Below are 57,671 nucleotides of genomic sequence, written 5' to 3'. Positions count from 1 at the left end.
TACTGGCGGATCTGGCTGGCGCCGTCCGGCAGGGGGCAGCGGACCGAGACGTACTGGCCGGGCTGGAACGGCGGGCTCGGTGCCCTGTCGGCGGGACGCAGCATGAACGTGGCCACGTCGGCGGTCTCCTCCAGGCGGCCGACGACCTTCCAGTCCCGCCAGACGTCGCCGTTCTCCACGCCGGCCTGCGCGTACAGCCGCGCCTCCATGGCGATGAGGGCGCCGGCCATGAGCCAGTACACCTCGTCCCAGGCGGCGGCGACCTCCGGCGTGACCGCCTCGCCCAGCACTTCGGCGATGGCCGCGAACAGGTGCCGCTGCACGATCGTGTACTGGTCGGGGGTGATCCCCAGGGAGGCGTGCTTGTGCGCGATGCGCGCGAGCATCGCGTCGGGCCGCCGGTCGGGCCGCTCCAGGAGGAGGGTGGCGAACGCGGCGATGGAGCCGGCGAGCGCCTTGGCCTGCGTGCCGTCCGCCTGGTTGCCCCGGTTGAACAGGTCGCGGAGCAGCTCGGGGTGGGCTTCGAACAGCCGGCCGTAGAACAGCGGGGTGATCTGGTCGATCGCGCCGCCGACGGCCGGCAGGGTGGCGCGGACGATGGCGGCGGACGGTTCGGACAGCATCGAACGACCTCCAAAATCGGCATCTGAGATTCTTATTATCTCGCCGGAGCCGTCCGGTCCCCATCCGGGGGCACCGCTATCCGCGCAGCAACCGCACGAGCACGGGCCGTACCGGCTCGTCCACGAGGTCTCCCACGGTGATCGGGTCGAGCGCCTGGTAGAACGCCTCCTGCGCCGTCTGCAGGGCCATCCGCAGCCGGCAGGCCGACCGCAGCGGGCACGGCGGATCGTCCTCGCAGCCGACCACGTCACCATGCCCTTCCAGCTCCCTGACCAGCCACCCGACCGACGCCTCACGCCCGGCCCCGGTCAGTACGAGCCCGCCGCCGCGCCCACGCCGCGCCTCCAGCACCCCCATCCCCCGCAGCCGGCTCACCACCTTGGCGACATGGGTGTACGGCGCGTTCACCGCCACGGCGACCTCCCGCGAGGTCGGCGTCTCCCCCTCGCCCGCCACCGCCAGCCGCATCGCGACCCGCAACGCCAGATCAGTGAACTTCGTCAGCCGCATCCATCCACTTTACTGGCAACTGAGATGTGAATTTGGTCGCAGCCGGCGCCGACGCCCTTGGAGGGCTCAGCCGGGTCCGGCGAGGTGCTCGGTCAGGGCGGGGCGGGGAGCGGTCAGGTAGTGCTGGAAGGTGGGGGCCAGCCAGGCGATGGCCTCTTCGCGTTCCAGGGCGACGACCGGCGGGAGGCGGAGGACGTAGCGGCACAGGGCGAAGCCGAGCGCCTGGGTGGCGGCGAGGCCGGCGCGGGCGGGGGCCTCGGCGGGGTCGCCGGTGAGTTCGGCGACCCGCGGGCCGAGTTGCGCGGCGAAGACGGTGCGCATCCGCTCCGCGATGTCGGGGTCGGTCACCGCGGTACGGAGGAGGATCTGCAGGGCGTCGCCCTCCCAGCGTTCGACGAGGTGGGCGGCCAGGACGCGGCCGATCTCGTCGCGCGGGACGGCGGACAGGTCGGGCAGGCGCAGGTCGATGTCGGCGGCGGCGGCGAAGAGCAGCTGCTTGCTGCCGTAGTAGCGCATGACCATGGACGGGTCGATGGCCGCGTCCGCCGCGATGGCCCGGATGGTGGCGCGGTCGTAGCCGTCGGCGGCGAACCGCTCGCGGGCCGCCTTGAGGATCGCGGCCTTGGTCTCGGTCGAGGATCTGCGCATGCCGCCAAGCCTATTGCCAACGAGCGTTGGCCTACAATCGTTGACCCGCGGGCGGGCAGGTCAGCCCAGTTCAGCCCAGGGCGGCGACGGCGGTGGCGTAGAGGCGGGACGGGTCGCCGCGGCCGCCGTCGACGAAGCCGGGGAGCGGAGGCAGGGCCGTGATCAAGGGGAGCAGGCGGGCGCAGACTCCGGCGGCGTCGGACGGGCGTTCGGACGGGTCCTTGGCCAGCAGGCCGCGCAGCAGCGCGTCCAGCTCCGCCGGCACGTCCGGGCGGGCCTCCCGTACGGACGGCGGCGGCTCGGCCAGGTGCCGGCCGATCTCCTTGACCGGGTCGTCCGAGGCGAACACCCGCTCGCCGGCCAGCAGTTCGTACAGCAGGCAGCCGAGAGAGTACAGGTCGCTGCGGGTGTCGGCGGGCTCGCCGTCGGCGAGTTCGGGCGCCATGTAGACGGCCGTGCCGGGCATCTGGCCGGTCCACGTGATGGCCGACAGGTCGCCGCCGCCGTCGGCGGCCGGGCCCGCCAGACCGAAGTCGGCGACCTTGACCGTGCCGTTCCGGCCGAGCAGCACGTTCGCGGGCTTGAGGTCGCGGTGGACGAGCGCCGCGGAGTGGGCGGCGGCCAGCGCGGCGCACAGCTGCGCGCCGATCGCGGCGGCCCACGGGACGGGAACGGGGTCGATCTCCCCCACCAGGTCGTCGAGGGTGGCGCCGGGGACCAGCTCCATGACGAGGAAGAGGTCCGCGGGCCCGTCGCCCCCGAAGTCGTACAGCACGGGCACGCCGGGATGCCGGAGCCGGCCGAGCACGCGCGCCTCGCGGAAGAACCTGCGGCGCACCTCGTCGTCGGGCGGGTGGCCGTTCCCGCGGATCAGCTTGATGGCGACCTCGCGATTGAGCCGCTCGTCCCTGCCCTCCCAGACCTCCCCCATGGTTCCGGCTCCGAGGCCCCTGACCTTGGTGTAACGGTCGGCGATCCGCACTTGTCTCCCCACGCGCCGCGACTACCTTGTCACCAAGTGTCCCCCCGGCCCCGGGGTCTGGAAACGGCGCGGAAGGCGGGTCCACCGATTCGCCGCCGTGGAGAGGAACCGTTCATGAATCCGCTGTCGCTGCCCCTCGTCGCCGTCCAGGGTCTCTGGGTCCGCGCGACGACCGAGAGGCTTCCCGAGGCGTCCGGTCCGTACAGCGGTGTCGCGGGGAACGGTTCCGGCGCGGCGGTGCGCGTCGGCGTCCTGGGCGAGTCGACCGCGGCCGGCTGCGGGGTCGGCTCCTATGAGGACGGCTTCACGGCCTGCCTGGCGCGCGAACTGGCCGAACGTACCGGACGGCCCGTCGAGTGGGAGGTCGCCGGGCGCAACTCCGTCACCGTGGGCGAGGTCCGCGACGAGCTCCTGCCGCGGCTCGGGGACGGCCTGGACGCCGCCGTGCTGCTCGCCGGCGTCAACGACGTGCTGCACCGGAGCTCCCCGCGGAAGTGGGAGGACGATCTGAGCGCCGTACTCGACGGGCTCGGCCAACGCGCCGGGCGGGTGGTGATGACCGGCGTGCCACCGTTCCGGGCGTTCCCGTCGCTTCCGGGGGCTCTGCGCGGATACCTGGCGGAACGTGCGGACGCGCTGGACGCGGTCTCCCGGCGGGTGTGCGCCGGGCGGCCGACCGTGACGTGGGTCGACTCCGGCGGCATCGTGCCGGCCGGCCCGGAGTTCTTCGCCCGGGACCGCTTCCACCCGTCGGCGGAGGGCTACCGACGTTGGGCGCAGGCCGTGGCGGAACTCCTCGCGTCCTGACCCGTCACTCGGGCGGGAGGAGGGCGCCGTCGCCGAGGCCGTCGAGGCTGATGCCGAGGAGTTCCTGGCCCGTCTCGGAGAATCTGCGGAGGGTCGACTCGAACGCGGCCAGGGCGGTGAACGCCTCGCCGTAGCGGCGCTGGGCGTCCAGGGAGATGCGGGGCAGGCGGGCGCGGCGGACGTCCAGGCGGTTGGACGCGCTGGAGCCGCGGGCGGCGACCGCGCGGGCGGCGACGTGCAGGTGGCCGGCCACGAACTCCGGGACGAAGTGGTCCGGATCGGCGCGGACCAGGTAGAGGTGCGGGCCGAGCGCCGCGCCCTCCTCCTCGGAGGTGATGACGCGCGGCACGGTCCCGCGGGCCGTCGCGGGGGTGACGACGTCGCCCTCCCGAAGCAGGATGTGGCCCGGGTCCTCGTCCGTACGGCCGGACGGGGCGCCCTCGGCGACCATGTCCTGGACGGTGAGGACGGGGACGTCGCCCGTCTCCGTCTCCATCCTCATCGGGGCCTGGTGGAGCGCGAGGATCCCGGTCTTGGCGTGGTCGCCGAACGTGCCCGCCGCCGGGGGCGGCTCGGCGGCCTCGTCCAGGGACGGCAGCGCGGCCCGGAGCGCGGACAGGAGGTCCTCGGCCTCGGTGCGGACCGTCGCGAAGCGCTTGTCGGCGACGCGCTGGACGTAGCGGCCGGGGTCGAGGTCGACCTCGTCGTCGAGCAGGTCGATGATGCGCACGGCGCGGCCGATGCCGGGCTCGTCGTACTCGGCGGACGGGTCGCGCTGGAACCCGCGCCAGGCGTCCAGGGCGCGTTCGGCGAAGTCCTCGCGGTCGGCGGTGCCGACCATCAGGATGTGGTCGACGCGGGGGTCGCCGGGCGCGGGCCGGCGCATGACCCAGACCGCCAGCGGCACGGCCATGTTGGGGACCGCGCCGACCGGGAGGCCGAACACGCCGCGCAGCACGCCGCTGCGCAGCAGCTGCCCGCGGATCCGGCGGCCGGAGCGCCGGTTGGCCGCCGCCGGCGGCATCAGCATGATCACGGTGCCGCCGGGGCGGGCGTGCGCCAGCGCGTGCTGGGCCCAGGCCAGCTCGGACTCCATCCGCGGCGGCAGGCCGTACTCCCACCGCGGGTCGGCGATCAGCTCGTCGTAGCCCCAGTTGCGGTCGTTGAACGGCGGGTTCGTCACCACCAGGTCGGCCTGGACGTCCGGGAACGCGTCCTCGCGCAGGGAGTCGCCCGCGCGGACGACCGCGTTCCGCGTCCGGAGTGCCATCCGTACCGCGGTGATCCGCGCCGTGGCCTCGTCGGACTCCTGGCCGAGCAGTTCGGTGGCGTCCAGCGCGTCCAGCGCGCCGAGCAGGAACCCGCCCGAGCCGCACGCGGGGTCGAACAGCGTCCCGGTCTCCTCGCCGGCCAGGTCGAGGACGAGCCGGACGATCGGCTCGGGCGTCTCGTACACGCGCCGCTTGTGCAGCTCGAAGTAGCGCTGCCGCAGGAACTCGAACGCCTCGGGGGCGCCGCGCTCCCCGGCCAGGTCGGCGAGGCCGCGCGCGAGCGGCACGTGCGCCGGCTCCAGCGCGGGCGGGAACACCTCGTCGGCGGGCAGGCCGGTCGCGGTGGCCCGTACCGCCCCGGGCAGTTCCCCGGCGAGCTCGCCGTCGGGCCGCGCGGCGAGCTCGCGCCACCGCTCGGGCTCGCGGTGGACGAAGAGGAGGAACGCGCCCGCGAAGAGCAGGACGTCGGCCAGCGCCACCGCGTCCGCGGCCCGGCGCAGCTCCTGCCAGAGCTGCTCGCCGGACGACTCGCGCTTGAGCTTGCCCTGGACGTTCAGCCACTCGCGTATCTCGTGCAGGGAGAAGGAGGGGCTCGTCGCGGTGCCGCCGACGGGCTCGGGGAAGTCGTCGTGCCGGCGCCGCCAGTTGCTCACGGCGGCCCGTCCCACACCGGCGAGTCGGGCGATGTCGGCGGCGGTCACCGTCGCATCTGGCTGCACGTCAACTCCCAGGTCAGGCGCCACCTCCGGAGGTCACGCGCGAACATCACGCTACCGCAGCGTAGTGTAACGAGCCAGCGCCATGGCCGTGATGGTTGATTTAATCAACAACTAATGTCAGCGCGCGTGACACCACCGGACGACCACCGGAGAACGGGCATAACCTGGCCCGATGCACGAAGAACTGGCGGCCCGGCTCCGCGCGTTCGCGGCCGAACGGGACTGGGAGCAGTTCCACACGCCCAAGAACCTGGCCATGGCCCTGACCGGCGAGGCGGGCGAGCTCGCCGCCGAATTCCAGTGGCTCACGCCGGAGCAGTCCGCGGACGTCATGGCCGACCCCGAGGCCGGCCGCCGCGTACGCGCCGAAATGGCCGACGTGTTCCTCTACCTCACCAGGCTCGCCGACGTCCTCGGCGTGGACCTCGTCCAGGCCGCCCACGACAAGCTCGACGAGGGCGAACGCCGCTACGACGCGGAGACCTACCGGGGCACCATCCGCAAGGCCCCTCCCCTGAGCTGATCGTTATCAGCGGGGCTCGCAGACGATGCCGTCGTCGTCCCGGTCCCAGTACCACTCGTATTCGGGGTCAAGTCCCTCGTAGTACGGGCCATACCCCTCGTCGTTGGCCTCTGCGCAGGTGTCGAAGCGGGGGTCGGTGGTCTCATCCGGGGACGGCTCCAGAGGAGAGGGCTCGTCCGAGAGGAACTCCTCGGTAGGGAGATCCTCCGGAGAGGAAGGCGCCGGGAGGGATTCATCGATGGGCGGCGGGGCGGGAGTCTCGGGCTCTTCGGCGGGCGCCCGGGGCGGCGCGGGACTCTCCGTACTCGGACGTTCCGTGACGGTCTCCGTCGGTCCGGCCGTGGCCGTCTCGGTGACGGTCCTCTCCCCCGCGTCCTGCGGCGGGGGACGTTCGGGCGTCTCGGCGCACGCGGCGCCGCCCGCGACGAGAACGGCCGCGGCGGCCAATCGGAGCGAGCACGGATTGCGGCGATGGGACATGATCGTCCGGCTTCCTGAAGGCAGGGGCCGCCACCGGGCATGTCAGCCGGTTCCGCCGGCTCCACCCGTACGACCCCGTACGCGGTGGTCAGTCACATGCCCACAGAAGCACACTTTTCCGACGCTCCCCCGCCTCCCAACCAGGCTTTGCACCGACATCGAATGAATGTAGGCGCACCTTGGGACGGGCCAGCGCGCGACGAGGAGGCCGTTCCCTTCTCCCGGCACCACACCCTCGCCGCCCGCGCCCCTCAGCCACCTCGACCGAGAACGGCGATCGCGTTTGGTGTCCGTCCCGCTCAGCCCGCCTTGGTCCGCATGATCTTCCGCGCGGCCCTGTGGAGGTACCACTGCGCCACCACATAGAAGATCGCCGCCGGGTCAGCGGGGGGTGGGGAGGGTGTCGGCGGAGGTTATTACGTGGTCTACGAAGCCGTAGGCGCGGGCCTCTTCGGCGGTGTAGTAGCGGTCGCGGTCGGAGTCGGCCTCGATGCGTTCGACGGGCTGGCCGGTGTGGAAGGCGATGCGTTCCTGGATGAGGCGCTTGGTGGCGCGCATGTGCTCGGCCTGGATGCGGATGTCGGAGGCGGTTCCGGCGATGCCGCCGGAGGGCTGGTGCATGAGGATCGAGGCGTGCGGGAGGGCGTAGCGCTTTCCGGGGGCGCCGGCGCAGAGGAGGAACTGGCCCATGGAGGCGGTGAAGCCCATGGAAAGGGTCGCCACGTCGTTCGGGATGAATTGCATGATGTCGTAGATGGCCATTCCGGCGGTCACCGAGCCGCCGGGGGAATTGATGTAGAGGTGGATGTCGCGGTGCCGGTCCTCGGCGGAGAGGAGGAGCATCTCGGCGCAGATGCGGTTGGAGATCTCGTCGTCGACCTGCTGCCCCAGGACGATGATGCGCTGGCTCAGGAGGCGCTGGAAGACCTCGTTCGGCGGGGCGGGCGGCGCCTCGGCGGTACGGGACATCGGCTCGTGCAGCATCTGGAACGTCATGGGCCCAGGTAACCCAGGGGGCCGGGGGCGGGTCCAACAGCTTCGGAGGCGCGGGTGACAACCGGCGGTTGTCAATAGGGTGGGGTCATGGAGCCGGATCTCCACGGGATGCGGGCGTTCGTGGCGGCCGCGGAGGAGTTGCATTTCGGGCGGGCGGCGGAGCGGCTGTTCCTCACCCAGCAGGCGTTGTCCAAGCGCGTGCGGCGGCTGGAGGAGGCGCTGGGGGCGTCGCTGTTCGCGCGGACGACGCGGCGGGTGGAGCTGACGGCGGCGGGGCGGCGGTTCCTGCCGCTGGCCAGGGACGTGGTCGACGCGTACGACCGGGCGGTGTCCGCTTTCAGCGTAGAGCCGCTGCGGGTCGACGTCCACGCGGAGCGGTTCACGCCGATGAAGCTGCTGCGCGCCGCCGTCGAGAGGGCGGGCGTGCGGGTGGAGTCCAGCATGCGGCAGGGGCTGGGGATCGCCCTTCCGGCCGTTCTGAACGGTGAGCTCGACGCGGCTTTCGGGCGCGCGGCGGATATGGGTCCGTGGCCGGCGGAATTGCTGCGGCGGCCCGTCCAGGTCGTTTCCGTGGACGCGTTCGTCGTCAAAGGGCATCCGCTGGCGGGGCGGTCCTCGGTCGGCGTGGAGGAGTTGCGGGATTTCGGGGTGGTGATGCCGGATCCCGGGGGTTCCACGGAATGGCGCGGGTGGCTGGAGCGGTTCCGCGACGAGCTGGGGGTGCCGGTACGGTTCGCCGCGCCGGCTCTGGGCGTGCGTGATTACAGCAGGCTGATGCGCGAGGAAAAGCGGGCGGTCGTGCTGGGTGAGTCCGGTACGGATCTGCCGCACGATCCGGACATGCGGCAGATCCGCATCGTGGACCCGACGCCGCTGCACGTGTGGTCGATCGTGTGGCGGCGGGACGACCGGGACCCCCGACTGGCGCGGTTGCTGGAGGCCCTGCCGGAGGCCCGGACGCCCGGCCGCGGCTGGCTCCCGGAGATCGACCGGGCCCTGCTGCGTGGATGACGCGGCCGGCTCAGGCCTTCGCGCTCTGGCGGCGGGGGCCGGCGAGGGCGGCGCGGAGGAGGCCCTTGACGCTCGCGGCGATGACGGTGGGCCAGTCGAAGTAGTCGCGCCATAGGACGATCTTCCCGTCCCGGACCTCGAAGGTGCCGCAGACCCAGAACTCGGCCCGCCAGGAGCCGATGACCAGGGCGTCGGTGCGTTCGGTGAGGACGGTGCCGCCGTCGGCGGCGATGTTGTGGACGCGGGCCTCGAAGCCGGTGCCGTAGCGGGCCATGGCGCGCATCTGGCGTTCGAACGCCTTGATCCCGCGGGCGGGCGGCAGCGGGACGTTCTGGTAGACGATCTCGGGGTCGGCGTACGTGAGGGCCCGGTCGATGTCGAGGTCCTCGAGCGCGGCGAGGAAACCGGTCACGGTCGCGGTGGACATGACTCCTCCGATGTCGGGGGACCCCACGCTATACGGGACAATCATCCCCATGCAGTTCGGCGTTCTGGGGCCCGTCGAGGTCCGGGCCGGCGGGGAGCCCGTCGAGGTGGGCGGGCCGCGGGTGCGGGCCCTGCTGGCGATGCTCCTCCTGGACGCGGGCAACGTGGTCGGGACGGAGCGGCTGATCGACGGCCTGTACGGGGAGGACCCGCCCGACAACGCCGCGAACGCGCTCCAGTCGCAGGTCTCGCGGCTGCGGCGGGGGCTGGGGGACGCGTCGCTCGTCGAGGGTCGCGCGGCCGGGTACCGGCTGGCGGTCGATCGTGAGGACGTGGACGTCCACCGTTTCGAGCGGCTGGCGCGGGAGGGCCGCGCGCGGGAGGCGCTGGAGCTGTGGCGCGGGCCGGCGCTGGCCGGGGTCGCCGCGCCGTTCGCGGCGGGGCAGGTGGCGCGGCTGGAGGAGCGGCGGGCCGGGGTGGCCGAGGACTGCGCCGAGGCCGAGATCGCCGCGGGCGAGCACGGCGCGGCGGCGGCCCGGATGCGGCGGCTGGTCGCGGAGCATCCGCTCCGGGAGCGGGCGCGCGGGCTGCTGATGCGGGCCCTGTACGGGAGCGGGCGGCAGGCCGAGGCGCTGGAGGTGTACGAGGAGGCGCGGGCGCTGCTGGCCGAGGAGCTGGGCGCCGACCCGTCCGGCGAGCTGGCGGACGTGCACGTGGCGATCCTGCGCGGCGATCCGGCGCTGCGGCCGGCGCCGCGCCGGGCGCTGCCCGCGCAGCTGACCAGCTTCGTCGGGCGCGAGGAGGAGCTGGACCGGGTCGGCAGGACGCTGGCGGAGGGGCGGCTGGTGACGCTGCTGGGGCCCGGCGGGGTCGGCAAGACCCGGCTGGCGCTGGAGGCGGCGGAACGCGAGGACGGCGAGGTCTGCTTCGTCGACCTGTCCCCCCTGGGCGACGGCGCCGAGGTGCCGAAGGCCGTGCTGAGCGCGCTGGACCTGCGGGAGAGCGGGATGCGGCCCGGCGCGGAGGCCGTCGATCCGGTGGAGCGGATCGTGACGGCGCTCGGCGCGCGCCGGATGCTGCTCGTCCTCGACAACTGCGAGCACGTGATCGAGGCGGCGGCGCGGCTGGCGCACCGGCTGCTGGCGGCCCGGTCGGGGCTGCGGGTGCTGGCCACCAGCCGCGAGCCGCTCGGGATCACCGGGGAGTCGCTGCTGCCGCTGCCGCCGCTGCCCTTGCCGGCGGAGGGCGGCGCGGACGCCGCGGCGTACCCGGCGGTGCGGCTGTTCGCCGACCGGGCCGCGGCGGTCCGGCCGGGGTTCGCGGTGGACGAGACCAACGCGGCGGACGTGCTGCGGATCTGCGCGGCGCTGGACGGGCTGCCGCTGGCGATCGAGCTGGCGGCGGCGCGGCTGCGGGCGCTGCCCGTCCAGGAGGTGGCGCGGCGGCTGGGCGACCGGTTCCGGCTGCTGTCGCGCGGCGACCGGGCGGCGGCGCCGCGGCACCGGACCCTCCGCGCGGTGGTGGAGTGGAGCTGGGACCTGCTGGACGAGCCGGAACGGGCGCTGGCGCGGCGGCTGACGGTCTTCGCCGGCGGCGCGACGCTGGAGGGCGTCGAGGCGGTCTGCGGCGTGGACGAGGCCGACGAGCTGCTGGTCGGGCTGGTCGACAAGTCGCTGCTGCAGACCGACGGCACCCGCTACCGGATGCTGGACACGGTGCGCGCGTTCTGCGCCGAGCGGCTGGAGGAGGCGGGCGAGGGCGACCGGCTGCGGGCGGCGCACACGGCGTACTTCCTCGGGCTCGCGCGGCGCGCGGACCCGCACCTGCGCGGCGGCGGGCAGCTGGAGTGGCTGGCCCGGCTTGCGGCCGAGCACGCCAACCTGCACGCGGCGCTGCGCCGTGCCGTGCGGGACGACCCGGCGACGGCGCTGCGGCTGGTGGCGGTCCTGACCTGGTACTGGTGGCTGCGCGGCCGGGTCGAGGGCGGCCCGCTGACGCTGGAGCTGCTGGACCGGGTCGGGGTGGACCCGCCGCCCGGGATGGACGAGGAGTACATCCTGTGCGTCTCGAACGCGATCTCGGCCGGGGCGTCGGGCCCGGCGGCAGCGGCGGCGCTGGACCTGGCCACGGAGCGGATGGCCGGGCTGCAGTGGCAGGTCACCTATCCGGCGACCCTGGTGCAGTGGGCGCTCACGGCCGGTCCCGACCGGACCGACATCGAGACGCACGAGCTGCAGTCGGGCCGCGATCCCTGGTCGTCGGCCCTGCTCCGCATGAGCGACGGGTTCCTGCGGCAGTTCCGCGGGGACCTGTCGGGCGCCGCCGAGGCGTGCCGGGTGGCGCTGGAGGGGTTCCGTGCGCTGGGCGACCGCTGGGGGATGGCGAACTCGCTCGACCCGATGGCCCAGCTCGCCGCCTGGCAGGGGGACCGGCCGCGGGCGATGGAGCTGCTGAACGAGGCGCTCGGGCTGGTCCTGGAGCTGGGCGCGCTGGAGGAGCAGGCCGACCTGCTGTGCCGGCGCGCCGAGCTGTTCATCCAGGAGGGCGACCTGGACGCCGCGTACGCCGACTTCGAGGAGTCGCTGGGGGCGGCGCACCGCACGGGCGCTCCGGACAAGGTCGCGGCCGCCCGCTGCGGCCTCGGTGACGTCGCCCGGCTGCGCGGCGATCTGGAGACGGCCCGCCGGCTGTACGCGCAGGCCGGGGACCAGTTCACCACGTCCCGGTTCATCGCCTCGGCGACCCGGGTGGCGGCGCTGGTGGGGCAGGGCTGGATCGCGGTCGCGGAGGGGGACGTGGCGCGGGCCCGGCCGCTGCTGCGGCGGGCGCTGGAGATCAGTTTCGAGCATCCGGTGTTCATGAACCGGATCCGGGCGGTCGTCGGGCTGGCGGGCGCGGCGGTGGCGGACGGCGACGGCGAGCTGGCGGCGCTGCTGCTGGGCGCGACCGCGTCGCTGAACGGGGCGCCCGTCGACGGCGATCCGGACGCCGGGCGGGTGGCGGCGGGGGCCCGCGCGCTGCTCGGGGACGCCGCGTACGAGGCGGCCCTGGAGCGCGGCGCGGCGATGTCCGTGGACGAGCTGATCACCCGCTGACCGCGCGCTGACCGGTCCCGCCGGCCATGGTCAGCGGACGGTGCGGGAACGGTCAGCGCCGCCGCCGATCGTGGCGGTCATGAACGACACCTACCCCCTCTACTCCCCGGCCCGGAAATGGGCGACGTTCGGGCTGTGCCTGCTCGTCATCATGGTTCCCGCGCTGGACCTCACCGCGCTGAACCAGGCCGTGCCGCACCTGACGGCGGATCTGCGGCCGTCGGCCACGCAGATCCTGTGGATCGCGGACGCGTACGGGTTCGCGCTGGCCGGGCTGCTGATCACGATGGGCGGCGTCGGCGACCGCGTCGGCCACAAGCGGCTGCTGCTGGCCGGCGCCGGGCTGTTCGCGGCCACGTCGGCGCTGACCGCGTACGCCTGGACCGCCGAGACGCTGATCGCGGCGCGGTTCCTGCTGGGCGTGGCGGGCGCGACGCTGATGCCGTCCGCGCTGTCGCTGATCCGCCGGGTCTTCACCGACCCGAAGGAGCGCACGATGGCGGTCGGGGCCTTCAGCGGCGTCAGCGGGCTGGCGATCGGGCTCGGCCCGGTGCTCGGCGGCGCGCTGCTCGACCACTTCTGGTGGGGCTCGGTGTTCCTGATCAACGTGCCGATCATGCTGGTGGTGCTGGCCGCCGGCGCGGCCGTGCTGCCCGCCGGCCGCAACCCGCGCCCGGGCCGGCTGGACCTGCTCGGCGTGCCGCTGTCGATCGCCGGCGTCATCGGCCTGGTGTACGCGATCAAGGAGCTGGCGGCGCACGGCCCGAGCCTGGAGGTCCTGGCGGCGGCGCTGGTCGGCGCGGCGGGGCTGGCGGCGTTCGCGGTGCGCCAGGTCCGGGTCGCCGACCCGCTGATCGACGTGCGGCTCTTCCGCCTGGCGGCGTTCTCCGGCTCGGTGGTCGCGAACATGTTCGCGATGTTCGCGCTGGTCGCCCAGTCGCTGATCTTCTCGCTGTACTTCCAGCTGGTGCTGGGCTGGTCGCCGCTCCAGTCGGGGCTGGCCGGGCTGCCGGGCGCGCTGGGCGCGATGATCGGCGGTGCCGCGCTGGCGCCGCCGCTGATCTCGCTGCTGGGCCGGGCCCGCGTCGTGGCCGCCGGGCTGATCCTCGGCGCGGTGGCGTACGCGCTGCTCTCCCAGGCCGGGACCGACACCTCTTACCTGGTGCTGGTGGGCCCGGTCCTGCTGTCCGGGCTCGGCATGGGCATGGCCATGACGGTCACGGCCGACACCGTGCTGGCGACCGTGCCCCGGGAGCGTTCCGGCGCGGCGTCGGCGATCTCGGAGACCGGCATGGAGCTGGGCGGTTCGCTGGGCATGGCCGTCCTGGGCAGCGTGCTGAACGCGGTGTACCGCGACGCGATCGAGCTGCCCGCGGGCCTGCCGGCCGCGGCGGGGGCGGCCGCCGGGGACTCGCTGAGCGGGGCGATGCAGGCGGCCGCCGGGCTGCCGGAGCGGCTCGCGGCGCAGGTCGCGGGCGCGGCCGGGGAGGCGTTCGCGTCCGGGATGCAGGCCGCGATGCTGTGCAGTACCGGTCTCGCCGCGGCCGCCGGGCTGTTCGCGCTGGTCGCGCTGCGCGGGGTGCCCAAGGTCATCCCGGACGCGGCCGAGTACGAGGCGGGGCCGGGCGAGGCCGGTGCGGCCGTGCCGGCGGGCGCCGCGAAGTCCGACTAGCAAAAGTGATATCACTTTGCTAACTTGGTGCCATACGAAGGAGGCGCTGAATGAGCGAAGTGACCACCCCCGCCGGCCCCCCGGTCGAGATGCCCGAACTGGAGATCGAGGAGCGTCCCGCCCGGGACGCCAACGGCTGGCCCCTGCTGGGGCTGAGCCTGCTGCTGATCCTGGTCGCCGCCGCGGTGCTCGCCGGGGGCATCGCCGCCGGCGGCGCCGGGATCGCGGTCGGCGTCGCGCTCGGCGTGGTGCTGGCGCTGGCCGGACTGGTGATCATGGCCGGGCTGACCCCGGTGGCGCCGCGCGAGGCGCGGGTGCTGCAGGTCCTCGGCCGCTACAGCGGAACGGTCCGCACCGACGGCCTCCGCTGGGTGAACCCGATCACCGACCGCAAGAAGGTCTCCACCCGGATCCGCAACCACGAGACCGGGCTGGCCAAGGTCAACGACCTGGAGGGCAACCCGATCGAGATCTCGGCCGTGGTCGTCTGGCAGGTCGAGGACACCGCCCGGGCGGTGTTCGCGGTGGACGACTTCGTGGAGTTCGTCGCGTTCCAGACCGAGGCCGCGGTCCGCCACATCGCCGGCAGCTTCCCGTACGACTCGCACGAGCAGCTGTCGCTGCGCGACAACGCCGACGAGATCACCGGGAAGCTGTCGGAGGAGCTGTCGCTGCGGGTGGCCTCGGCCGGCGTGAAGATCATCGAGTCCCGGATCACCGGGCTGGCGTACGCCCCCGAGATCGCGCAGGCGATGCTGCGCCGCCAGCAGGCGGGCGCGGTGGTGGCCGCGCGGCAGCGGATCGTCGAGGGCGCGGTCGGCATGGTCCAGCTGGCCCTGGACCGGCTGGACGAGGAGAACGTCGTCGACCTGGACGAGGAGCGCAAGGCCGCCATGGTCAGCAACCTGCTGGTGGTCCTGTGCGCCGACCGGGACGCGCAGCCGGTGGTCAACACCGGTTCCCTCTACCAGTGACCCGTGGCCTCCGAGCGTAAGAAGATCCTGCTGCGGCTCGACCCCGCCGTCCATGACGCGCTGGCCCGCTGGGCGGCGGACGAGCTGCGCAGCACCAATGCCCAGATCGAGTTCCTGCTGCGCGCGGCGCTGTCGGACGCCGGGCGGATGCCCCGCGCCGCCGGGCGGATGCGGCGCCCCGGCCGCCCGGCCCGCAGCGACCCCGACGCGGCGCCGCCCGGGACCGCGGGCGACGATGGATCCGAGCCGCCGCCCCGCGGCGCTCCCCTGAACGAGGAGTAGCTCATGGTCGACGTTCCCGACTCCCTCCCGGCCCGGATGTACCTCCTGGCGTACGACCTCAACAAGCAGCGCATGGCGCTGAGCGGCGAACGCCTCGGCTACCTGCTGCGCGCCGCCGCCCTCACCGAGCTGTACCTGGACGGGCGGCTCACCGAGGAGCGGCGGCGCCCCAAGCCCGACACCCCGGGCGACGACCCGTACGGGCTGCTCGCCCAGATCACCGCGTCCAAGCCGCGGTCGTGGAAGTACTGGGTGCGCAAGGACAGCCGCGCCATGGTGCGGGCGGTCCGGGACGAGCTGGCCGACGCCGGCTGGATCCGGGTGCGGCCGCGCCGGGTGCTCGGGGTGTTCCCGGCCGACCAGGTCAGCGTGCGGGACCCGCGGGTGGTGAAGACGCTGTGGGGCGGCGCCTCGTCGGCGCTGCGCGGCAAGCCGGTGGCGCACGTCAACAGCTACGACGCGGCCGCGGTCGCGCTGGCCGCGGCCGGCGAGCTGCGGACCGTGCTGCCCAGGCCCGACCGGCGCCGGCACAAGCGGCGGATCGCCGAGCTGACCGCCCGGTCCGGCCCGGCCGCCCCCGCGGTGAAGAAGGCGCTGGCCGACTACTGGGGCGCCGCGGCCGGCTGACCGGTCCCCTCCCCGAGGGGGCCGGTCCCTCACCGCCCCGCGGATTGACAGGCGCGGGGCGGACCCGCGACCCTGAACTCGTTAGTTACCTGACCTAACGATCTGCACGGGAGGGCCGCCGGTGCCGGGGAGCGCGGAATCCGACCGCCGGGAGCCCGCCGCACCGGTCACGCCGACCGCGCCGGCCGCCCCGGCGCCGCATCCATGGCGGGTGCTTTCGGCGGTGAGCCTGGGCACGGTCCTCCTCGTCGTCAACGTCAGCACGCTCAACATCGCGCTCCCGGTGGTCGTCCGGCACTTCGAGGCGGGCGCCGCGGCGGCGAGCTGGCTGCTGCTGGCGTTCATGCTCGCCCAGACCGGGCTCCTCATGGTGTTCGGCCGGCTCGCGGACGTGCTCGGGCGGCGCGGCACCTACCTGGGCGGGCTGGCGGTCTTCACCCTGGCGAGCCTGCTCGCCGGCCTCGCCCCCAGCGTCGAGGTGCTGATCGCGATGCGGGTCCTGCAGGGCGTCGGCGGCGCGGTCCTGCTGGCGAACGGCACCGCCGTCATCGCCTGGGCGTTCGGGCCCGCCCGGCTGAGCCAGGGCATGGGCGTCTACCTGGGGGTGCTGGGCGCGGCGCCGCTGCTGGGGCCGTCCATCGGCGGCTACCTGGCCGAGACGGCGGGCTGGCAGTGGGTGTTCTGGTTCAACGTCCCGCTCGGGCTCCTGGCGCTGGCCTGGGGCTCCTTCTCCCTCCCGGCGGTCCCGCGCGGGCCGCGCGAGCCGATCGACGTGCTCGGCGCGGTGCTGCTGATCGGCTGGCTGGGCGGGCTGGTCGTGGCGTTCTCCGAGGCCGGCGCGGGCGCCTGGACGGGCCCGCTCGCCATCGGCGGGGCCGCCGCCTGCGTGCTGCTGCTCCCGTTCTTCGCGCTGCGGCAGCTGCGGAGCCGGTATCCGCTGGTCGACCTGGCGCTGTTCGCCGACCGCGGCTTCACGCTGGGGTCGGTCGCCGCGCTGTTCAACACCCTCGCCCGGTTCGGCACGCTGCTGCTGCTCGCCCTGTTCCTCCAGGCGGTCAGCGGCATGACCCCGGCCCAGGCGGGCCTGGCCGTGCTCCCCGGCCCGCTGGCCGGCATGGTCGCCGCGCCGGCCGGCGGCTTCCTCGGCCGCCGCGTCGCGCCGCGCACGCTGGCCGTGGCCGGGTCGGCGACCGCCTGCGCGGGGCTGGCGCTGATGCTGCCGCTGCTGGCCGCGGACACGCCGTACTGGCTCGTCGCGCTCTGCCTGGTGCTGGTCTCGGCGGGCGGCGGCCTGTTCGCCACCGGCAACACCTCGGCGATCCTGGCGCGGGTCCCCGCCGAGCGTCTCGGCATCGCCAACGGCCTCCGGATGACCCTGCAGAACGTCGGGAACGTGATGAGCGCCGCGCTCTGCCTGGCGCTGGCGGCCTCGGCGCTGGCGCGTACCGAACGGCACCTCCTGTACGAGGGCGCGGCGGGCGCGCTGTCGCGGGCCTCGCTCGGCGACCTGGTCGACGGGTACCGGCGCGCGTTCGCCCTGCTGCTGGCGGCGTCGGTGATCGCCACGCTCACGTCGCTGGCGAACCGCCGCACCCGGGAACGGCACGAGGAAACCGCCGGGGCACCCGTTCCCGTTCCGCCGGAAGAAGGGCCCGAACGGCTGCCGGAACGAAAATCGCATGCCCGCCGATAATGGCCGCCCGTAGAGTGTCCGGATGTTCAGAAGGCAGCAGAAGAAGGACGATTCCCCGCCCTCGATTTTCGACCATGTACGCGCGCACATTCCCCCGGCGGGCCCCGGATTGGCCGAAGGCGGGGAAACGCTGCCCGATGAGGCGGACCACGGCGGCGTGAGGTGGGCGCCGGGCGCGCGTGACGGCGTTCTCACCCACCACTGGGGCGGCGGCGCCGACCCCGGGGAGCTGGAGCGGCTGTCGGCCGCGCTGATGGCCGCCGCCGCCGGCGAGTCCGGTCCCGAGGCGGTGGCCGACGCGGCCGCGGAGCTTTCGGTCGTCGCGCTGGTGGACGACCTCCTGAGCCGGGTGGTGTCGGCGGACGTCGACGCGGAGCGGGTCTACGACCTGGCGTACACGCTGGCGACCACGGAGCGGCGGCGCGAGCCGGTCAAGCTCGGCATCGCGCTGCTCGGCCTGTTCGACGCGGCCCACCACCGCGACGAGCTGCTGGTCCTGGGCCGGCACGACGAGTTCACCCTCTTCGCGATGGTGGCGCTCGGGAACGGCGACGCCGGCGTCGAGGACGTCCTGTGGCCGCTGGCCCGCCAGGTCGAGGGCTGGGGCCGGATCCATCTCGTGGAACGGCTCGCCGGCAGCGAGGATCCGCGGCTGCGGGAATGGATCCTCCGCGAGGGATTCCGCAACGACGTGATGAACGAGTACCTCGCCGGAATCGCGGCCGAGACCGGCGACCTCGCCGGCGCGCTCGCGGGCGAGCCCGACGACGAACTGCTGTACGCGGCCGGCGACATTCTCGCCGCGCTCGCCGACCGGAGCGGCCCCATGGAGGGAATGCCGGGATACGCGGACGGGGAGCGCGCGGCCGGCCTTTTCCTCGGCCATATGGCGACCCGGGCGAACGACCTGCGCCATTTCCTGGCCGTGCACGATCTGCGCGCGTACGCCGAGGGCGCCTGGCCGGACCTGGCGGCCCGCTGCACCGAGATCCTCGACCGCCCGCTCTGGACCGGCCTGGCCGGGCAGGGCCTCCGTGCCGGGGACGAGAAGGAGTTCGGCCTGGCCGCGCGGGCCTGCCGGATCCTGGAGGTGCCCGCCCTGGAGGCCCACCTCGACCGGCTGCGCACCCGCGACCCGTTCGACGCCACCGGCTGGTGGTACGCCGCCGAGGAGGCGGGCCGGCGCGGCAGGATCGACACGGTCGCGGACCTCGCCGCCGAGCTGCTGCCCCTGGACCGCATCGCCGCCGGCCCGGCCGACGAGGCGGGGGGCGGGCCCGAGTTCAGGCCGCACGCCTGCCTGGACCACCTGCTCCAGGCGCTCGGCGAGCGGCCCGGCACGGGCGCCCCGCTCGTCTCGGCCGCGCTGGCGAGTCCCGTCGTCCGCAACCGCAACATGGCCGTCCGCACGCTGCACGCCTGGGGCGAGGCGGCCTGGCCCGCCGGAATGCGGGACGAGGCCGCCGCGGCCCTCGCCCGGGAGCCGGACGACGGCGTCCGCGGGCGCCTCCAGGCCCTCCTGGACGGCCGCCCGATCGACTGACCCGGCCGCGCTCCCCGCTATTCCAGGACGAGCTCGACGGGGATGTTCCCGCGGGTCGCGTTGGAGTACGGGCACACCTGGTGGGCCCGCTCGACGAGTTCCCGGCCGGTCTCGCCCGCCAGCGCGTCGGGCAGCTCGACCCGCAGCACCACGGAGAGCCCGAAGCCGGACGCCAGGTCACCGCCGATGCCCACCTCGGCGGTGACCGACACGTCCTTCACGTCGTGCCGGCCCGCCCTGGCCACGGCGGCGAGCGCGCTGGCGAAGCACGCCGCGTACCCGGCGGCGAACAGCTGCTCGGGGTTGGTCCCCTCGCCGCTGCCGCCCATCTCGCGCGGGGGCGCCAGCGGCAGGTCGAGCCGCCCGTCCGAGCTGACCGCGCGGCCGTCCCGCCCGTTCGCCGTCGCCACCGCCGTGTAGTGAGCGGCCATCGTTCCTCCTCCGCGTCCGGCGGGCCCGTCCCGCCTCGCACAACCGAACGTAGCACAACTAAGTTGTGCGCAACTAGTAACTGTGCTTCGTCCCACAACAGGGCGGTTTGCCGTGCAATCGGCGGGCAGACCAGAGCTATGGGGGACAGCGAGCAACGGAGACGACGTGGAGATCAATCTTGATCTTCGGTTCCCGAGGGACGCCGCGAGCGTGCCGGCGGTCCGCCGGCTCCTGGACGCGTCGCTCGACGTCCTGGGGGTCGAGGAGCCGATACGCGGGGACATCCGGCTCATGCTCACCGAGGCCTGCGGAAACGTGATCCAGCACGCCAGGGAGGGGGACGCGTACACGGTCCGGGTACTGATCATGGACGAGCGCTGCGTGATCAAGGTCATCGACCGCGGGCTCGGCTTCGAGCCGGGCAAGCCGCTGCCGGACGGCCCGGTCGCGGACCTGACCGCCGAGCACGGCCGGGGCATGATGATCATGAAGACGCTGGCGGACGAGGTGCGGCTGCGGTCCTTCCCCGAGCAGGGCGCGCTGGTCTCCCTGGAGAAGAAGCTGCACTACGGGGGCGACACGCTGGGGCGCAGGCTGGCCGACCACGGCTGGCTCAACGGCCCGCCGCCCGGAAGTAGGGTGCGACTCATGAACGAGGCCGATCCCGAACTGCGGGAGTTCGCGACCAGGCTGTTCGACCTCGCCCGCCAGGGCGGCACCGAGCAGATGATCGCCTACCTGGACGCGGGGATCCCGCCCAACCTGACCAACGACAAGGGCGACACGCTGCTCATGCTGGCCGCCTACCACGGGCACGCCGACACGGTCCGGGCGCTGACGGCGCGCGGGGCCGACCCCGAGCGCGAGAACGACCGCGGCCAGCGCCCGCTGGCGGGGGCCGTGTTCAAGAAGGAGCCCGAGGTCGTCCGCGCCCTCCTGGAGGCCGGCGCCGACCCGCACGCGGGCCGCCCGTCGGCGTACGAGACCGCCCGGATGTTCGGCAACGGCGAGTTCCTGGCCTGGTTCGACGAGGCGGCCGCCACGGGCTGAGGCGCCGCCCCGCCGCACCGGCCCGGTCTGGCCCTGACGAAGGTCAGGCCCGGTCATGGCCGATCGGGCATGTTCTCGCCCGCGGCGGTCCCGCCAGGGTGGGGCCATGCGTTCAGCGATCACGATCACCGTCCTGGCCGCCGCCTCCGCGGTACTGGCGGGCTGCGGAGCCGCCGCCACCCCGGCTGCGCGAACGGCCGCCACGGCGGGCGAGGGTCCCGCCGGATTCACCCTGCCCGCGCCCACCGGGCGGCAGCCCATCGGCACCACCGAGATCCATCTGGTGGACCGCGGGCGCGCCGACCCCTGGGTGGCGGGCAGGCCGCGCGAGCTCATGGTCAGCGTGTGGTACCCGGCGGAACGGCCGGGCGGCGCGGCGCCCTACCTGAGGCCGGGGGTGGCGGCGGCGCTCGATAAGGGCGGCGCGCTCGGGATCTTCAAGCCGGGCGAGGTGGACTGGGCGGGGGCGCGCACGCACGCGGGCGAGGGCGTCCCGGCCGACGTCCGGCGCGGCGCCCGCCCGGTGGTGCTGTACTCCCCCGGCTTCGGCGTGCCGCGGGCCCTCGGCACCACCCTCGCGGAGGAGCTGGCGAGCCGCGGGTACGTCGTGGTGACGATGGACCACACGTACGAGTCGAACCCGGTCGAGTTCCCCGGCGGGCGGGTCGAGGGGCAGCGGCTGCCCGCGCCGGGCCCCGGCCGGACCAGGAAGGCCGTGGACGTGCGCGTCCAGGACACGCGGTTCGTCCTCGGCCGGCTCGCCGCGCTGCGCGCCGGCGGGAACCCGGACGCCGGGGCGCGGCGGCTCCCCGCCGGGCTCGGGCGGACGCTCGACCTGGCGCGGGTCGGCATGCTCGGGCACTCGGCCGGCGGGATCCAGGCCGCCGAGGCCATGCGCACCGACCGCCGCGTGGACGCGGGCATCGATATGGACGGCACGCTCCAGTACGCCGAGAACGACCTGGTCCGGGCGGCCGAGGAGGGCCTCGCCCGGCCGTTCATGCTGATGGGCGCGGCCACCGGCGGCGAGCCGCAGACCCACCGGACGAGCCCGTCGTGGGGATCGTTCTGGGAGCGGTCGACCGGGTGGAAGCGCGACCTGAACGTGCCCGCCGGAAGCCACTACACCTTCACCGACCTCCAGGCCGTGCTGCCCGCGCTGGACGAGCGGCTCGACGTCCCCGCCGGGGCGCGGCGGGACTTCATCGGCACCGTCGACCCGGAACGGGTCATGCGGTCCCAGCGGGCGTACGTGACGGCGTTCTTCGACCGGCACCTGCGGGGACGGCCGGCCCCGATCCTGGACCGGCCGTCGCCGCGGCATCCGGACGTGCGGTTCGTCCCCTAGCGCAGGACGAGGTCGTCGGGGGCGTGGCCGTTCTCCGGGAGGAGGATGCGGCGGGTGGGCAGCGGGATCTCGATGCCCTCGGAGTCGAACCGGCGGTGCAGCCGCTTCAGGAACTCGTGCTTAATCCGGAACTGCTCGCCGAACTCGGTGATCCGCAGGATGACCGTGAAGTCGATGCTCGACTCGCCCCAGGTGTGGAAGCGGACCAGCGTCTGGCCCTCCTTGACCGCGCCCTCGATCTCGGCCATCACCGCGTCGCCGATCTCGACCACGACCTTCTCGACGTACTCGAGGTCGGCGGTGTAGGCCACCTTGGCCTGGATGAGCAGCGACATGTCCTGGGCGGGACGGTGGTAGTTGGTCAGTATCGTGTCGGAGAACCGCTGGTTCGGGATCACCTCGATGTTGTCGGAGAGCGTGCGGATCGAGGTGTTCCGCCAGTTGATGTCGACGACGTACCCCTCCTGGCCGCTGCTCAGCCGGATGTAGTCGCCGGGCTCGATCGTCTTGGACGCCAGGACGTGCACGCCCGCGAACAGGTTGGCGAGGGTGTCCTGGAGCGCGAGCGCGACCGCCAGGCCCCCGACGCCCAGGGCGCCCAGCAGCGGGGTGATCGACACCCCGAGGCTCTGCAGCATCACCAGCATGCCGATGCCGAGCACCACGACCCGGGTGATGTTGGCGAAGATCGTGACGTTGGCGGCCACGCCCTGCCGGGCCATCGCGATCGAGGCCACGACCCCGGCGAACATCCGGGCGCAGGCCAGCGTGATCACGATGATCGCGACCGCGGTCAGCACGTTGGCGGTGCCCGACAGCGTGCCGGTCTTGAGGCTCAGGGCGTTCGCGGCGCCCCAGACGCCGGCGAGCAGGGACAGCGGCACCGCCAGGTCGTGCAGCAGCCGGGCGGCCAGGTCGTCCCAGGCCCACCGGGTGTCCCCCGCGCGCTTGTTCAGCCGTCCCGACAGCATCCGCAGGACGATCGCCACGACCAGCGCCACGGCGAGCACCACCGCGGCCGCGATGACCCGTGCCAGGTCCAGCGACTCAGGCATGCGTGATTCTCTCCCTCCGGGCGGCGGCTCGGCGGCCCGCCGCTCCGTTCCCACCGGCGCGCGGCAAAAGATCACCCTCGCGGCACCGGTTCCGATATCGCCCGATCGTAGTGACTCGGAACGGTGCCCGGGACGTTCCGCGGAGACTGGAAACCCTGTCCCCGGCGGGTCAGGCACCCCGACCAGCGGGGGCTGACGCGAAGCACGCGGGTCAGTACGCACGGTCAGGAGGCGGGCCGGGACGGGACCGTTCCGGGGGTGCGGTTACGATCGATCGGGTGGTAGATCTCGGTCTCATGCGCCGCCTGGGGACCACGGCGCTCGGGCTCCGCAACGGCCCCCACCGGGTGACGGTACGGCGCGATCTCGAAGTGCCGGCCGCCGACGGGGTCACGCTGCTGGCCGACCACTACGCGCCGGTGGACGTGGACCGGCCGCCGACGATCCTGGTGCGCTCGCCGTACGGGCGGCGCGGGCCGTTCGGGCTCATGTGCGGGCAGGCGTTCGCGTCGCACGGGTTCCAGGCCGTGGTGCAGAGCGTGCGCGGCGGCTTCGGCTCCGGCGGCGTGTTCGAGCCGCTGGACGAGCGCGAGGACGGCCTGGCCACCATCGCCTGGCTCAAGGAGCAGCCGTGGTTCGGCGGCACGTTCGCCATGCACGGGCCCAGCTACCTCGGGTACGTGCAGTGGGCGGTCGCGGCCGAGGCCGGCCCGGAGCTGAAGGCGCTGTCGATGCAGGTCACCGCGTCGCAGTTCCGCGACGCCATCAACGTCGGCGGCACGTTCGCGCTGGAGTCCACGCTGATCTGGGTGGACCTGACGTCCCGCATGAAGCACCCGCTGTCGGGCCTGACGACCGGGATCATGTCGCCGCGGCGGGCCCGCCGCGCCGCGCTGTCGGGCCGCCCGCTGGGCGAGCTGGACGTGCTGGCCACCGGCGAGCAGCAGCGGTTCTTCCAGGACCTGCTGGTGAACGGCCCGGACACCCCGTTCTGGGACAGGCGCGACTTCAGCCCGACGGTCTCGGAGGTGCGGGCGCCGGTCAACATGACCGGCGGCTGGTACGACATCTTCCTGCCCTGGCAGCTCAAGGACTACGCGGCGCTGCGCGCGGCCGGGCACCGCCCGTACCTGACGATCGGCCCCTGGTTCCACGCCGACCAGCGGATGATGCGCGGCTCCATCGGCGAGTCGCTGAAGTGGTTCCGCGCCCACCTGCTGGACGATCCGGGCGAGCTGCGCGAGCAGCCGGTGCGGGTGTTCGTCACCGGGGCCGCCGAGGAGTGGCGGGAGTTCCCCGACTGGCCCGTGCCGGGGATGCGGGAGCGGCGCTGGCACCTCCGGCCGGGCGGCGGGCTCGCGCACGAGCGGGCGGGCGAGTCCGAACCCGACCGGTACCGGTACGATCCCGCGCACCCCACGCCGTTCATCGGCGGGCCGACGCTGCTGGGCGACAACCGTCCCGTCGCCGACCAGCGCAGACTGGAGCGCCGCCGGGACGTGCTCACCTACACCTCCGAGCCGCTGGCCGCGGACCTGGAGATCATCGGGCCGGTGTCGGCCGAGCTGTTCGTCCGGTCCGACCGCGCCCACACCGACCTCGTCGTGCGGCTGTGCGACGTGGCTCCGGACGGCGAGTCGCTGAACCTCTGCGAAGGGATGCGGCGGCTCGTGCCCGGCACGCCCGAGGAGGACGAGGAGGGCGTGCGGCGGGTGGCGGTGGAGCTGTGGCCGGCCGGGCACCGGTTCGCGGCCGGGCACCGGATCCGGGTGCAGGTGGCCAGCGGCGCGTACCCGCGGGTGGCGCGCAACCCCGGCACCGGCGAGCCGATCGGCACCGCGTCCCGGATGCTGGCCGCCGAGCAGGAGATCTTCCACGAGCCCGGCCGGCCGTCCGCGATCGTGCTGCCGGAGATGCCGGCTCCACCCGCCTAGACCCGCCTAGGCCCGTCTGGACCCGTCTAGGCGCTCTTGCGGGCGCGGAGTGCGGCCAGCGCCTTGTCGGCGTGGACGTTCATCCGGATCTCGCTCTTCACGACCTCCAGCACGCGGCGGTCGGTGTCGATGACGAACGTCTGGCGCTTGGTCGGCGCGAGCGCGACGCCGCGCTTCACGCCGAACCGCGCCCGCACCGCGCCGTCCGCGTCCGACAGCAGCGGGTAGCCGAGCGCGTGCTTGTCGGCGAACTCCTTCTGCTTACCGACCTCGTCCGCGCTGATCCCCACCGGATGCGCGCCCACCTCGGCCAGCTCCCTCGCCAGGTCGCGGAAGTGGCACGCCTCGGCGGTGCAGCCCGGCGTCATCGCCGCCGGGTAGAAGAACAGCACCACCGGCCCCTCCTCCAGCAGGCCGCTCAGCGTGCGCGGCCGTCCCGTCTCGTCCGGCAGCTCGAAATCGTCGACCACGTCGCCCACCTTCATGCGCCGAACGTATCCCAGCGCGCCTCAGTCCAGGAGGGCGCGGATCTGTGGCGCGGACCACTTCTCGCGGGCGCCGGGACGGGCCTCCAGGTACGCGGCGGCGCGCTCGGCCGTCCAGCCGTGCGACTCGCGCAGCCCGTTCCCGAGCATGGCGAGGTACGCGGCGGCCGGCGCGTTCAGCCGGGCGGGGCCCGCGCCGTGCGGGGAGGTGAACGTCAGCATCGGGCGCCCGTCCCGCTCCCCCACCTTGACGACCGTCTCGTACCGGCCCGGGCCGAGCGTCTGGCGGCCGAGGGCGATCGCGTCCGACAGGTCGTGGTCAGCGCCCACCTCGCGGTGCATCTCCTGCGCCATCACGTCGCAGAACTGCTGGCGGGTCAGCAGGTACGCCCGCGCCGCGGCGCGCCCGGGCAGCGCCGGGTCGTAGAACGCGATGCCGCCGCCCCACGCCGGCGACTCGTGCGCGAAGTAGATGCCGCCGGGCAGCGTGACGGGACGCTCGGCCCGCGCGGGGCTCGCGTCGCGGCAGCCGGCGTAGGTGCGCGCGTTGCCCGCGGGCCGCCCGCCGGCGAGATAGCAGGCGAAGCGCTCCCGGAAGAGGTTGGAGCCGTACGCCACGTACCAGACGGAGTCCCTGTCGTCTTCGTCATCTTCGGTAGCCATCCGTACCGACCATACGAGGGCGCAACGCCCGCATCCCGCCCGAGGGTATGTCGGCGGTCATGGTTCCCCTTGTCCGGGTTGTTTTTCGCCGCGGGGACGTTTCATCCGGCTCCGGCCGGAAACACAAAAGATCGAGCAGGTGTCTACGACGCAGATACCTCCAGGTTGTACCTGTGTAAAACCCGGAGGTTCTCGTCATGCACCGTCCTTTGAACATTGCTCTCGTGTCCGCCTCCGACCTCGACGGCGAGCACGTTCAGGCGATTCATACCCGGGAGATCGCCCGCGCCCTCGGCCGGCCGGTCTCGGACGACAAGGACGGTCACCACGTCACGGTCTACACGCGCCGCCAGGACGCCGCGGCGCGCTCCCGGAGCCGGCTCGGCCCCGGGGCCGTGGTGCAGCGGATCGACGCCGGGCCCGCCCGGCCGCTGCCCGAGCAGGACCTGCTCGACCATGTCCGCGACTTCGCCGACGGGCTGCGCGAGCGCTGGAGCGGCGCGGGCCGTCCCGACGTCGTCCACGCGCACGGCTGGATCGGCGGGCTCGCCGCCTGCGCCGTAGCCCGCGAGATGGACGTCCCCTTCCTCTTCAGCCCGCACGGGCTGGCGGTGACCGAGCAGCGCGCCGGCCGGGCGGCGCACCCGGCCCGGCGCCGGCTGGAGGCCGCGATCGGCCGGGAGGCCGCGGCGGTGCTGGCCGGCTGCGACGCCGAGGCGAACACCCTGGTCCGGATGGGCGTCCCGCGCCGGAAGATCTCGGTCGTCCCGTACGGCGTGGACGGCGACCACTTCGCCCAGGTCGGCCCCGCGATGCCGCGCGGCGACCGGGACCGGCTGGTGGTCGTGGCCGCGGACCTGGCGGACGGCGGGGTCGCCACCGCGATCCGCGCGCTGGCGCACGCCCCGGACGCCGAGCTGGCGGTGGCCGGCGGCCCGGCCCGCGAGGAGCTGGAGAACGACCCGTCGGTGCACCGACTGCGGCTGCTGGCCAAGGAGCTGCACGTCGCCGACCGGGTGATCTTCCTTGGCCGGATGCCCCGCAAGACGCTCCCCCGGCTGCTGCGCACCGCGAAGCTGGCGCTGTGCCTGTCGCCGCACCAGCCGTCCCCGCTCGTCCCGCTGGAGGCCATGGCCTGCGGCGTGCCGGTGATCGCCACCCGCGCCGGCGGCAACGCCGACAGCGTCCTGGACGGCATCACCGGGCTGCACGTCCCGGGCGACCGGCCGGTCGCGATCGGCCGGACCATCCGCCGGCTGCTGGGCGAGGAGACGACGCTGCACGGGTACGCGATCGCCGCCGCCGACCGCGCGCACTCCCGGTTCTCCTGGGACCGGATCGCCGCCGAGACCGCCCGCACGTACGTGAAGGTGCTGCCGCCCGAGCCCGAGCCCGAGGTCGTGCCCGAGCCCGAGGTCGAGGCCGCCGAGATCACCGACACCGCCGAGAACGAGAGCACGGACGAGAAGGTGCCCGCCCTCGCCCGCTGAGGCGTGACGCCCCGAACGCAGGCCCCCGGATCCGTCCGGGGGCCTGCGTTTCGTCCGGGATGGGATAATCGGCGGCATGGGGGATGACGCGAAGGCGCTGGTCGGCCGTACCGCCGAGTTCGGCGCGCTCACCGGCGCGCTCGACCGCGCCGCGGCCGGGTCCGCCGGGGTCGTCCTCGTCAGCGGCGACGCCGGGGTCGGCAAGACGACCCTCGTCGGCGCCCTCACCCGCACCGCCCGCGAGCGCGGCTGCACGGTCCTGGTCGGCCAGTGCGCCGAGCTCGGCGAGAGCATGCCGTACCTGCCGCTGGCGGACGCGCTGTGGAGCGGTGCCGCCGACGACGTCCTGGCGGCGGCCCTGGAGGCGCGCCCCGTCCTGCGCCGGCTGCTGCCGGACGGTGACGGCGGCGCGGTCCCGGCGGGCGAGCTGGGCCAGCAGCAGCTCTTCGGCGCCGTCCTCGGCCTGCTCGGCGAGCTGGGCCGGCGGGCGCCGGTCGTGCTCGTGCTGGAGGACCTGCACTGGGCCGACCGCTCCACCCGCCACCTGCTGACGTTCCTCAGCCGGGTGCTGCAGCGCGAGCGCGTCTGCCTCGTCGGCACGTACCGCACCGACGACCTGCCCCGCCGGCACCCGCTGCGCCCGGTCGTCGCCGAGCTGCTCCGGCTGCCCGACGTGCGGGGCGTCGAGCTGGCCCCGTTCGGCGCGGGCGAGACCGCCGAGTACCTGGCCGCCCTCTCCGGCGACGGCGCCCCGCCCACCGCCGAGCTGGTCGAGCGGGTGCACCGGCGCTCGGAGGGCAACCCGTTCTACGCCGGCGAGCTCTACAGCGCGGCGCGGACCGGCGAGGAGCTGCCCGCCGGGCTCGCCGACCTGCTGCTCGCCCGCGTGGAACGGCTCTCCGCCGATGCCTCCCGGGTGGTGCGGGCCGCCTCGGTCGCCGGCCGCCGCGTCGACGACGAGCTGGTCCGCCGTGCCTCCGGGCTGGACGAGGCCGCGGCCGGCGAGGCGCTGCGCGAGGTCGTCTCCCACCAGCTGCTGGTCCCCGACGAGGCCGGGTACACGTTCCGGCACGCGCTGCTGCGCGAGGCGGTGTACGCGGACCTGCTGCCGGGCGAGCGGACCCGGCTGCACGCCGCGTTCGCCGCGCTGCTCGCCGACACCGGCACCGCCGCCGAGCTGGCCCACCACTCCCTCGCCGCGCACGACCTGCCGGCCGCGTTCGCCGCCTCCGTGCAGGCGGCGCGGGAGGCCGAGCGGATGGGCGCCCCCGACGAGGCGCACGACCACTACGACCGCGCGCTGTCCCTCTGGGACGCCGTGCCCGACCCCGAGCGGGCCGCCGGGACGGACCGCGTCCGCATGGAGCTGGCCGCGGTCCGCACGTCCGGCCGTTCCGGCGAGCCGCGCCGCGCCATCTCCCGGCTCCGCCGCCTCATCGCGGCCGAGACCGACGTCCGCCTGGGCGTGTCCCTGCGCGAGCACCTCGCCTACTACCTGAGCGACATCGACCAGGACGAGGAGGCCGCGGAGATCTCCCGCGAGGCCATCGCCATGCTCCCCGCGGACCCGCCCACCCGGGAGCGCGCCGCCGCCCTGGCCACGTACGCCCGCACCCTTTTGATCAAGGAGCGCCGGCCGGACATCGCCGGCATCGCCGAGGAGGCCATCGCGGCGGGCCGCGCCTCCGGCGCCCCCGACGCGGAGGCCAGCGGCCTGGTCACGCTCGCGATCCACCGCGAGACCCGCGACGGCGACCCGTCCGTGGTCGGGCTGTTCGCCCGCGCCCGCGACCTCGCCATCGGCGCGGGCGAGTACCAGATCGGGCTGCGCGCCGCGTTCCACCACGCCCGCGCCCTGTTCGACCGGGGCGATCTGGCGGGCGCCGCGGACGCCGCCGCCGAGATCCTCGACTTCACCCGCGCCAACGGCCTCGGCTGGAGCTCGTACGGCACCACCCTGCGCTGCCTGCAGTACCTCATCCACTACACGGCGGGCGACTGGGCGGAGGCCTCCCGGCTGGCGGCGGACTTCCCCGTCCAGGTGGTGCGGCCGGGAGAGGCGCAGGTCTCCGCGTACGCCCTGTTCACGGAGGTGGCCAAGGGCGAGGACACCGTTCCCGAGCGGCTCCGCTGGCTGGAGCCCCTGTGGGAGGGCGACGCGTACATCACGTTCGTCGCCCGGTCCCTCGCCGCCGAGCACGCCCTCTGGCGGGGCGACACCGCCGCCGGCCTCGCCGAGATCACGGCCGTGCTGGCGGTCGTGGACCCGCGCGACCCCCAGGCCATCCGGACCGCCGCCACCGCCCTGTGGGCGCATGGCGACCTCGCCGCGCGCGCCCGGGCGGCCGGTGACACCGCGGCCGCCGAGGCCGCCGCGACGGCGGCCGACGACCTCGTCGAGCGCGCCCGCACCGCCGCGTCCACGACCCCGGACGGCCGGCCCCGCGCCTGGCTGGGCCTGGAGGGCCACGCCTGGCTGGCCCGTGCCGAGGCCGAACGGGGCCGCGTCCACGGCGCCAACGACCCGGGCCTGTGGCGCAAGGCCCTGGACGCCTTCTCGTACGGCTTCACCTACGAGGTGGCGCGGTCCCGGTGGCGCCTCGCCGAGGCCCTGGCGGAGCGGGGCGACCGCGACGAGGCCGCCGCCGAGTGGCGCACGGCGCTCGGCGAGGCGGAGTCGCTGGGCGCGGCGCCGCTCGTCCGGGCGCTCCAGGACCTCGGCGCCCGCGCCCGGCTCGGCACCCCGGCCCGGCCCGCCGCCGGCGGAGGCGGGCTCACCGCCCGCGAGCGGGAGGTCCTCGCGCTGGTCGCGGCGGGACGCAACAACAAGGAGATCGCCGCGGCGCTGTTCATCTCCCCCAAGACCGCGAGCGTGCACGTCTCCAACATCCTCGCCAAGCTGGAGGTGACCAGCCGCACCCAGGCCGCCACCAAGGCGCACACCGAGGGCCTGCTGGACTGACGGCTCAGCCGAGGAAGTCGAAGCGGGTGCCAGTCCCGGCGTCCCGGGCGGCCTGGTAGGCCGTCCACGCCACGGCCAGGTCCTGCCACGGGAGCCCAACCGGGGCGTACACGGTGACCTCCTTGGCCTGGACCCGGCCGACGACCTGGCCGCGGAGCAGGTCGGACATGGTGCCCGCGGCGTGCTCGACGCCGAGGCCCGCGGTGCCGAGCACGCCCGTCTCCAGGGCCAGCGGGATGTCGTCGACGACGACGCGGGCGTTCTCCAGCAGGTCCGCCGACAGCTCGCCCTTGCCGGGCTCGTCCGCGCCCAGCGCGGTCACCTGGGTGCCGGGCGCGATGTCGGCGGCGTGCAGCAGGGGGCGGCGCGACCAGGTCGCGACGATCACGATGCCCGCGCCCTTGACGGCGGTGCGCGGGTCGGCGGACACCGCGGCGGGGCGGCCGCGGCGGGTGCCGTGCCGCTCGGCGAACGCGGCGGCGCGGCCGGCGTCCAGGTCGCAGACCGTGAGCGAGGCCGGTTCGCGCAGGTCCGACAGACCGGCCATCACCAGCTCGGCCTGGGCGCCCGCGCCGATCACCGTGACCGTGCGGGCGTCGGGACGGGCGAGCGCGTGGGTGCCGAGCGCGGCGGCCAGGCCGGTGCGCCAGGCGGTGACGGTGGCCGAGTCCAGCAGCGCCAGCAGCTCGCCCGTCTCCAGGTCGTGCAGGCACACGACGCCGCGCAGCGCCGGGCGGCCGCCGGGGAACTTGGCGTTCACCTTGACCGTGTACGCGGGGACGCCCTCGATCAGGCCGGGGAGCAGCGCCGTGGCGGTGCCGATGCCGGGGAGCGGCGCGACCGTGCGCCGCGGGCCCGCCGCGGCGGGCTCGGCGGTGAAGCCGCGGCGCAGGGCGGCGGCGCATTCGGCCGGGTCGAGCAGGCTTTCCAGCGCCGACCGGTTCAGCAGTAGGGTCACAAGACCATTCTCGGGGCCCGCCGCTCCGCGCGTCGAGTGAGAATCTCACATAATCGGAAACGTGTCACTGTGGTCGCCGGCGGGACAGGACCAGGTGGTCCCACTCGGTGAGCCAGTTGCGGCCCTCGTCGTCGATGAACGAGCCGGGCGGGGGCTTGACGTTGTGGGCGCGCAGCCACTCCCCCGGGCGCCGCATCGTCGGGCGCATGCCGCCGTCGCTCGGCATGAGCTGCGGCGGGATCGGGGCGGGCATCGCGCGCGGGGCCTCGCCCTCGCTCTCCATCTCGGCCAGGTCCTTCTCCTCGGCCATGCCGATCGGGCCCTGGCGGCGGGCGTTGAAGAACTGGTTCACGGCCGGGTGCGTGCTGGACAGGATCATCTCGCGGGGGCCGAACATGACCAGTCCGCGCCGGAACAGCAGCCCGAGGTTGTCGGGCAGCACGCGGGCGGTGCCGATGTCGTGGGTGACGATGAGGAACGTGGCGCCGAGCTCGTTGTTCAGGTCCACGAACAGCTGGTTGAGGTAGGCGGTGCGGACGGGGTCGAGGCCGGAGTCGGGCTCGTCGGCGAGGATCACCTCGGGGTCCAGGACGAGGGCGCGGGCGAGGCCGGCGCGCTTCTTCATCCCGCCGGAGATCTCGCCGGGCAGCTTGCCCTCGGCGCCGCTGAGGCCGACCATCTCCATCTTCTCCAGCACGATGCGCCGGATCTCCGACTCGCCCTTCTTGGTGTGCTCGCGCAGCGGGAACGCGATGTTGTCGTAGAGGTTCATGGAGCCGAACAGGGCGCCGTCCTGGAACAGCACGCCGAACCTGCGGCGCATCTCGTAGAGGCGGTGCTCGCTGAGCCGGGGAACGTCGCCGTCGCCGACGTAGACGTGGCCGCGGTCGGGGCGCAGCAGGCCGACCAGGTTCTTGAGGAAGACCGACTTGCCCGTTCCGGAGGGGCCCAGCAGCGCGGAGATCTCGCCGGCCGGGATGGTGAACGTCACGTCCTCCCAGATGACCTGCCGCCCGAACGACTTCCGCAGCCCCTCGACCCGGATCTCGACGCCCATGGCCTCTCCCAGGCGGGGCGTCCGGGGGCGGGAGGTCCGCAGCGCATGGCCGGCCCCCGCCGGTTCGACTGTACGACGGGCGGACCTCGCGCGGGAGGCCCAGCGGGTGACCTTATTGGACCACCGGTCCAGCCTTGACTACCCGGCGGTAACAGATACGTCCCGCACCCAATGTGCCCAACCGGTGACAGGATCTTCGGCACTTTCTCAACTTTCCCGAAGGATCGCTCATCTCCCAACATTTGCGGTGACCTCCGGCGCGCCATCCGGGCGCGCCCAACCCCCACTGGAGGCTCCGTGAAACACCGTCATGCCCGCATCCGCGGCACCGCGGCCATCGGCGCGGCCACCGGACTCGTGGCGACCGGCCTGGTCGCCGCGTCGGCCGCCCATGGCGCGGCCGCGCCGCCGGCCCCGTCCCCCGACCCGCAGGCGAGCGCGACCAAGGCCGCGCGCACGCTCGCGGGAACGCTCGGCGGCGCCACCGCCGGGTCGTACATCGACAAGGCCACCGGCAAGCTCGTCGTCACCGTGACCGACGCCGGCGCGGCCCGTACCGTGCGCGCCGCCGGCGCCGAGCCGCGCACGGTCGAGCGCAGCGGCGACGACCTGAAGAAGGTCATGGCCGCGCTCAAGCGCGACGCGACCGTGCCCGGCACCGCGTGGGCCGTGGACCCCGCCGCCAACCAGGTGGTGCTGTCCATGGACTCCACCGTCACCGGCGCCAAGCTGGGCAAGGTTCAGAAGGCGGCGCAGAAGCACGGCGCCGCCGTACGGACCGAGCGCGTCGCGGGCGAGTACCGCACGTTCACCGCCGGCGGCGAGGCCATCTACACCGGCGGCGGGCGCTGCTCGCTCGGCTTCAACGTCAAGAAGGGCGGCGAGTACTACTTCCTGACCGCGGGGCACTGCACCGACATCGGCGGCGCCTGGTACGCCGACCAGGGCAACACCCAGAAGCTGGGCGACACCGACGGCACCAGCTTCCCCGGCGACGACTACGGCATCGTGAAGTACTCGGGCACGCCGTCCGACTCCCAGGGGACGGTGTCCCTGTACGGCGGCACGCAGGACATCACGAGCGCGGGCGAGGCGACCGTCGGCCAGTCCGTCACCCGCAGCGGCAGCACGACCCAGGTGCACGAGGGCGAGGTGACCGCCCTGAACCAGACGGTCAACTACGCCGAGGGCACCGTCAGCGGCCTCATCGAGACGACCGTGTGCGCCGAGCCCGGCGACAGCGGCGGCTCGCTGTTCGCCGGCTCCACCGCCCTCGGGCTGACCTCGGGCGGCAGCGGCAACTGCACCACCGGCGGGACGACGTTCTTCCAGCCGGTCGGCGAGGCGCTCAGCGCGTACGGCGTCGAGGTGTACTGATCGCGTGAGTATCCCGTGAGTACCGCGTGATCATCGCGTGAGTCCCGTCGGCCCCGGCCGGGTACCGGGTCAGGGGCCGACGGGCACCTCGAGCGTCCGCAGGATCTCGGCGATGACCTCGGACCGCTTCTCCACCAGGTAGAAGTGCCCGCCCTCCCACACCTTCACCGGGACGGGCCCGGCGCCGGTGGCCGCGGACCAGCCGGCCGCGGTCGCCGGGTCCACGTGCGAGTCGGCGTCCCCGACGAACGCGGTCACCGGCACGTTCAGCGGCGGCTCGGGCCGGTGCTCGTAGTTCTCGATCAGCGCGAAGTCGTTCCGCACGTACGGCAGCACCAGCTCGCGCAGCTCCTCGTCCTCCAGCACCTCGGCGTCGGTGCCGCCGAGGTCGGCGAGCGCGGCGACCAGGCCGTCGTCGTCGCGGTCCGCGATCCGTTCGTCGCCCCGGTCGTGCGGCGGCCGGGCGCCGGACACGAACAGGTGGGCGGGCGGCGTCCCGCGCTCCTCCAGCAGCCGCGCCACCTCGTACGCCAGCACCGCGCCCATGCTGTGCCCGAACAGCGCGGCGGGCCGGTCCAGCAGCGGCGCCATCGCCCCGGCGATCAGCCGCGCCAGCTGCGCCGCGTCGGTGACGAACGGGTCGGACATCCGGTCGGCGCGGCCCGGGTACTGCACGGTGTGCATCTCCACGGCGGGGCCGAGCTCGCGCGCCCAGCCCCGGTAGAAGACCGCCGACCCGCCCGCGTGCGGCAGGCAGAACAGCCGCATCGAGGCCCAGGGTCGCGTCTCCACGCAGCGGAACCAGGTCACGAGATCAACTCCTCCTCTGCGGCCGCACGGGGCGCGGGGCCGCCCGGGGCCGGCCGGGGGTCGCGGGGCAGCGGCCACGGGGCCAGGCGGGGGTCCGGGACGAGCTTGGGCCCGGTGGTCTCGGCGGCCACCGTGAACCCGCGCCGCCGGTAGTTGGCCATGGCGTTCGGGTGATCGAGCGTACTCGTCCGCAGCCAGACCCGGGTAGCCGGGCCGCCTCCCTCGGCCCACAGCCGGCCGCGCTGCCAGGCGCGCCGCACGCACTGCTCGACCAGGTACCCGCCGTAGCCGTCACCCACGAACGCCGGCGTCAGCCCCACCAGGTGCACCTCGGTGTCCCCGCCGGGCTGGGCCTCCAGCTCGAAGAACCCGGCCAGCGTGCCCTCGGCCATCGCCAGCCAGGTCGCCAGCTCCGGCCGCTCCACCCAGGCCCGCCAGTCCTCGTACGACCAGGGGAACCGGTCGGTCCAGCAGACCGGGGCGCCGACCGCCGCGTACAGGGCGCGGCTGATCTCGGCGGACGGGCGGCGGGCGAGGGAGAAGGTCATCTCGACGGCCGGCAGCGGCGCGGGCCGCAGGTCGGCGGCGTCGAGCATCTCCATCGTCCACTCGGTGACGGCGGCGACCTCGACCGGAGGAGTCACTCACCCATCGCCTCGATCAGGCTCTTGGGGCGCATGTCCGTCCAGTGCTCCTCGATGTGGTCGAGGCAGGCCTGCCGGGTGTCCTCGTCCTTGGCCACCGTCCAGCCGGCCGGGACCTCGGCGAACGAGGGCCACAGGGAGTACTGGCCCTCGGCGTTGACCAGGACGAGGTAGGTGCCGTCGGGGTCCTCGAACGGGTTGGTCATCGTTGTGCCGCCTTTCGCGTCGGTGGGGTGGGTTCAGTCGAGCTTGTCGAGGCGGGCGGCGAGGACGGCGCCCATCTCGGCGACGGGCCCCGGTTCGGTCACCTGGTGGTGCTCGGAGTCGATCGGGTGGTCCTCGACCTCGCCGGTGACGAGGGGGCCCCAGTTGCCCGCGGCGGTGGGCGCCTCGGCCGTACGGCCCCGGAGGGCGGTGAAGAACAGCAGGTCGCCGCGGAAGCGTCCGGGGCGGTACGCCTCGGCCTGGCGGAGCCCGTTCTCGTAGTTGCGGTAGACGTTGACGAGGTCGTCCTCGCCGAGGGTGGCCAGGGCGTCGCCGCGCTCGGCGAGCACCGCCATGATCTGCGCCATGTCGGGGTTGCCGTCGGGCGCGATCACCCGTACGTCGATCCCGATGCCCTCCAGCAGTTCGGGCAGCACCTCGCGCCGCTCCGACTCCAGGTCCTGGCCGTGGTAGGCGTCGATGAGGCCGAGCAGGCCGACCTCGTCGCCCGCCGCCTGGAGCCGCACCGCCATCTCGTACGCCACCAGCCCGCCCAGCGACCAGCCCACCAGGTGGTACGGCCCGGACGGGCGGACGGAGCGGATCAGCGCGAGGTAGTCCTCGGCCATCTCCTCGATCGAGCCGGGCAGTTCCGACTGGGTGAACGCGCGCGCCTGGAGGCCGTAGATCGGGCGGTCGGCGCCCAGGTGCCGCTGGAACTGGAAGTAGCCCCAGGCGAGGCCGCCCGCCGGGTGCACGAAGAAGACCGGGGGGCGGGTTCCGGTGGTGCGGATCGGCAGCAGCACCTCGAAGCCGAGCCGGTCCTCGGGAGAGCCGAGCCGGGTCAGCGCCTCCACGGTCTGGTGGGTGAACACGTCCCGGGGCGTGATCTCCAGTTCGGCGCGGCGGGCGAGCGCGGCGAGTCTCAGCGCGCTGATGCTGTCGCCGCCGAGGTCGAAGAAGCCGACGTCGGCGCCGACCTTCTCCAGGCCGAGGGCGCGGGCGAACAGCCCGCAGAGGAGTTCCTCCTCGGGTGTGCGGGGGTCGCGGCCGACGCGGGCGGCGCCGCCGAAGTCGGGCGCGGGCAGCGCGTCCCGGTCGAGCTTGCCGCTGGGGTTGACCGGCAGCTCGGCGAGCGGGACGAACGCGGCCGGGACCATGTACTCCGGCAGCCGCTCCGCCGCGTAGGCCCGCAGCTCGGCGGGCGGGACGGCGGCGGCGGGCGGGTGGACGACGTAGGCGACCAGGCGCTTGACGCCGGGCGCGTCCTCGCGGGCGACGACGGCGACGTTCGCGACGGCGGGATGGCCGGCCATGACCGCCTCGATCTCGCCCGGCTCGATCCGGAACCCGCGGATCTTCACCTGGAAGTCGGCGCGGTCGAGGTATTCGAGCGTGCCGTCGGGCCGCCGCACGACAAGGTCGCCGGTCCGGTACATGCGCTCGCCCGGCGCGCCGAACGGGTCGGGGACGTACCGCGCGGCGGTCGTCGCGGGGCGCCGCAGGTAGCCGCGGCCGACGCCGGCGCCCGCGATGTACGCCTCGCCCGGCACGCCCGGCGGCACCGGCCGCAGGCCCGCGTCCAGCACGTGCACGCGCATGTCGTCGAGCGGATCGCCGAGCACGGCGGTGGTCTCGGCGGGGTCGGCCAGCCGCGCGCGCTGCGCGGCCAGGGTGGTGTACGTGGTCGCCTCGGTGGGGCCGTACACGTTGCTGACCTCGGTGTCCGGGCAGGCCGCGAGCACCTTGCGCATCGCCGCGGGCGAGCCCGCCTCGCCGCCGGTCAGCACCTCCCGCAGGCCCGCGAACGCCTCCGGGCGCTCCTCGGCGAGGAGGTTGAACAGCGTCGTGGTGATGAAGAGGCCGGTGACGCCGCCGGCGGCGACGGCCCGTTCGAGGTCCTCGCCCGACAGCCGGCCGGGCGGGGCGAGGACGGCCGTGCCGCCGCGCAGCAGCGGCGTCCACAGCTCGTACACCGAGGCGTCGAAGGCGTGCGCGGAGTGGACCAGGACCCGCTCGTGGGCGCCGGTGCGGAGGCGGGAGTCGGTGGCCAGGTCCACGGCGTCGCGGTGCCGCAGCATGACGCCCTTGGGCAGCCCGGTCGAGCCGGAGGTGAAGAACACGCAGGCGAGCTGGTCGGGATGCGGCGGCGGAACGGGCGCCGCCGCCTCGGGCGGGGGCTCGCCGTCGCAGTCGCCGGTGCCGTCCAGGACGAGGATGTGCGCGCCGGTGTCGAGGTCCGCCACCCGGCCGGCCGTGGCGGTGTCGACGATCAGGACCGGTGCCCCGACCTCCGCGATGGCCCAGGCCGTCCGGTCGGCCGGGTAGCCGTGGTGGACGGGCGCGTAGCAGCCGCCCGCCTTCAGCACGGCGAGGGTGGCCACGACCAGGTCGGGGGACCGTTCGAGGAGCAGCACGACCGGGGTCTCGGCGCGGACGCCGAGGACGGTCAGGCGGCGGGCGAGCCGGCCGGCGCGTTCGTCCAGCTCCGCGTAGGTGAGGGCCGTCCCGTCGGCGGCGCGCACTGCGGGGGCGTCCGGGCACCGCGCCACCTGCTCGGCGAAGCGTTCGGTGATCGTGGCCGGGGCGCGGCCGGTCGCCGTTCCCTGCCGGCGGTCCAGCAGCGCGGCGCGCTCCTCGTCGTCGAGGACGTCCACGCGGCCCACGGGCAGGTCGGGCCGGTGCGCGACGGCCTCCAGGATCCGCACGAACCGCCGCATGATCGTCTCGGCCTGGGCCGCCGTGCAGACGCCGGGCCGGTAGTCCATCCGCAGCGCCAGCCGGGGCCCCGGCACGGCCGCGAACGTGAACGGGTAGTGGCTGGCGTCGTAGCCGTCCACGCCGTGGACGGTGAGCCCGCCGAGGTCCGTTCCGGCCGCGTCCGGGTCGAACGGGTAGTTCTCCAGCACCGTCATCGTGTCGAACAGCGTCCCGCCGGCCGCGGTGAGCCGCTGGATGTCGGCCAGCCCGAGATGGTGGTGGACGAGGAGGTCGGCCTGCTCGTCCTGCAGCCGCGCCAGCGCCGCCGCGACGGTGTCGCCGGGCCGCACCCGGACCCGGACCGGGACGGTGTTGATGAACAGCCCGATCATCTGCTCCACGCCGGGCAGCTCCGGCGGGCGGCCGGAGACGGCGGCGCCGAACACCACGTCGGTGCGGCCGGTGAGGGCCCCGAGCAGCAGGCCCCAGCCGAGCTGGAGGACGGTGTTGAGCGTGACGCCCTCGGCGCGGGCGCGGGCGGTGAGCGCGGCGGTCAGCTCCTCGTCCAGCCGGACGCGGACGCGTTCGGGCGGGGCGCCGGGATCGGTCCCGGGTCCGGCGGCTGGCGTGCGCCCGGCGGCCAGCGTCGGCTCGTCCACCCCGGCGAGCGCGCGGCGCCAGGCGTCCTCGGCGGCGGCGCGGTCCTGCCGGGCGAGCCAGGCCAGGTGGTTCTTGTACGGGGTGACGCGCGGCAGCCCGGTGTCGTCGCCGCCCGCCAGGTAGAGCGCGAACAGCTCGGTCTGGAGCACCGGCATGGACCAGCCGTCCAGCAGGATGTGGTGGTGGGTGAACACCATCCGGTGCAGGCCGGCGGCCAGCTTGAGGAGCGTGAAGCGCAGCAGCGGCGGCCTGGCCATGTCGAACGGGCGGGCCCGCTCCCGGTCCGCGATCCGGGCGGCCTCGCCCTCCCGGTCGGCCGCGGCGGAGAGGTCGATCTCCTCCCACGGCAGCCGTACCTGGCGGTGCACGACCTGGACGGCGCCGCCCTCCTTCCGCTGCCGGAACCCGGCCCGCAGGTTGGCGTGCCGGCGCAGCAGCGCCGCGGCGGCCGCGCGCAGCGCGGCCGTGTCGAGCGGCCCGCGCAGGTCGAACACGATCTGCGCCGTGTAGACGTCCCCGCCGGCGTCGTCGTAGAGGGCGTGGAAGAACAGCCCCTCCTGCAACGGCGACAGCGGCAGGATGTCCTCCAGCTGGGACCTCTTCTGCTGCGCGGTCAATCCCACTCCTCTTCGGCGGCCAGCTCCGCGGCCAGTTCGTCGATCTCGTCCTGGCTCACCGACACCAGCTCCAGGTCGGACGGCGTGAAGCCGCCGCCCCTCCCCTCCTCGACATGCGCGACCAGCCCGCGCAGCGCCGCGCACCAGCGCCCGGCCAGGTCGCGGACGCGCGCCTCGTCCAGGACGCCGGGCGCCCACGTCCAGGTGGCCGACAGCTCCGGGCCGCCGGGGAGGTCGCGGGTGTGGGCGTTGACCTCGACCGCGTGGACGAGCGCGAGCGCGCCGTCCTGGCCGCCGCCGAGCGCCCGGCTCTCCGCCGCGTCCGCCGGGCCCCAGTCGGTCGCCTCGGCGGCGGGGCTGCGGCCCAGGTAGTTGAACGCGATCTGCGGCGTGCGCGCGGAACCGGACAGGTGCGGGCGCAGCAGGCCGTACCCGATGCCGTTGTCGGGGATCTCGCGGAGCTGCTCCTTGATCTTCTTCAGCGCCGTGCCGACGCCCTGCCCGCCCTCGCGGACCTCGGCCGGGTCGACCGTTCCCGGGTCCAGCCGGACGGGGAGGATCGTGGTGAACCAGCCCACCGTGCGGGACAGGTCCACGCCCGGGACGATCTCCTCCCGGCCGTGCCCTTCGAGATCGACGAGGACGGCCGTCCGGTCGCTCCCCCGCCAGCCGGCGACGGCCAGCGCGAGCGCCGTGAGCAGCACGTCGTTCACGCGGGCGTTCCACGCGGCGGGCACGTCGGTGAGCAGCGGCCCGGTCACCTCCGGCGGCAGCTCCACGGTCAGGTGCCGCGCGGTCCCGAACGTGTCCGCGGCCGGGTCGAGGGGCCGGTCGCCGAGGAGCGGGTCCGGGGTGGCGAGGATCTCCGTCCACAGCGGCACCTCGGCGGCGCGCTCCGGGCTGGACGCCTCGGCGAGCAGCCGCTGCGCCCACCGGCGGTAGGAGGTGGGGACGGGCTCCAGCTCTCCGCCGGCCCACGCCGTGACCAGGTCGGGCAGCAGGATCCGCCACGACACCCCGTCCACGACCAGGTGGTGCAGGGTCAGCAGCAGCCGTCCGGAACGCTCCGGCCCCGCGTCGAACCACACCATCCGGACCATGACGCCGGCGGCGGGATCGAGCCGGCGGCGGGCCGCGGCGGCGCCGTCGGCGAGGACGGTGCGCAGCTCCTCGCCGTCCAGGCCGGTGATGTCGACGCGTTCGGCGAGCGCGGCGGCGTCCACCGTGCCCGGCTCGGCCACCTCGAACTCCGCGCCGCGGACGCGGAGCCGGAGCATGTCGTGGTGGTCGAGCAGCGTCTGGAGCGCGCGGGTCAGATCGGCGAGGTCGAGGGCGGGCGGGACCTGGAGCAGCATCCGCTGGCTGTAGTCGTCGACCGGCCCGTTCAGCTCCTCCTGGAACCACCGCATGATCGGCGTCGGCGGAACGAGCCCGATCCCGGCGCCGGGCGGCTCGGCCTCGACGGTTTCGGCCTGCTCGGCGGGGCGGGCGATGGCGGCGAGTTCTTCGACGGTCTGGTGCTGGAAGACCTCGCGGGGTGAGATGACGAGTCCGGCTTGGCGGGCGCGGGAGACGAGCTGGATGGCGATGATGGAGTCGCCGCCCAGGTCGAAGAACCCGTCGTCAATCCCGACCCGTTCGAGATTGAGCACCTCAGCGAACAGGGCGGCGAGGGTCTCCTCCTGCGGGGTGCGCGGGGCACGGTCGGAGACCTTGGCCGAGAAATCGGGGTCCGGAAGCGCCCTGCGGTCCAGCTTCCCGTTGGCGGTGAGCGGCAGCGCGTCGAGCCGGACGACGGCCGCCGGGACCATGTGGGAGGGCAGATGCTTGGCCGCATGGCCGCGCAGGTCGTCGTCGGTGCCGACGATGTAGGCGATCAGGCGCCCGTCGCGGACGATCACGGCGACGTCGTTGACGGCTTCGTGGCGGGCCAGGACGGCCTCGATCTCTCCGGGTTCGATGCGGAACCCGCGCAACTGCACCTGCTGATCGGAACGGCCTAGATATTCGAGACGGCCGTCCGGCAGCCACCGCCCCAGGTCGCCTGTGCGGTACATGCGGGTGCCCGGCGCCCCGTACGGGTCGGCGATGAAACGCTCCGCCGACAGATCGGGGCGGTTGAGGTAGCCGCGCGCCAGGCCAGGGCCCGCGACGTACAACTCACTGACCACACCGGCGGGGGCTGGCTGGAGGCGGTCGTCCAGAACGTAGACGCGGAGATCCGGAAGTCCAGTCCCGATCACGCTGCCGGGTGCCGTCGCCGCGTACGCGCGGTCCAGCTCGACGTAGGAGACGTGCACGGTGGTTTCTGTGATGCCGTACATGTTCACCAGCGCCGGGGCTGTGTCCGGGTGCCGGGAGTACCAATCCTCCAGGCGGCCCAGCTCCAGCGCCTCACCACCGAAGATCACGTACCGCAGCGCCGACAGGTCCGTGCCGGGGTTGTCTCGGTCGGCGGCCATCAGCTGGTAGAACGCCGACGGCGTCTGATTCAGGACCGTGACCTGCTCAGACTCCAGCAGCCTCAGGAAATCCTCGGGAGAACGCGAGGTCAGGTAGGGGACGACGACCAGGCGGCCGCCGTACAGCAGCGCACCCCACAGCTCCCACACCGAGAAGTCGAACGCATACGAGTGGAACAACGTCCACACATCATCCGGGCCGAACCCGAACCACCCCTCCGTAGAACGCAACAGCCGCACCACGTTCCCGTGTGGAACGACGACCCCCTTCGGACGACCCGTCGAACCCGACGTGTAGATGACGTACGCCGGATTGTCCGGTGACAGGGGCACCCCGAGGTCGGTCGCGGCGTACTCCTCGCACGCTCCCACCTCGTCGACGGTCAGTACCGGGCGCGCGTCGTCCAGGACGTACGCGATCCGGTCGGCCGGGTACTCGGGGTCGATCGGGACGTACGCCGCCCCGCTCTTCAGCACCGCCAGCACGGCCACGACCAGCTCAAGAGAGCGCGGCAGGCGCAGCGCGACGAACCGTTCCGGTCCGGCGTCCTGGGCGACGAGGGAGCGCGCGAGGCGGTTGGCCCAGGCGTTCAGCTCCCCGTACGTCAGCGAACGCCCCTCGAACGACACCGCCACCGCACCCGGACGCTCCGCCGCCACCGCCTCGAACAACCCCGGAATCGTCCCCGACTCGAACGACTCCCGGCCACCCGCCCACTTCTTGAGCAGGGTGCGGCGTTCGGAGCGGTCGAGGATCTCGGCGGTGCCGATCGGGGCGTCGGGGTCGGCGACGAGTTCGCGGACGAGCCGTTCGAAGCGGGCGGCGAGCGCGCCGGCGGTGGCGGGGTCGAACAGGTCGAGGGCGTATTCGAGACCGGCCTCGATCCCGGCGGGGGCGCCGTCCTCGCCGTGCCGTTCCTCCAGGTAGAGGGACAGGTCGTACTTGGCGACGGTGGCGGGGAGGGGTTCGGCGCCGCCGCTGAGGCCGTCGAGTTCCAGTTTCGCCTCGGGGTTGTTCTGGAAGGTCAGGCCGACCTGGAACAGGGGATGGCGGCCAAGATGGCGCGGCGGGTTCAACACCTCGACAAGGCGCTCGAACGGAACGTCCTGATGCGCGTACGCGCCCAGATCCGCCTCCTTGACCCGCGCCACCAACTCCCGGAACGACGGATCCCCCGAGGTATCCGTGCGCAGGACGAGCATGTTGACGAACATGCCGACCAGATCATCCAGGGCCTCGTCCGTACGACCCGCGATCGGCGAACCGATCGGCACATCCGTACCCGCACCCATCCGCGTCAGCAGGGCCGCGTAGGCGGCCTGGGTCACCATGAACAGGCTCGCGCCGGACTCCCGGGCCAGTTTGAGGAGCCCGGCGTGGAGTTCGGCGTCCAACTCGAAGGACACGGTGCCGCCGCGGTAGGACGCCTCGGCCGGACGCGGCCGATCCGCCGGCAGCGCCAGCTCCTCCGGCAGACCGGCCAGCGCGTCCTTCCAGTACGCGATCTGCCGCGACACCAGACTCTCCGCATCGTCCTCCGACCCGAACAACTCCTCCTGCCACAACGTGTAATCCGCATACTGCACCGGCAACCCCGCCCACACCGGCGCGCAACCCGACGCACGCGCCGCATACGCCGAGATCACATCCCGCGCCAGCGGCGCCATCGACCAGCCGTCGCACGCGATGTGGTGCAGGACGAGCAGCAGGACGTGCGAGTCCGGGCCGAGGGAGAACAGGGCGGCGCGCAGCGGGGGTTCGATCGACAGGTCGAAGCCGTGGCCGGCCGCGGCGGCGAGCGCGGCGGGCAGCCGGGCCTCGTCGGTCGCGGTGACGGTGAGGGCGGGGCGCGCGGTCGCGGTGTCGAGGACGAGCTGGCGGGGCGTCCCGGAGGTGTCGGGGAAGATCGTCCGCAGTGTCTCGTGCCGTTCGGCGACGTCGGCGAGCGCGGCGCGGAGGGCGTCGTGGTCGAGGGTGCCGTTCAGGCGGAGCGCGGCCGGCATGTTGAACGTCGCGGAGCGGCCCTCGAAGCGGTTGAGGAACCAGAGGCGCTGCTGCGCGTATGACAGCGGGACCACGGCGGGCCGGTCCGGCCGGGCTTCCAGGGCGGGGCGCGCGGAGCCGGACGCGGCGGCGGCCCGTTCGGCCAGCCGGGCGGGGGTCGGGGCCTCGAACAGGGCCCGGACGGGCAGCTCGGCGCCCAGCGCGGAGCGGATCCGGCCGACCAGCCGGGTCGCGGTGAGCGAGTCGCCGCCGAGGTCGAAGAACCCGTCGTCCACGCCGACCCGGGACACGCCCAGCACCTCGGCGAACAGCCCGCACAGGATCTCCTCCTGCGGCGAGCGCGGCGCGCGGGTGACGGCGGCGGCGCCGCCGGGCTCGGGCAGCGCGGCCTTGTCGAGCTTGCCGTTCACGGTGAGCGGCAGCTCGTCGAGTGCGGTGAGCACAGGGACCATGTGGGCGGGCAGGCGTTCGGTGGCGTGCCGGCGCAGCGCGGCCAGGTCGAGGTCGGCGGGCACGACGTACCCGGCGAGGCGCTGGTCGCGGACGACGACGACCGCCCGGCCCACGCCCGGGTACGCGCCGAGCACGCTCTCGATCTCGCCCGGCTCGATCCGGAAGCCGCGGACCTTGACCTGGTCGTCCACCCGGCCGAGGTGCTCGATGGTCCCGTCCGGCCGCCACCGCGCGCGGTCGCCGGTGCGGTACATGCGGTCGCCGGGCGCGCCGAACGGGTCGGCCACGAACCGCTCGGCGGTCAGGCCGGGCCGGTCCAGGTAGCCGCGCGCCAGTTGCGCACCCGCCAGGTACAGCTCGCCGGGGACACCGGCCGGTGCGGGCTGGAGCGCCGCGTCCAGGACGTAGGCGCGGGTGGCGCGGTACGGGGCGCCGACCGTGGGCGTGCCGCTGCTCGCCACGAGGGCGTTCATGGTGTCGACGGTCGACTCGGTGGGGCCGTAGAAGTTGCGGGCGGTCACGCCGGTCAGGGCGCGCAGCTCGGTCCACAGCGCGCCGTCGATCGGCTCGCCGCCGAGGAGCAGCTGGGACGGGCGGTGGCGGCCGCCGGCGCCGTCCAGCAGTCCCGCCTCGCGCAGCGCGCGGAAGTGCGACGGCGTGGTGTTGACCAGGTCGATCCGGGCGCGTTCCACGTACGCGGTGTACGCGGCGGCGTCGCGGCGGGTCTCGTCGTCGATGAGGTGCAGCTCGTGGCCGTGCAGCATCCACAGCAGGCCCATCCACGAGGTGTCGAAGGAGAACGACGCCAGGTGGGCGAAGCGCAGCCGGCGGCCCGCGCCGTGCGCGGCGGTCACGGAGGCGAAGAACGCGTCCCGGTGCGCCTCGTAGTAGCCGAGGATCCCCTGGTGCGGGACGGTGACGCCCTTGGGGCGGCCGGTGGAGCCGGAGGTGTAGATGACGTACGCGGCGTTCCCGGGGCGGGCCCGGCCGGGGACGGGGTCGTGGTCCGGCCCGGCGGCGGCCGCGGCGTCGCCGGGCCGGAGCGTGCGGGCGGGACGGCAGTCGTCGAGCAGGTCGGCGATCCGCCCGGGCGGGTACTCGGGGTCGATCGGCACGTACGCGGCGCCCGCCTTGAGCACGCCGAGGATCGCTGCGACGATCTCGGGGGTGCGCGGGAGGACGAGCGCGACGCGGTCCTCGGGGCCGATCCCGCGCGCGATCAGGTCGTGGGCGAGCCGGTTGGCGCGGGCGTTGAGGTCGGCGTACGTCAGCGACTCGGCGCCGCGGACCAGCGCGACCTCGTCCGGTGTCCTGGCCGCCTGCTCCTCGAACAGCGTCACCACCGTGCGGTCGCCGGCGGGGGCGGCGGGTTCGGCCGTGCCGTTCCAGGCGGCGAGCCGGGCGCGCTCGTCCGCGCCGCCCAACTCGACCGCGCCGATCGGGCGGGAGGAGTCGGCGGCGAACGCCTCCAGGAACGCGCGGACGCGGGACAGCAGCGCCTCCGCGACCTCCCGTTCGACCACGTCGGGCCGGTAGTGCAGGCGCAGCGACAGCTCGGCCTCGGGGACCGCGACGAACGACAGCGGGAAGTGGGTGGCGTCGTAGGAGTCGGCGGCGGCGATCCGCACGCCGTTGAGCGAGCCGTCCATGGACGCCGGGTCGAACGGGTAGTTCTCCAGCACCGTCATCGTGTCGAACAGCGCGCCGCGATGGCCCGCCGCCCGCTGGATCTCGGTGAGGCCGAGGTGGTGGTGCGGCAGCAGCTCGGTCTGCTCGTCCTGGAGCCGCTCCATCAGCGCGCCGATCGGCTCCCCGTCCCGGTAGCGGACGCGGATCGGCAGCGTGTTGATGAACAGCCCGACCATCTGCTCGATGCCCGGCAGCTCCGGCGGGCGGCCGGAGACGGTGGCGCCGAAGACGACGTCGTCGCGGCCGAGCAGACGGCCCAGGACCAGGCCCCACGCGCCCTGCAGCACGGTACTGAGCGTGGCGCCGTGCCGGCGGGCGGCGCGTTCGAGCCGCCTCGTCAGCCGCTCGTCCAGCGCGGCCGTCACGGCGCGCGGCGGCACCGGCGGGCGGCCGGCCGCCTCGGGCGCGACGAGGCTGGGCTCGTCCACGCCGTCCAGCGCGCGCCGCCACGCCTCCGCGGCCGCGCCCCGGTCCTGCTTCGCGAGCCAGGCGAGGTAGCTCTTGTACGGGGTGACGCGCGGCAGCCCCGTGTCGTGGCCGCCCTGCACGTACAGCAGGAACAGCTCGGTCGCCAGGATCGGCGTGGACCAGCCGTCGAGGAGGATGTGGTGGTTGGTGAGGATCAGCCGGTGCCGGTCGGCGGCCGTCCTGACCAGCACGAACCGCAGCAGCGGCGGGTCGGTGACGTCGAACCCGCGGGCCCGTTCCCGCGCCACCACCGCGTCCGCCTCGGCCTCGGACGCCGCGGCCGTCTCCTCCCACGGCAGCTCCACCTCGCGCGGGACGACCTGGACGGGGCGCGACAGGTCCTCGTGCCAGAACGCGGCGCGCAGGTTGGAGTGGCGGCGCAGCAGCGTCGCGGCGGCGGTGCGCAGCGCCGGCACGTCCAGCGGCCCTTCGAGATCGAGGACGATCTGCGCCGTGTAGACGTCGGAGTCCGCGCGGTCGAACAGCGCGTGGAAGAAGAACCCCTGCTGGAGCGGTGACAGCGGCAGGATGTCCTCGAGGTCCCCCCGGTTCAATTCCGTTCCCTCCAGGCGTCCTGCAGCTTGTCGATCTCCGCTTGGTCCAGCTCCACCAGCAGGTCGGAGGGGGTGAACCCGTCGCCGTCCCCGGCGGCCACGTGCGCGACCAGGCCGCGCAGCGCCGCGAACCAGTCCTCGGCCAGCTCCCGCACCTCCTCCTCGGCCAGCAGCCCGTCCGGCCACGTCCACGTCGCGGACAGGGCGTCGTGCGCGATGGCGTTGATCTCCAGGACGTGCGCGACCGGCATCCTCGGGTCCTCGCCCGGCGGCGGCTCCTCGGGCGCGACCGTCCAGTCGGCGCCCTCGCCGCCGTCACCGCCGGGCACGATCCGGCCCAGGTAGTTGAACGCGATCTGCGCGGGCGGCAGCTCTGCCAGCTCCCCGGCGTCGCCGTCCCCGAAGTGGCGCAGCAGCCCGTACCCGATGCCCTCGGGAACGGCGCGCAGCTGCTCCTTGACCTTCTTCAGCGCGGCGCCGGCGGCCGGTCCGCCGTCGCGCACCTCGCTCCAGTCGGCCGGTCCCGCGTCCAGGCGGACGGGATGGATCGAGGTGAACCAGCCCACCGTGCGGGACAGGTCCATGCCGGGGACGACGTCCTCGCGGCCGTGGCCCTCCAGGTCGATCAGCACGCCGGTGCCGCGGCCGCCGCGGCCGTGGTGCCTGCGCCACTGGTTCACGGCGAGGGCCAGGCCGGTGAGGAGCACGTCGTTCACGCGGCCGTGGAACGCGGCGGGCACGTCGGTGAGCAGCGGCCCGGTGACGTCGGCGGGCAGCTCCAGCCGGATCGAGCGCGTCCGGGCCGCGATGTCGACGCGCGGGTCGAGCGGGCGGGCGGCGATCCGCTGCTCCGGGCCGTCCGCGATGTCGAGCCAGTCGTCCAGGTCCTCCGGCCGGACGGCGGCCCGGAGCCGCTGCGCCCACCGCCGGTAGGAGGTGCCGACCGGCTGGAGCTCCAGCCCCGCCCACGCCGTGACCAGGTCGGGCAGCAGGATCCGCCACGACACCCCGTCCACGACCAGGTGGTGCAGGAGGACGAGCAGGCGCCCCTGCGCCTCCCCCGCGTCGAACCACACCAGCTGCGCCATCGTCCCCGCCACCGGGTCGAGCCGGTCGCGGGCGGCGGCCGCCTGCTCGGCGACGACCGCGGCGAGCTTGTCGGCGTCCAGGCCGGCGGCGTCGATCCGGGTGACCAGCTCGCGCGCGTCGACCGTCCCCGGCTCCTGGACGACCGGCTCCCAGCGCTCGCCGCCGCCGCCGTCGTCGCCGCCCGGAACGTCCAGGCGGAGCCGGAGCGCGTCGTGGTGGTCGAGCAGCGTCTGGAGCGCGTCCGCGAGGCGGTCCGTACCGAGGTCGGGGGGCGTGCGCAGCAGCATCGACTGGTGGAACCCCTTGATCAGCGACACGTCGCCGCCGACCCGCTCCCGCAGCCACGCCACGATCGGCGTGACCGGCACCGGCCCCACCGCTGTACCCGGGGGCTCGATCTCGACGGCCTCGTCCTCGCCCGCCGGACGGGCGATGGCGGCGAGTCCTTCGACGGTCTGGTGCTGGAAGACCTCGCGGGGCGAGATGACCAGTCCGGCTTGGCGGGCGCGGGAGACGAGCTGGATGGCGATGATGGAGTCGCCGCCCAGGTCGAAGAACCCGTCGTCGATCCCGACCCGTTCGAGGTTGAGCACCTCGGCGAACAGGGCCGCGAGGGTCTCCTCCTGCGGGGTGCGCGGGGCGCGGTCGGAGACCTTGGCGGAGAAGTCGGGGTCTGGGAGCGCCTTGCGATCCAGTTTCCCGTTCGGGGTCAGCGGGAGCGCGTCGAGTTCGACGATCGCGGCCGGGACCATGTGGGAGGGAAGGAAGCGGGCGGCGTGGGCGCGCAGGTCGTCGTCGGTGCCGACGATGTAGGCGATCAGACGCTCGTCGCGGACGATGACCGCCACGTCGGAGACGGCTTCGTGGCGGGCCAGAACCGCCTCGATCTCGCCCGGCTCGATCCGGAACCCGCGCAACTGCACCTGCTGATCGGAACGGCCCAGGTATTCGAGACGCCCGTCCGTCAGCCACCGCCCCAGGTCACCCGTGCGATACATGCGAGTACCGGGTACGCCGTACGGGTCGGCGACGAAGCGCTCCGCCGTCAGGTCCGGGCGATTGAGGTAGCCGCGCGCCAGACCGGGGCCAGCGACGTACAACTCACCGACCACACCGGCAGGGGCTGGCTGGAGGCGGTCGTCCAGAACGTAGACCCGCAGGTCGGGGATACTGGTGCCGATGACACTGCCTGGGGCGTTGGCCGCATAAGCGCGGTCCAATTCGAGGTACGACACATGCACCGTGGTCTCGGTGATGCCGTACATGTTCACCAGCGTCGGGGCCGTGTCCGGGTGCCGGGAGTACCAATCCTCCAGGCGGCCCAGCTCCAGCGCCTCACCACCGAAGATCACGTACCGCAGCGCCGACAGGTCCGTGCCGGGGTTGTCTCGGTCGGCGGCCATCAGCTGGTAGAACGCCGAGGGTGTCTGATTCAGGACCGTGACCTGCTCAGACTCCAGCAGCCGCAGGAAATCCTCGGGAGAACGCGAGGTCAGGTAGGGGACGACGACCAGGCGGCCGCCGTACAGCAGCGAGCCCCACAGCTCCCACACCGAGAAGTCGAACGCATACGAGTGGAACAACGTCCACACATCATCCGGGCCGAATGCGAACCAGTCCTCCGTCGAACGCAGCAACCGCACCACGTTCCCGTGTGGAACGACGACCCCCTTCGGACGTCCCGTCGAACCCGACGTGTAGATGACGTACGCCGGGTTGTCCGGCGAGATCGGGACATCGAGGTTCGTGTCCGGGTAGCGGTCGCAGCTCTGTACGGAGTCGGCCGTCATCACCAGGTCGGCGTCCTCCAGCATGGAGGCGATGCGGTCGGCCGGATAGTCGGGGTCGATCGGGACGTACGCCGCCCCGCTCTTCAGCACCGCCAGCACGGCCACGACCAGCTCAAGTGAGCGCGGCAGGCGCAGCGCGACCGAGCGTTCGGGGCCGGCGCCGCGTTCGACCAGCGTGCGCGCCAGGCGGTTCGCCCACGCGTTCAGCTCCCCGTACGTCAGCGAACGCCCCTCGAACGACACCGCCACCGCACCCGGACGCTCCGCCGCCACCGCCTCGAACAACCCCGGAATCGTCCCCGACTCGAACGACTCCCGGCCGCCCGCCCACTCGTCCAGGAGCGTGGTGCGTTCGGCGGGGTCGAGGATGCCGGGGGTGCCGATGCGGGTGCCGGGGTCGGCCAGCAGGGCGGCGAGGTAGCGCTCGAAGCGGGCGGTGAGCCGTTCGGCGGTCGCGGGGTCGAACAGGTCGAGGGCGTACTCCAGCTCGCCGTCCAGGTGGTCGTCCCGCTCGGTGAGGACCATCAGCAGGTCGAAGCGGGCGACGCCGGCGTGCAGCGGTTCGAACTCGGCGGTGAAGCCGGGCATCTCCAGTTTCGCCTCGGGGTTGTTCTGGAAGGTCAGGCCGACCTGGAACAGGGGATGGCGGCCGAGATGGCGCGGCGGGTTCAACACCTCGACAAGGCGCTCGAACGGGACGTCCTGATGCGCATACGCGCCCAGATCCGCCTCCTTGACCCGCGCCACCAACTCCCGGAACGACGGATCCCCCGAGGTATCGGTACGGAAGACGAGCATGTTGACGAACATGCCGACCAGATCATCGAGGGCCTCATCCGTACGACCCGCGATCGGCGAACCAATGGGCACATCCGTACCCGCACCCATCCGCGTCAGCAGCGCGGCGAAGGCGGCCTGGGCGACCATGAACGGGCTGGCCCCGGTCTCGCGGGCGAGCGCGAGGAGGGCGTCGCGCACCTCGGGGCCGAGGCGGAAGCGGGTGGTGCCGCCGCGGTAGGACGCCTCCGCGGGACGCGGACGGTCCACTGGCAGCGCCAGCTCCTCCGGGAGACCGGCCAGCGCGTCCTTCCAGTACGCGATCTGCCGCGACACCAGACTCTCCGGATCGTCCTCCGACCCGAACAACTCCTCCTGCCACAACGTGTAATCCGCATACTGCACCGGCAACCCCGCCCACACCGGCACAGAACCCCCCGCACGCGCCGCATACGCCGCGATCACATCCCGCGCCAGCGGCGCCATCGACCAGCCGTCGCACGCGATGTGGTGCAGGAGCAGGAGGACGACCTGCTCGCCGGGGCCGAGGCGGAAGAGGTGGGCGCGCAGGGGCGGTTCGGCGGAGATGTCGAACGGGTGGCCGGCGGCCGCGCCGAGCCGGGCGGGGAGCGCGGCGGGCGTGGTGTCGACGATCTCCAGGGCGGGCCGGGCGGCGGCCGGGTCGAGGATCCGCTGGCGGGGGACGCCGCCGCTGTCGGGCAGGATCGTGCGCAGCGTCTCGTGCCGTTCGACGACGTCGCCGAGCGCGGCACGGAGGGCGTCGGGGTCCAGCTCGCCGCGGATGCGCAGCGCGATCGGCATGTTGTAGGTGGCGGACGGGCCCTCGAAGCGGTTGAGGAACCAGTGCCGCTGCTGCGCGTACGACGGCGGGACGACGGCCGGGCGCTCGCGCCGTTCCAGCGGCGGGCGGCGGCCGGCGCCGGCGGCGAGCTCGTCCAGGCGGGCGGCCAGCCGGGCGGCGGTCGGGGCCTCGAACAGGGCCCGGACGGGAATCTCGGTGTCCAGGACGCGGCGGATCCGGCTGATCACCCGCATCGCGATGAGCGAGTTCCCGCCCAGCTCGAAGAAGTCGTCGTCGATCCCGACCCGGGCGGTGCCGAGAAGGTCGGCGAAGACGGCGGCGACGGCCTCCTCGCGGGCGTCGCGCGGCGCCCGGTACGGCGCCGCCGAGGAGGGCGCGGCGAGTTCCGGCCTCGGCAGCGCCTTGGTGTCGACCTTGCCGTTGGGGGTGAGGGGCATCGCGTCGAGCACGACGACGGCCGCGGGCACCATCGACTCGGGCAGGCTCTCGCGGACGTGGGCGCGCAGCTCCTCCGGGTCCGCGGTGCGGCCGGGCGCGGCGACGACGTACGCGACCAGCCGCTTGACCCCCGCCTCGGCGGGGGCGGTGCGCGGGGCCGCCGCCGGGACGAGGCCGGGCAGGTCGAGGGCCTCGACCGTGGTGGCGGGGTCGGCGGTCAGGACGTCCAGGGCGTGGACGTACCAGGCGGCGAGCCGCTCGGCGGTCGCCGGGTCGAACAGGTCGAGCGCGTACTCCAGCGTCCCGGCGAGCCCGTCCCCGTCCGCGTCCTCCTCCAGCAGGAACTCCAGGTCGAACTTGGCGACCCCGGTGTCGACCGGCTCGGCGGCGACGGTCAGGCCCGGCAGCTCGACCACGGCCTCGGGGTTGTTCTGGAGGGTGAGCATGACCTGGAACAGCGGGTGGCGGGAGAGCGAGCGGGCCGGGTTGACGGCCTCGACGATGCGCTCGAACGGCACGTCCTGGTTGGCGTACGCGGCCAGGTCGGTCTCCCGGACGCGGCCGAGCAGCTCGGTGAACTCGGGGTTCCCGCCGGTGTCGGTCCGCAGCACCAGCGTGTTGACGAAGACGCCGACCAGGTCGTCGAGGCTCTGGTCGGTGCGGCCGGCGACCGGGGAGCCGATCGGCACGTCCGTGCCCGCGCCGAGGCGGGTGAGCAGCGCGGCGAGCGCGGCCTGGAGCACCATGAACACGCTGACCTGGTTCGCGCGGGCGACCGCGGCCAGCCGCCCGTACACCTCGCCGGGCACCTGGAAGCGGGCCTGGGCGCCGCGGTAGGACGCCTGCTCGGGGCGCGGCCGGTCGGCCGGGAGGGCGAGGTGGTCGGGCAGGCCGGACAGGGCCTTGGTCCAGTACGCGAGCTGCCGCGCGGCCAGGCTGTCCGGGTCGTCCTCGGCGCCCAGCAGCTCCCGCTGCCAGATCGCGTAGTCGGCGTACTGGACGGGCAGCGGCGCCCATTCGGGCGCGGCGCCGTCGCGGCGGGCCAGGTAGGCGGTGATGAGGTCCTTCGCGAGCGGCGCCATCGACCAGCCGTCGCCCGCGATGTGGTGCAGGACGAGCAGCAGCAGGTGCTCGCCGGGCGCGGCGCGGTAGAGGTGGGCGCGCAGCGGCGGCTCGGCGGCGAGGTCGAACCCGCGGGTCGCGTCCGCGAAGACCGCCTCGCGGAGGTCGCCGGCCGCGAGCATGCCGGTGATCAGCGGCGGGGCGGCGTCCCCGGGCGGCAGGATCCGCTGGTACGGCTCGCCGTCGCGGTCGGCGAACAGCGTGCGCAGCGGCTCGTGGCGGGCGGCGACGTCGCGGAGCGCGGCGCGCATCGCGGCCTCGTCCAGCTCGCCGGTGATCCGCAGCGGGATCGGCATGTTGTACGTGGCGCTCGGCCCCTCGAGCCGGTTGAGGAACCAGAGCCGCTCCTGCGCGTACGAGACGGGGATCGGGTCGGGGCGGTGCGCGGAACGTTCCGCCGGCGTGGGGCGGGCCGCGCCGCCGCCGGCCGCGCCGATGTGCTCGGCGAGCCCGGCGGGCGTCGGCGACTCGAACAGCGCCCGGACGGCCAGCTCGACGCCCAGCGCGGCGCGGACGCGGGCGACCACGCGGGTCGCCTTGAGCGAGTCGCCGCCGTGGTCGAAGAAGCCGTCGTCCACGCCGACCCGGGGCAGGCCGAGCACCTCGGCGAAGATGCCGCAGACGATCTCCTCGCGGGCGTCGCGGGGGCCGCGGCTCCCGGCGGCTGCGGTGAAGTCGGGCGCGGGCAGGGCCGCGCGGTCGAGCTTGCCGTTCGGGCTGAGCGGCATCGCGTCCAGCACGACGACCGCGGCCGGGACCATGTACTCGGGCAGCGTCCGCGCGACGAACGCGCGCAGCGCGGCCGGGTCGAGCGCGGCGCCCGCGCCGGTGACGTAGCCGGCGAGCATGGTGTCGCCGGCGTCGTCGCGGCGGGCGACGACCACGGCCTGCGCGACGCCGGGGTGGGCGGCGAGCGCGGACTCGATCTCCCCGAGCTCGATCCGGAAGCCGCGCACCTTCACCTGGTGGTCGAGCCGGCCCAGGTACTCGATGTTCCCCCGCGCGTTCCAGCGCACGAGGTCGCCGGTGCGGTACATGCGCTCGCCGGGGCCGCCGAACGGGCAGGCCACGAACCGGTCGGCGGTGAGGCCGGGGCGGCGGAGGTAGCCGCGGGCCAGGCCGTCGCCCGCCACGTACAGCTCGCCCGGCACCCCGGCGGGGACGGGGCGCAGCGCGGCGTCCAGGACGTACGCGCGGGTGTTGGCCATCGGGCGGCCGATCGGCGCGACGCCGCGCGGGTTGCCGTCGTCGAACCAGCCGGTGACGAAGATCGTCGCCTCGGTGGGGCCGTAGATGTTGGAGATCCGCGCGTCCGGGAGCAGCGCCCGCACGTCGCGGACCTGGTGCGGCGGCAGGGCCTCGCCGCCCAGCGCGACGTCGCCGACGCGCAGGTCCAGGCCGCCGCGGGCGAGCAGCGCCGCCACCGCCGACGGCACGCCGCTGACGAGGGTGCCCGACCAGCCGCCGCGCTCGCCGATCTCCAGCAGGTCGCGGACGACCTCGATCTCGCCGCCGCAGGTCAGCGGGACCAGCCACTCGAAGATCGACACGTCGAAGTTGAGCGAGGTGGAGAACAGCACCCGGGCCATCCGGTCCGGGCCGTAGCTCGCCATCGACTCGGCGCAGAAGTCGACCACGTTGGCGTGCGAGATCACCACGCCCTTGGGCCGTCCGGTGGAGCCGGAGGTGTAGATGACGTACGCGGGGTTGGCCGGGCGCAGCGGGCGGAGCCGGTCGGCGTCGGTGACGTCGGCGCCGGAGTGCGCGGACAGGTCGAGGCGGTCCAGCTCGACGCGCGGCGTCCCGCCCGGCAGGTCCGCGCCCGAGGTGGTGATGACGCAGGCGGGGGCGGCGTCGGCGAGCATGTAGGCGACGCGGTCGGGCGGGTAGGCCAGGTCGATCGGCTGGTACGCGGCGCCCGCCTTCAGCACCGCCAGCGCGGCCACCACCAGGTCGGCCGTGCGCGGCAGCGCCAGCGCGACGAAGTCCTCGGTGCCGGCGCCGCGCGCGATGAGGTGGCGGGCGAGCCGGTTGGCGCGCGCGTTCAGCTCGGCGTAGGTGAGCCGGTCGGCGCCCGCGACGACGGCGGTCGCGTCCGGGGTCGCGGCGGCCTGCTCCTCCACCAGCCGCGGGACGACGGTCTCGCGGACGGGCAGCGCGGTGTCGTTCCACTCCCGGAGGACGCGCCGCCGCTCGGCCTCGTCCATCAGCTCCACCGCGTGCAGCGGGGTGCCCGGGTCGGCGTCGCCGAGGGCGCGCAGGAAGCGGACGTAGCGGTCCTGGTGGGCGGCGATCTGCTCGGCGGTGTAGAGGGCGGGGTTCGCCTCGAAGTCGACGCGCATCCCGGCGCCGTCGAGGTTGTCGTAGATGTTGACCGACAGGTCGGTGATCGGCCCGGTGGTGAGGGCGTGCATGCGGGCCGGGACGCCCGCGAAGTCCAGCCGGTAGTCGAACGCCATGATGTTGATGACCGGCCCGTACAGCCGGTGGCGCTCGCCCAGCAGCTTCAGGTCGCGCAGCAGGTCCTCGGTGCGGTAGCGCTGGTGCCGCAGCGCCCGCGCGGCGGCCCGGGTCGTGCCGCGCACCAGCTCCTCGACCGTCATGTCCGGCCGTACCGCCACCCGCAGCGGCAGCACCGTGGCGAGCTGCGCGGGCGTCTCCATGGCGAGCCCCGAGGTGCGGCCGCTGACCGCCATCCCCAGGATCACGTCCTCGGTGCCGGTCATCCGGGCCGTGTACGCGGCCGTCGCGGCGAGCGCCAGGCCGCGGGCGGCGGTGCGCAGCCGGCGGGCGCCGGCCTCCAGCGCGGCGGTCCCGTCTGGCGGGACCGTCACGATCCGGCTCAGGTAGTCGGCGGCCGGTGCGGCCGTGTCGTCGGCGAGGCTCGCCGCGACCGGGCGGTCGGCGAACCGCTCCGTCCAGTAGGCGCGGTCGCGCTCGTACCCGGGCGACTCGCGGTAGGCGGCCTCCTCGGCCAGGACGGTCCGGTACGAGCCGCGCTCGGCGGGGACGTACTCGCCGCCCCGGGCCAGCGTCGTGTAGATCTCGGCGGCCCGGCGGCTGATGACCGAGCCGCTGCTGGCGTCCCCGATCACGTGGTGCGCGCGGATGAACCACCAGTACAGGTCGGGTGCCAGCCGCAGCAGCGCGGTGTCGTAGAGGCGGTCGCCGTCCATCGGCAGCGGCCGCGCCATCCGGTCGCGCACCCACGCCCGCGCGGCGGCCCGCGGGTCGGCCGGCGCCGCGCCCGGCCCGGCGGGGGCGCTCAGGTCGACCAGCGGGATGGCGGCGGACGGGGCGGGGTCCAGGAGCTGTCCGGGAACGCCGTCCCGCTCGGCCAGCCGCACATTGAGGGACTCGGCCTCGTGCGCGGCGATGCGGGCCACCCGGTCCAGCAACTCCGGGTCGACCGGGCCCTCGATCTCGATGTACTGCGCGATGTGGAACGGCGTTTCCGGCGCGAGTTGCTGCGCGTACCAGACGCTGCGCTGTGCGGCGGAAAGAGGAAGGAACTCGCTCAACGACATCACGCAGTACTTTCCCGATCAGAGGCGTATTTCTTAACCCGGGGACGGGCGGCGGGCCGGACCCCGGAACAGGAAATGAAGAGTGACCCGCAAATGTCGGACAGTCCCCGCCCCTTTCCCCGGGGGTGCCGCCGGCGCGCCGGCCGGACGCGACCCCGCCCCGCGGCCGGGCACGAGGGCCGGCCGCCGCGGCAAGCCGCTTTCCAGCACCGGCGCGGTCCCCGCTCGTTCACGTCTCTACTCAGGAGTAGCGGGGCCACAGTCAACCAGCAGGCCACATGCACCGCAATCCCCCCGTAAGTAGAAGTTGACATCCGGAATTACTCACGGCCGTGACAAAGAATCGGGCCCTGGAACGCGCGACGGATGCGCCGGACGCTCCAGAAGTGACAAGGGTTGACAACCGATTTCGGTCAGTGCGGTCACGCTCTGTACACGAATCCGTCACCGGGCGGGGTACTCGTGCACCACAACGGCGGCGGCGCCCACCGACGGGTGCCGCTGCAGCACCGCCTCGATCTCGCCGAGCTCCATCCGGACGCCGGAGATCTTCACCTGGCGGTCCACCCGGCCCAGGTACTGCAGCACGGGGCGGTCCTCGCCGCCCGCGCCCGCCGGCAGCAGCCGCACCGCGTCGCCGGTCCGGTAGAGCCGGCCGGTGGGGCCGTCCTCGAAGGGGTCCTGGTAGAAGGCGTCGCGGGTGCGGTCGAAGTCGCCCAGGTAGCCGCGGCCGACGCAGACGCCGCCGACGAACAGCTCGCCCGTCTCGCCGGCGTCGCAGGCCGTCCACGTCCCGTCCCCGCCGTCGCCGTCGCCGTCGCGGCGCAGCACGTACAGCCGCGAGCCGGGGATCGGGGTGCCGATCGGCAGGCGGAGCAGGTCCAGGTCGGCGGCCGTGACGGTGTGGTGGGTGACGTCGTCGGAGCACTCGGTGGGGCCGTAGGCGTTCAGCAGCCGGGCGTGCGGCACCGCGGCGAGCCAGCGGCGCGCCAGCTCGGCGGGCAGCTCCTCGCCGGTGGCGATCATCCACCGCAGGCCGGCCAGCGCCGCGCGCTCCCCCTCACCGGCCGCCTGCGGCTGGCGTTCCACGGCCAGGTCAGCCGCATGCCGGCGGCCTGCCAGACGCTGCTGCTGGTGGCGGCGGC

The 57,671-nt window shown here is 74.2% G+C and carries 37 protein-coding genes and 1 pseudogene (1 of these 38 running past the window's edge); 17 read left to right on the top strand and 21 right to left on the bottom strand.

The window, feature by feature from the left end; translation table 11 throughout:
- The 4 genes from AB0881_RS19425 to AB0881_RS19410 form a co-directional block, all read right to left on the bottom strand.
- Positions 1-623 carry the 5' portion of a globin domain-containing protein gene (locus tag AB0881_RS19425; RefSeq protein ID WP_366618360.1) on the bottom strand. 583 nt of this gene lie to the left of the window's left edge, so 623 of the gene's 1,206 nt are visible here — the first part of the coding sequence; the start codon lies at positions 621-623; its stop codon lies beyond the left edge, outside the window.
- A 76-nt stretch (positions 624-699) separates the two neighbouring features.
- The gene (locus AB0881_RS19420; RefSeq protein WP_366618358.1) at positions 700-1,134 is read right to left on the bottom strand and encodes an Rrf2 family transcriptional regulator; all 435 of its coding nucleotides are present in this window, start codon (positions 1,132-1,134) and stop codon (positions 700-702) included.
- A 66-nt stretch (positions 1,135-1,200) separates the two neighbouring features.
- Entirely contained in the window at positions 1,201-1,782 is a 582-nt protein-coding gene (locus AB0881_RS19415; protein ID WP_366618356.1) for a TetR family transcriptional regulator, read from the bottom strand.
- Positions 1,783-1,852: 70 nt separating this feature from the next.
- On the bottom strand, positions 1,853-2,764 hold the full coding sequence (locus AB0881_RS19410) for a serine/threonine-protein kinase (RefSeq protein WP_366618354.1): 912 nt from the start codon (positions 2,762-2,764) through the stop codon (positions 1,853-1,855).
- 114 nt (positions 2,765-2,878) lie between these two features.
- Between AB0881_RS19410 and AB0881_RS19405 the strand changes: the two genes are divergently transcribed.
- Complete coding sequence (locus AB0881_RS19405) at positions 2,879-3,571, top strand: SGNH/GDSL hydrolase family protein (RefSeq protein ID WP_366618352.1); 693 nt, start codon at positions 2,879-2,881, stop codon at positions 3,569-3,571.
- Between the two features lie 4 nt (positions 3,572-3,575).
- Here AB0881_RS19405 and AB0881_RS19400 read toward each other — a convergent pair whose 3' ends face one another.
- Positions 3,576-5,561 (bottom strand): N-6 DNA methylase, encoded by a 1,986-nt coding sequence (locus AB0881_RS19400; RefSeq protein ID WP_366618350.1) that lies wholly within the window; start codon positions 5,559-5,561, stop codon positions 3,576-3,578.
- Positions 5,562-5,733: 172 nt separating this feature from the next.
- Between AB0881_RS19400 and AB0881_RS19395 the strand changes: the two genes are divergently transcribed.
- The gene (locus AB0881_RS19395; RefSeq protein ID WP_366618348.1) at positions 5,734-6,084 is read left to right on the top strand and encodes a nucleotide pyrophosphohydrolase; all 351 of its coding nucleotides are present in this window, start codon (positions 5,734-5,736) and stop codon (positions 6,082-6,084) included.
- Positions 6,085-6,090: 6 nt separating this feature from the next.
- Here AB0881_RS19395 and AB0881_RS19390 read toward each other — a convergent pair whose 3' ends face one another.
- Both AB0881_RS19390 and AB0881_RS19385 read right to left on the bottom strand, forming a co-directional pair.
- Complete coding sequence (locus AB0881_RS19390) at positions 6,091-6,564, bottom strand: excalibur calcium-binding domain-containing protein (RefSeq protein ID WP_366618346.1); 474 nt, start codon at positions 6,562-6,564, stop codon at positions 6,091-6,093.
- 381 nt (positions 6,565-6,945) lie between these two features.
- Positions 6,946-7,533 (bottom strand): ATP-dependent Clp protease proteolytic subunit, encoded by a 588-nt coding sequence (locus AB0881_RS19385; protein WP_366618458.1) that lies wholly within the window; start codon positions 7,531-7,533, stop codon positions 6,946-6,948.
- A gap of 114 nt (positions 7,534-7,647) precedes the next feature.
- Here AB0881_RS19385 and AB0881_RS19380 point away from each other — a divergent pair, with 114 nt between their 5' ends.
- A complete protein-coding gene (locus AB0881_RS19380; protein ID WP_366618344.1) occupies positions 7,648-8,571 on the top strand; it encodes a LysR family transcriptional regulator in 924 nt (307 codons plus the stop codon).
- 10 nt (positions 8,572-8,581) lie between these two features.
- On the opposite strand, the gene AB0881_RS19375 is transcribed toward AB0881_RS19380, so the two are convergent.
- On the bottom strand, positions 8,582-8,998 hold the full coding sequence (locus tag AB0881_RS19375; RefSeq protein WP_366618342.1) for a limonene-1,2-epoxide hydrolase family protein: 417 nt from the start codon (positions 8,996-8,998) through the stop codon (positions 8,582-8,584).
- Between the two features lie 49 nt (positions 8,999-9,047).
- On the opposite strand from AB0881_RS19375, the gene AB0881_RS19370 reads away from it, so the two are divergent.
- From AB0881_RS19370 to AB0881_RS19340, 7 genes are all read left to right on the top strand, one after another.
- On the top strand, positions 9,048-12,092 hold the full coding sequence (locus AB0881_RS19370; protein ID WP_366618340.1) for a BTAD domain-containing putative transcriptional regulator: 3,045 nt from the start codon (positions 9,048-9,050) through the stop codon (positions 12,090-12,092).
- Positions 12,093-12,171: 79 nt separating this feature from the next.
- Positions 12,172-13,764: an MFS transporter gene (locus tag AB0881_RS19365; RefSeq protein WP_366618338.1), complete on the top strand. Its 1,593-nt coding sequence runs from the start codon at positions 12,172-12,174 to the stop codon at positions 13,762-13,764.
- A gap of 50 nt (positions 13,765-13,814) precedes the next feature.
- Positions 13,815-14,738 carry an SPFH domain-containing protein gene (locus AB0881_RS19360; RefSeq protein WP_366618336.1) on the top strand — a complete coding sequence of 308 codons (924 nt, stop codon included), beginning with the start codon at positions 13,815-13,817 and terminating at the stop codon, positions 14,736-14,738.
- Between the two features lie 3 nt (positions 14,739-14,741).
- Positions 14,742-15,020 carry a hypothetical protein gene (locus AB0881_RS19355; protein ID WP_366618334.1) on the top strand — a complete coding sequence of 93 codons (279 nt, stop codon included), beginning with the start codon at positions 14,742-14,744 and terminating at the stop codon, positions 15,018-15,020.
- A 3-nt stretch (positions 15,021-15,023) separates the two neighbouring features.
- Entirely contained in the window at positions 15,024-15,647 is a 624-nt protein-coding gene (locus AB0881_RS19350) for a GPP34 family phosphoprotein (RefSeq protein ID WP_366618332.1), read from the top strand.
- A 223-nt stretch (positions 15,648-15,870) separates the two neighbouring features.
- Positions 15,871-17,340 carry a DHA2 family efflux MFS transporter permease subunit gene (locus AB0881_RS19345; protein ID WP_366618330.1) on the top strand — a complete coding sequence of 490 codons (1,470 nt, stop codon included), beginning with the start codon at positions 15,871-15,873 and terminating at the stop codon, positions 17,338-17,340.
- 157 nt (positions 17,341-17,497) lie between these two features.
- On the top strand, positions 17,498-18,883 hold the full coding sequence (locus AB0881_RS19340) for a hypothetical protein (protein ID WP_366618328.1): 1,386 nt from the start codon (positions 17,498-17,500) through the stop codon (positions 18,881-18,883).
- Between the two features lie 17 nt (positions 18,884-18,900).
- Here the strand turns inward: AB0881_RS19340 and AB0881_RS19335 are convergent, their stop codons facing one another.
- Positions 18,901-19,314 (bottom strand): Ohr family peroxiredoxin, encoded by a 414-nt coding sequence (locus AB0881_RS19335; RefSeq protein WP_366618326.1) that lies wholly within the window; start codon positions 19,312-19,314, stop codon positions 18,901-18,903.
- Between the two features lie 82 nt (positions 19,315-19,396).
- Between AB0881_RS19335 and AB0881_RS19330 the strand changes: the two are divergent.
- The 3 genes and pseudogenes from AB0881_RS19330 to AB0881_RS19320 form a co-directional block, all read left to right on the top strand.
- Positions 19,397-19,864, top strand: a pseudogene (locus AB0881_RS19330) (ATP-binding protein); the annotation flags it as partial.
- A 99-nt stretch (positions 19,865-19,963) separates the two neighbouring features.
- Positions 19,964-20,365 (top strand): ankyrin repeat domain-containing protein, encoded by a 402-nt coding sequence (locus tag AB0881_RS19325; protein ID WP_366618457.1) that lies wholly within the window; start codon positions 19,964-19,966, stop codon positions 20,363-20,365.
- A gap of 106 nt (positions 20,366-20,471) precedes the next feature.
- The gene (locus AB0881_RS19320; RefSeq protein WP_366618324.1) at positions 20,472-21,713 is read left to right on the top strand and encodes a lipase; all 1,242 of its coding nucleotides are present in this window, start codon (positions 20,472-20,474) and stop codon (positions 21,711-21,713) included.
- Here AB0881_RS19320 and AB0881_RS19315 read toward each other — a convergent pair.
- The gene (locus AB0881_RS19315; protein WP_366618322.1) at positions 21,710-22,768 is read right to left on the bottom strand and encodes a mechanosensitive ion channel family protein; all 1,059 of its coding nucleotides are present in this window, start codon (positions 22,766-22,768) and stop codon (positions 21,710-21,712) included. The genes AB0881_RS19320 and AB0881_RS19315 overlap by 4 nt on opposite strands.
- Before the next feature lie 278 nt (positions 22,769-23,046).
- On the opposite strand from AB0881_RS19315, the gene AB0881_RS19310 reads away from it, so the two are divergent.
- Positions 23,047-24,702 carry a CocE/NonD family hydrolase gene (locus tag AB0881_RS19310; protein ID WP_366618320.1) on the top strand — a complete coding sequence of 552 codons (1,656 nt, stop codon included), beginning with the start codon at positions 23,047-23,049 and terminating at the stop codon, positions 24,700-24,702.
- Positions 24,703-24,728: 26 nt separating this feature from the next.
- Here AB0881_RS19310 and AB0881_RS19305 read toward each other — a convergent pair whose 3' ends face one another.
- A complete protein-coding gene (locus AB0881_RS19305) occupies positions 24,729-25,187 on the bottom strand; it encodes a peroxiredoxin (protein WP_366618318.1) in 459 nt (152 codons plus the stop codon).
- 24 nt (positions 25,188-25,211) lie between these two features.
- Positions 25,212-25,850, bottom strand: coding sequence for a histone deacetylase (locus AB0881_RS19300; RefSeq protein WP_366618316.1), 639 nt, complete (start codon positions 25,848-25,850; stop codon positions 25,212-25,214).
- A 224-nt stretch (positions 25,851-26,074) separates the two neighbouring features.
- Here AB0881_RS19300 and AB0881_RS19295 point away from each other — a divergent pair, with 224 nt between their 5' ends.
- Positions 26,075-27,340: a glycosyltransferase gene (locus tag AB0881_RS19295; RefSeq protein ID WP_366618315.1), complete on the top strand. Its 1,266-nt coding sequence runs from the start codon at positions 26,075-26,077 to the stop codon at positions 27,338-27,340.
- A 76-nt stretch (positions 27,341-27,416) separates the two neighbouring features.
- Positions 27,417-30,302 (top strand): AAA family ATPase, encoded by a 2,886-nt coding sequence (locus tag AB0881_RS19290; RefSeq protein WP_366618313.1) that lies wholly within the window; start codon positions 27,417-27,419, stop codon positions 30,300-30,302.
- A gap of 4 nt (positions 30,303-30,306) precedes the next feature.
- Here the strand turns inward: AB0881_RS19290 and AB0881_RS19285 are convergent, their stop codons facing one another.
- Together AB0881_RS19285 and AB0881_RS19280 are read right to left on the bottom strand one after the other, a co-directional pair.
- Positions 30,307-31,260 (bottom strand): ornithine cyclodeaminase family protein, encoded by a 954-nt coding sequence (locus AB0881_RS19285; RefSeq protein ID WP_366618311.1) that lies wholly within the window; start codon positions 31,258-31,260, stop codon positions 30,307-30,309.
- A gap of 64 nt (positions 31,261-31,324) precedes the next feature.
- Positions 31,325-32,317, bottom strand: coding sequence for an ABC transporter ATP-binding protein (locus AB0881_RS19280; protein WP_366618309.1), 993 nt, complete (start codon positions 32,315-32,317; stop codon positions 31,325-31,327).
- Between the two features lie 297 nt (positions 32,318-32,614).
- On the opposite strand from AB0881_RS19280, the gene AB0881_RS19275 reads away from it, so the two are divergent.
- Entirely contained in the window at positions 32,615-33,694 is a 1,080-nt protein-coding gene (locus AB0881_RS19275) for a S1 family peptidase (protein ID WP_366618307.1), read from the top strand.
- A 69-nt stretch (positions 33,695-33,763) separates the two neighbouring features.
- Here AB0881_RS19275 and AB0881_RS19270 read toward each other — a convergent pair whose 3' ends face one another.
- From AB0881_RS19270 to AB0881_RS19240, 7 genes are all read right to left on the bottom strand, one after another.
- Positions 33,764-34,504 (bottom strand): alpha/beta fold hydrolase, encoded by a 741-nt coding sequence (locus tag AB0881_RS19270; RefSeq protein ID WP_366618305.1) that lies wholly within the window; start codon positions 34,502-34,504, stop codon positions 33,764-33,766.
- Positions 34,501-35,148: a GNAT family N-acetyltransferase gene (locus AB0881_RS19265; protein ID WP_366618303.1), complete on the bottom strand. Its 648-nt coding sequence runs from the start codon at positions 35,146-35,148 to the stop codon at positions 34,501-34,503. The genes AB0881_RS19270 and AB0881_RS19265 overlap by 4 nt, the downstream gene beginning before the upstream one ends.
- Positions 35,145-35,354 (bottom strand): MbtH family protein, encoded by a 210-nt coding sequence (locus tag AB0881_RS19260; protein ID WP_366618301.1) that lies wholly within the window; start codon positions 35,352-35,354, stop codon positions 35,145-35,147. The genes AB0881_RS19265 and AB0881_RS19260 overlap by 4 nt, the downstream gene beginning before the upstream one ends.
- A 33-nt stretch (positions 35,355-35,387) precedes the next feature.
- Entirely contained in the window at positions 35,388-39,329 is a 3,942-nt protein-coding gene (locus AB0881_RS19255) for an amino acid adenylation domain-containing protein (RefSeq protein WP_366618299.1), read from the bottom strand.
- Positions 39,326-46,960: an amino acid adenylation domain-containing protein gene (locus AB0881_RS19250; protein WP_366618297.1), complete on the bottom strand. Its 7,635-nt coding sequence runs from the start codon at positions 46,958-46,960 to the stop codon at positions 39,326-39,328. Before AB0881_RS19250 ends, AB0881_RS19255 begins: the two co-directional genes overlap by 4 nt.
- Entirely contained in the window at positions 46,957-56,526 is a 9,570-nt protein-coding gene (locus AB0881_RS19245; protein ID WP_366618295.1) for an amino acid adenylation domain-containing protein, read from the bottom strand. Before AB0881_RS19245 ends, AB0881_RS19250 begins: the two co-directional genes overlap by 4 nt.
- Before the next feature lie 444 nt (positions 56,527-56,970).
- Positions 56,971-57,671: AMP-binding protein (locus tag AB0881_RS19240; protein ID WP_366618293.1), on the bottom strand; the 701-nt coding region annotated here is incomplete at its 5' end.

Source organism: Spirillospora sp. NPDC029432, assembly GCF_040703975.1.
In the GTDB taxonomy this organism is placed as follows: Bacteria; Actinomycetota; Actinomycetes; order Streptosporangiales; family Streptosporangiaceae; genus Spirillospora.
Note: the sequence above shows the minus strand (reverse complement) of the source record. Positions and strands in the feature narration are given on the sequence as shown.

What these genes read in the sequence shown, in the direction of transcription:
- AB0881_RS19335 (WP_366618326.1), bottom strand. Translation starts at nt 19,314, where the DNA reads ATGGCCGCTCACTACACGGCGGTGGCGACGGCGAACGGGCGGGACGGC.
- AB0881_RS19390 (WP_366618346.1), bottom strand. Translation starts at nt 6,564, where the DNA reads ATGTCCCATCGCCGCAATCCGTGCTCGCTCCGATTGGCCGCCGCGGCC.
- AB0881_RS19415 (WP_366618356.1), bottom strand. Translation starts at nt 1,782, where the DNA reads ATGCGCAGATCCTCGACCGAGACCAAGGCCGCGATCCTCAAGGCGGCC.
- AB0881_RS19280 (WP_366618309.1), bottom strand. Translation starts at nt 32,317, where the DNA reads ATGGGCGTCGAGATCCGGGTCGAGGGGCTGCGGAAGTCGTTCGGGCGG.
- AB0881_RS19395 (WP_366618348.1), top strand. Translation starts at nt 5,734, where the DNA reads ATGCACGAAGAACTGGCGGCCCGGCTCCGCGCGTTCGCGGCCGAACGG.
- AB0881_RS19350 (WP_366618332.1), top strand. Translation starts at nt 15,024, where the DNA reads ATGGTCGACGTTCCCGACTCCCTCCCGGCCCGGATGTACCTCCTGGCG.
- AB0881_RS19420 (WP_366618358.1), bottom strand. Translation starts at nt 1,134, where the DNA reads ATGCGGCTGACGAAGTTCACTGATCTGGCGTTGCGGGTCGCGATGCGG.
- AB0881_RS19360 (WP_366618336.1), top strand. Translation starts at nt 13,815, where the DNA reads ATGAGCGAAGTGACCACCCCCGCCGGCCCCCCGGTCGAGATGCCCGAA.
- AB0881_RS19380 (WP_366618344.1), top strand. Translation starts at nt 7,648, where the DNA reads ATGGAGCCGGATCTCCACGGGATGCGGGCGTTCGTGGCGGCCGCGGAG.
- AB0881_RS19370 (WP_366618340.1), top strand. Translation starts at nt 9,048, where the DNA reads ATGCAGTTCGGCGTTCTGGGGCCCGTCGAGGTCCGGGCCGGCGGGGAG.
- AB0881_RS19260 (WP_366618301.1), bottom strand. Translation starts at nt 35,354, where the DNA reads ATGACCAACCCGTTCGAGGACCCCGACGGCACCTACCTCGTCCTGGTC.
- AB0881_RS19325 (WP_366618457.1), top strand. Translation starts at nt 19,964, where the DNA reads ATGAACGAGGCCGATCCCGAACTGCGGGAGTTCGCGACCAGGCTGTTC.
- AB0881_RS19290 (WP_366618313.1), top strand. Translation starts at nt 27,417, where the DNA reads ATGGGGGATGACGCGAAGGCGCTGGTCGGCCGTACCGCCGAGTTCGGC.
- AB0881_RS19375 (WP_366618342.1), bottom strand. Translation starts at nt 8,998, where the DNA reads ATGTCCACCGCGACCGTGACCGGTTTCCTCGCCGCGCTCGAGGACCTC.
- AB0881_RS19245 (WP_366618295.1), bottom strand. Translation starts at nt 56,526, where the DNA reads ATGTCGTTGAGCGAGTTCCTTCCTCTTTCCGCCGCACAGCGCAGCGTC.
- AB0881_RS19315 (WP_366618322.1), bottom strand. Translation starts at nt 22,768, where the DNA reads ATGCCTGAGTCGCTGGACCTGGCACGGGTCATCGCGGCCGCGGTGGTG.
- AB0881_RS19320 (WP_366618324.1), top strand. Translation starts at nt 20,472, where the DNA reads ATGCGTTCAGCGATCACGATCACCGTCCTGGCCGCCGCCTCCGCGGTA.
- AB0881_RS19305 (WP_366618318.1), bottom strand. Translation starts at nt 25,187, where the DNA reads ATGAAGGTGGGCGACGTGGTCGACGATTTCGAGCTGCCGGACGAGACG.
- AB0881_RS19300 (WP_366618316.1), bottom strand. Translation starts at nt 25,850, where the DNA reads ATGGCTACCGAAGATGACGAAGACGACAGGGACTCCGTCTGGTACGTG.
- AB0881_RS19365 (WP_366618338.1), top strand. Translation starts at nt 12,172, where the DNA reads ATGAACGACACCTACCCCCTCTACTCCCCGGCCCGGAAATGGGCGACG.
- AB0881_RS19385 (WP_366618458.1), bottom strand. Translation starts at nt 7,533, where the DNA reads ATGTCCCGTACCGCCGAGGCGCCGCCCGCCCCGCCGAACGAGGTCTTC.
- AB0881_RS19405 (WP_366618352.1), top strand. Translation starts at nt 2,879, where the DNA reads ATGAATCCGCTGTCGCTGCCCCTCGTCGCCGTCCAGGGTCTCTGGGTC.